56 protein-coding genes, 1 pseudogene and 2 riboswitches (2 of these 59 only partly in view) are annotated in these 56,121 nt (G+C 68.0%); of the genes and pseudogenes, 32 read left to right on the forward strand and 25 right to left on the reverse strand.

Annotated elements, in window-relative coordinates; all coding sequences use genetic code 11:
• A protein-coding gene (locus CJ177_RS16280) for an NUDIX hydrolase (protein ID WP_005251707.1) crosses the window boundary here: on the forward strand, positions 1-20 show its end. 739 nt of this gene lie to the left of the window's left edge; the window shows 20 of its 759 coding nt (coding positions 740-759); its start codon lies beyond the left edge, outside the window; the stop codon is at positions 18-20.
• On the opposite strand, the gene thiE is transcribed toward CJ177_RS16280, so the two are convergent.
• Entirely contained in the window at positions 21-719 is a 699-nt protein-coding gene (thiE, locus tag CJ177_RS16285; protein WP_005264846.1) for a thiamine phosphate synthase, read from the reverse strand.
• Positions 720-743: 24 nt separating this feature from the next.
• A riboswitch (TPP riboswitch) is annotated at positions 744-858 on the forward strand.
• Between thiE and thiO the strand changes: the two genes are divergently transcribed.
• The 7 genes from thiO (at position 855) to CJ177_RS16320 (ending at position 7,265) form a co-directional block, all read left to right on the forward strand.
• Positions 855-1,922: a glycine oxidase ThiO gene (thiO, locus tag CJ177_RS16290; RefSeq protein ID WP_037182604.1), complete on the forward strand. Its 1,068-nt coding sequence runs from the start codon at positions 855-857 to the stop codon at positions 1,920-1,922. (Overlaps the previous riboswitch by 4 nt.)
• 2 nt (positions 1,923-1,924) lie before the next feature.
• The gene (thiS, locus tag CJ177_RS16295) at positions 1,925-2,149 is read left to right on the forward strand and encodes a sulfur carrier protein ThiS (protein ID WP_095868127.1); all 225 of its coding nucleotides are present in this window, start codon (positions 1,925-1,927) and stop codon (positions 2,147-2,149) included.
• Entirely contained in the window at positions 2,142-2,909 is a 768-nt protein-coding gene (locus CJ177_RS16300; RefSeq protein WP_005251713.1) for a thiazole synthase, read from the forward strand. Before thiS ends, CJ177_RS16300 begins: the two co-directional genes overlap by 8 nt.
• Positions 2,910-3,022: 113 nt before the next feature.
• A complete protein-coding gene (locus CJ177_RS16305; protein ID WP_005251715.1) occupies positions 3,023-3,964 on the forward strand; it encodes an ABC transporter ATP-binding protein in 942 nt (313 codons plus the stop codon).
• Positions 3,964-4,758 (forward strand): ABC transporter permease, encoded by a 795-nt coding sequence (locus CJ177_RS16310; RefSeq protein WP_005251717.1) that lies wholly within the window; start codon positions 3,964-3,966, stop codon positions 4,756-4,758. Before CJ177_RS16305 ends, CJ177_RS16310 begins: the two co-directional genes overlap by 1 nt.
• Before the next feature lie 145 nt (positions 4,759-4,903).
• Entirely contained in the window at positions 4,904-6,358 is a 1,455-nt protein-coding gene (locus tag CJ177_RS16315; protein WP_005251718.1) for a M20/M25/M40 family metallo-hydrolase, read from the forward strand.
• Positions 6,359-6,410: 52 nt separating this feature from the next.
• Positions 6,411-7,265 (forward strand): adenylate/guanylate cyclase domain-containing protein, encoded by an 855-nt coding sequence (locus CJ177_RS16320; protein ID WP_005251722.1) that lies wholly within the window; start codon positions 6,411-6,413, stop codon positions 7,263-7,265.
• Positions 7,266-7,297: 32 nt separating this feature from the next.
• Here the strand turns inward: CJ177_RS16320 and thiD are convergent, their stop codons facing one another.
• The gene (thiD, locus tag CJ177_RS16325) at positions 7,298-8,143 is read right to left on the reverse strand and encodes a bifunctional hydroxymethylpyrimidine kinase/phosphomethylpyrimidine kinase (RefSeq protein WP_005251723.1); all 846 of its coding nucleotides are present in this window, start codon (positions 8,141-8,143) and stop codon (positions 7,298-7,300) included.
• A gap of 10 nt (positions 8,144-8,153) precedes the next feature.
• Positions 8,154-9,800: a phosphomethylpyrimidine synthase ThiC gene (thiC, locus tag CJ177_RS16330; protein ID WP_061698117.1), complete on the reverse strand. Its 1,647-nt coding sequence runs from the start codon at positions 9,798-9,800 to the stop codon at positions 8,154-8,156.
• Positions 9,793-9,900: riboswitch (TPP riboswitch) on the reverse strand. Its footprint overlaps the gene before it by 8 nt.
• 133 nt (positions 9,901-10,033) lie before the next feature.
• Here thiC and CJ177_RS16335 point away from each other — a divergent pair.
• The 3 genes from CJ177_RS16335 to CJ177_RS16345 all read left to right on the forward strand — a co-directional run bounded on the left by CJ177_RS16335 (position 10,034) and on the right by CJ177_RS16345 (position 11,655).
• Positions 10,034-10,420: a GNAT family N-acetyltransferase gene (locus CJ177_RS16335; protein ID WP_005251726.1), complete on the forward strand. Its 387-nt coding sequence runs from the start codon at positions 10,034-10,036 to the stop codon at positions 10,418-10,420.
• Between the two features lie 101 nt (positions 10,421-10,521).
• Positions 10,522-10,884, forward strand: coding sequence for a GNAT family N-acetyltransferase (locus tag CJ177_RS16340; protein ID WP_095868128.1), 363 nt, complete (start codon positions 10,522-10,524; stop codon positions 10,882-10,884).
• A gap of 93 nt (positions 10,885-10,977) precedes the next feature.
• On the forward strand, positions 10,978-11,655 hold the full coding sequence (locus CJ177_RS16345; RefSeq protein ID WP_095868129.1) for a hypothetical protein: 678 nt from the start codon (positions 10,978-10,980) through the stop codon (positions 11,653-11,655).
• Here CJ177_RS16345 and CJ177_RS16350 read toward each other — a convergent pair.
• Genes CJ177_RS16350 through CJ177_RS16360 form a run of 3 tightly spaced genes read right to left on the reverse strand, consistent with a single transcriptional unit; the run spans position 11,622 to position 14,005 of the window.
• The gene (locus CJ177_RS16350; protein WP_025433168.1) at positions 11,622-12,425 is read right to left on the reverse strand and encodes an exodeoxyribonuclease III; all 804 of its coding nucleotides are present in this window, start codon (positions 12,423-12,425) and stop codon (positions 11,622-11,624) included. The two genes, CJ177_RS16345 and CJ177_RS16350, sit on opposite strands and share 34 nt — an antisense overlap.
• 34 nt (positions 12,426-12,459) lie before the next feature.
• Positions 12,460-13,425: an N-acetyltransferase gene (locus CJ177_RS16355; RefSeq protein ID WP_095868130.1), complete on the reverse strand. Its 966-nt coding sequence runs from the start codon at positions 13,423-13,425 to the stop codon at positions 12,460-12,462.
• Positions 13,415-14,005: a peptide deformylase gene (locus tag CJ177_RS16360; RefSeq protein WP_005251736.1), complete on the reverse strand. Its 591-nt coding sequence runs from the start codon at positions 14,003-14,005 to the stop codon at positions 13,415-13,417. Before CJ177_RS16360 ends, CJ177_RS16355 begins: the two co-directional genes overlap by 11 nt.
• Positions 14,006-14,183: 178 nt before the next feature.
• Between CJ177_RS16360 and CJ177_RS16365 the strand changes: the two genes are divergently transcribed.
• From CJ177_RS16365 to CJ177_RS16385, 5 genes are all read left to right on the forward strand, one after another.
• Positions 14,184-14,522 carry a DUF3263 domain-containing protein gene (locus CJ177_RS16365; protein ID WP_005251738.1) on the forward strand — a complete coding sequence of 113 codons (339 nt, stop codon included), beginning with the start codon at positions 14,184-14,186 and terminating at the stop codon, positions 14,520-14,522.
• Positions 14,523-14,546: 24 nt separating this feature from the next.
• The gene (locus CJ177_RS16370) at positions 14,547-15,098 is read left to right on the forward strand and encodes a LytR C-terminal domain-containing protein (protein WP_005251740.1); all 552 of its coding nucleotides are present in this window, start codon (positions 14,547-14,549) and stop codon (positions 15,096-15,098) included.
• A gap of 73 nt (positions 15,099-15,171) precedes the next feature.
• Positions 15,172-15,873, forward strand: coding sequence for a superoxide dismutase family protein (locus CJ177_RS16375; protein WP_061042914.1), 702 nt, complete (start codon positions 15,172-15,174; stop codon positions 15,871-15,873).
• Positions 15,874-15,948: 75 nt separating this feature from the next.
• Positions 15,949-17,073, forward strand: coding sequence for a glutamate--cysteine ligase (locus tag CJ177_RS16380; protein WP_095868131.1), 1,125 nt, complete (start codon positions 15,949-15,951; stop codon positions 17,071-17,073).
• A gap of 118 nt (positions 17,074-17,191) precedes the next feature.
• Positions 17,192-18,475, forward strand: a complete 1,284-nt coding sequence (locus CJ177_RS16385; RefSeq protein ID WP_095868132.1) for a phosphatase PAP2 family protein — start codon at positions 17,192-17,194, stop codon at positions 18,473-18,475.
• On the opposite strand, the gene mnhG is transcribed toward CJ177_RS16385, so the two are convergent.
• The 6 genes from mnhG to CJ177_RS16415 are packed head-to-tail and all read right to left on the reverse strand — an operon-like array spanning position 18,444 to position 24,624.
• Positions 18,444-18,782 (reverse strand): monovalent cation/H(+) antiporter subunit G, encoded by a 339-nt coding sequence (gene mnhG / locus CJ177_RS16390; RefSeq protein WP_061698112.1) that lies wholly within the window; start codon positions 18,780-18,782, stop codon positions 18,444-18,446. The two genes, CJ177_RS16385 and mnhG, sit on opposite strands and share 32 nt — an antisense overlap.
• Complete coding sequence (locus CJ177_RS16395; protein ID WP_005251754.1) at positions 18,779-19,039, reverse strand: monovalent cation/H+ antiporter complex subunit F; 261 nt, start codon at positions 19,037-19,039, stop codon at positions 18,779-18,781. Before CJ177_RS16395 ends, mnhG begins: the two co-directional genes overlap by 4 nt.
• Positions 19,036-19,608: a Na+/H+ antiporter subunit E gene (locus CJ177_RS16400; protein WP_005251755.1), complete on the reverse strand. Its 573-nt coding sequence runs from the start codon at positions 19,606-19,608 to the stop codon at positions 19,036-19,038. Before CJ177_RS16400 ends, CJ177_RS16395 begins: the two co-directional genes overlap by 4 nt.
• The gene (locus tag CJ177_RS16405; protein WP_005264385.1) at positions 19,605-21,227 is read right to left on the reverse strand and encodes a Na+/H+ antiporter subunit D; all 1,623 of its coding nucleotides are present in this window, start codon (positions 21,225-21,227) and stop codon (positions 19,605-19,607) included. The genes CJ177_RS16400 and CJ177_RS16405 overlap by 4 nt, the downstream gene beginning before the upstream one ends.
• Positions 21,224-21,793 carry a Na(+)/H(+) antiporter subunit C gene (locus CJ177_RS16410; protein ID WP_005251757.1) on the reverse strand — a complete coding sequence of 190 codons (570 nt, stop codon included), beginning with the start codon at positions 21,791-21,793 and terminating at the stop codon, positions 21,224-21,226. Before CJ177_RS16410 ends, CJ177_RS16405 begins: the two co-directional genes overlap by 4 nt.
• Positions 21,790-24,624 (reverse strand): Na+/H+ antiporter subunit A, encoded by a 2,835-nt coding sequence (locus tag CJ177_RS16415; RefSeq protein WP_095868133.1) that lies wholly within the window; start codon positions 24,622-24,624, stop codon positions 21,790-21,792. Before CJ177_RS16415 ends, CJ177_RS16410 begins: the two co-directional genes overlap by 4 nt.
• A gap of 160 nt (positions 24,625-24,784) precedes the next feature.
• Between CJ177_RS16415 and CJ177_RS16420 the strand changes: the two genes are divergently transcribed.
• The gene (locus tag CJ177_RS16420) at positions 24,785-25,237 is read left to right on the forward strand and encodes an NUDIX domain-containing protein (RefSeq protein WP_043943825.1); all 453 of its coding nucleotides are present in this window, start codon (positions 24,785-24,787) and stop codon (positions 25,235-25,237) included.
• Here the strand turns inward: CJ177_RS16420 and CJ177_RS16425 are convergent.
• Positions 25,234-26,574: a hypothetical protein gene (locus tag CJ177_RS16425; protein WP_061698108.1), complete on the reverse strand. Its 1,341-nt coding sequence runs from the start codon at positions 26,572-26,574 to the stop codon at positions 25,234-25,236. The two genes, CJ177_RS16420 and CJ177_RS16425, sit on opposite strands and share 4 nt — an antisense overlap.
• 112 nt (positions 26,575-26,686) lie before the next feature.
• On the opposite strand from CJ177_RS16425, the gene CJ177_RS16430 reads away from it, so the two are divergent.
• Positions 26,687-27,439 (forward strand): isocitrate lyase/phosphoenolpyruvate mutase family protein, encoded by a 753-nt coding sequence (locus CJ177_RS16430; RefSeq protein WP_009474832.1) that lies wholly within the window; start codon positions 26,687-26,689, stop codon positions 27,437-27,439.
• A gap of 39 nt (positions 27,440-27,478) precedes the next feature.
• On the opposite strand, the gene CJ177_RS16435 is transcribed toward CJ177_RS16430, so the two are convergent.
• The 6 genes from CJ177_RS16435 to CJ177_RS16460 form a co-directional block, all read right to left on the reverse strand.
• Positions 27,479-29,662 (reverse strand): AAA family ATPase, encoded by a 2,184-nt coding sequence (locus tag CJ177_RS16435; RefSeq protein WP_095868134.1) that lies wholly within the window; start codon positions 29,660-29,662, stop codon positions 27,479-27,481.
• A gap of 27 nt (positions 29,663-29,689) precedes the next feature.
• On the reverse strand, positions 29,690-30,553 hold the full coding sequence (gene pssA / locus CJ177_RS16440) for a CDP-diacylglycerol--serine O-phosphatidyltransferase (protein WP_005251763.1): 864 nt from the start codon (positions 30,551-30,553) through the stop codon (positions 29,690-29,692).
• Positions 30,550-31,263: a phosphatidylserine decarboxylase gene (locus tag CJ177_RS16445; RefSeq protein WP_005251765.1), complete on the reverse strand. Its 714-nt coding sequence runs from the start codon at positions 31,261-31,263 to the stop codon at positions 30,550-30,552. The genes pssA and CJ177_RS16445 overlap by 4 nt, the downstream gene beginning before the upstream one ends.
• Positions 31,264-31,325: 62 nt before the next feature.
• Positions 31,326-32,363, reverse strand: a complete 1,038-nt coding sequence (locus CJ177_RS16450; RefSeq protein WP_179443230.1) for a MerR family transcriptional regulator — start codon at positions 32,361-32,363, stop codon at positions 31,326-31,328.
• The gene (locus tag CJ177_RS16455) at positions 32,338-32,853 is read right to left on the reverse strand and encodes a hypothetical protein (RefSeq protein WP_095868135.1); all 516 of its coding nucleotides are present in this window, start codon (positions 32,851-32,853) and stop codon (positions 32,338-32,340) included. Before CJ177_RS16455 ends, CJ177_RS16450 begins: the two co-directional genes overlap by 26 nt.
• Before the next feature lie 43 nt (positions 32,854-32,896).
• On the reverse strand, positions 32,897-33,352 hold the full coding sequence (locus CJ177_RS16460) for an SRPBCC family protein (protein ID WP_005251771.1): 456 nt from the start codon (positions 33,350-33,352) through the stop codon (positions 32,897-32,899).
• A 477-nt stretch (positions 33,353-33,829) separates the two neighbouring features.
• Between CJ177_RS16460 and hutH the strand changes: the two genes are divergently transcribed.
• The gene (gene hutH / locus CJ177_RS16465; protein WP_095868136.1) at positions 33,830-35,377 is read left to right on the forward strand and encodes a histidine ammonia-lyase; all 1,548 of its coding nucleotides are present in this window, start codon (positions 33,830-33,832) and stop codon (positions 35,375-35,377) included.
• A gap of 70 nt (positions 35,378-35,447) precedes the next feature.
• Complete coding sequence (locus CJ177_RS16470) at positions 35,448-36,311, forward strand: alpha/beta fold hydrolase (protein ID WP_005251779.1); 864 nt, start codon at positions 35,448-35,450, stop codon at positions 36,309-36,311.
• A gap of 7 nt (positions 36,312-36,318) precedes the next feature.
• Here the strand turns inward: CJ177_RS16470 and CJ177_RS16475 are convergent, their stop codons facing one another.
• Together CJ177_RS16475 and CJ177_RS16480 are read right to left on the reverse strand one after the other, a co-directional pair.
• Positions 36,319-37,575, reverse strand: coding sequence for an FAD-binding oxidoreductase (locus CJ177_RS16475; protein WP_095868137.1), 1,257 nt, complete (start codon positions 37,573-37,575; stop codon positions 36,319-36,321).
• 85 nt (positions 37,576-37,660) lie between these two features.
• Complete coding sequence (locus CJ177_RS16480) at positions 37,661-38,824, reverse strand: helix-turn-helix domain-containing protein (protein WP_061041764.1); 1,164 nt, start codon at positions 38,822-38,824, stop codon at positions 37,661-37,663.
• 147 nt (positions 38,825-38,971) lie between these two features.
• Between CJ177_RS16480 and CJ177_RS16485 the strand changes: the two genes are divergently transcribed.
• From CJ177_RS16485 to CJ177_RS16510, 7 genes and pseudogenes are all read left to right on the forward strand, one after another.
• Positions 38,972-39,973 (forward strand): zinc-binding alcohol dehydrogenase family protein, encoded by a 1,002-nt coding sequence (locus CJ177_RS16485; RefSeq protein WP_179443246.1) that lies wholly within the window; start codon positions 38,972-38,974, stop codon positions 39,971-39,973.
• Between the two features lie 12 nt (positions 39,974-39,985).
• Positions 39,986-40,879 (forward strand): universal stress protein, encoded by an 894-nt coding sequence (locus CJ177_RS16490; RefSeq protein WP_005251795.1) that lies wholly within the window; start codon positions 39,986-39,988, stop codon positions 40,877-40,879.
• Positions 40,800-40,982: pseudogene (locus tag CJ177_RS49405) on the forward strand (hypothetical protein); the annotation flags it as partial. The gene CJ177_RS16490 and the pseudogene CJ177_RS49405, both read left to right, overlap by 80 nt.
• Before the next feature lie 37 nt (positions 40,983-41,019).
• Positions 41,020-41,799 carry an HAD-IIA family hydrolase gene (locus CJ177_RS16495; RefSeq protein WP_005251797.1) on the forward strand — a complete coding sequence of 260 codons (780 nt, stop codon included), beginning with the start codon at positions 41,020-41,022 and terminating at the stop codon, positions 41,797-41,799.
• An 80-nt stretch (positions 41,800-41,879) separates the two neighbouring features.
• On the forward strand, positions 41,880-42,434 hold the full coding sequence (locus CJ177_RS16500) for a DUF6764 family protein (protein WP_005251799.1): 555 nt from the start codon (positions 41,880-41,882) through the stop codon (positions 42,432-42,434).
• A 228-nt stretch (positions 42,435-42,662) separates the two neighbouring features.
• Entirely contained in the window at positions 42,663-44,288 is a 1,626-nt protein-coding gene (groL, locus tag CJ177_RS16505) for a chaperonin GroEL (RefSeq protein ID WP_005251801.1), read from the forward strand.
• A 274-nt stretch (positions 44,289-44,562) separates the two neighbouring features.
• Positions 44,563-45,528 (forward strand): alpha/beta hydrolase family protein, encoded by a 966-nt coding sequence (locus CJ177_RS16510; RefSeq protein ID WP_095868139.1) that lies wholly within the window; start codon positions 44,563-44,565, stop codon positions 45,526-45,528.
• Positions 45,529-46,104: 576 nt separating this feature from the next.
• Here the strand turns inward: CJ177_RS16510 and CJ177_RS16515 are convergent.
• Positions 46,105-46,311, reverse strand: a complete 207-nt coding sequence (locus tag CJ177_RS16515; RefSeq protein ID WP_005251806.1) for a PspC domain-containing protein — start codon at positions 46,309-46,311, stop codon at positions 46,105-46,107.
• Between the two features lie 784 nt (positions 46,312-47,095).
• On the opposite strand from CJ177_RS16515, the gene CJ177_RS16530 reads away from it, so the two are divergent.
• The gene (locus CJ177_RS16530; RefSeq protein ID WP_061041759.1) at positions 47,096-48,139 is read left to right on the forward strand and encodes an alpha/beta hydrolase family protein; all 1,044 of its coding nucleotides are present in this window, start codon (positions 47,096-47,098) and stop codon (positions 48,137-48,139) included.
• 94 nt (positions 48,140-48,233) lie between these two features.
• Positions 48,234-49,046, forward strand: a complete 813-nt coding sequence (locus CJ177_RS16535) for an alpha/beta fold hydrolase (protein WP_061041766.1) — start codon at positions 48,234-48,236, stop codon at positions 49,044-49,046.
• A gap of 39 nt (positions 49,047-49,085) precedes the next feature.
• Here CJ177_RS16535 and CJ177_RS16540 read toward each other — a convergent pair whose 3' ends face one another.
• Complete coding sequence (locus CJ177_RS16540; protein WP_005251815.1) at positions 49,086-51,107, reverse strand: prolyl oligopeptidase family protein; 2,022 nt, start codon at positions 51,105-51,107, stop codon at positions 49,086-49,088.
• Positions 51,108-51,231: 124 nt separating this feature from the next.
• Between CJ177_RS16540 and lpdA the strand changes: the two genes are divergently transcribed.
• The gene (lpdA, locus tag CJ177_RS16545; RefSeq protein WP_005251816.1) at positions 51,232-52,632 is read left to right on the forward strand and encodes a dihydrolipoyl dehydrogenase; all 1,401 of its coding nucleotides are present in this window, start codon (positions 51,232-51,234) and stop codon (positions 52,630-52,632) included.
• A 112-nt stretch (positions 52,633-52,744) separates the two neighbouring features.
• On the forward strand, positions 52,745-53,191 hold the full coding sequence (locus CJ177_RS16550) for a DUF5709 domain-containing protein (protein WP_025433160.1): 447 nt from the start codon (positions 52,745-52,747) through the stop codon (positions 53,189-53,191).
• Between the two features lie 69 nt (positions 53,192-53,260).
• On the opposite strand, the gene CJ177_RS16555 is transcribed toward CJ177_RS16550, so the two are convergent.
• Positions 53,261-53,671 (reverse strand): helix-turn-helix domain-containing protein, encoded by a 411-nt coding sequence (locus tag CJ177_RS16555; RefSeq protein WP_005563350.1) that lies wholly within the window; start codon positions 53,669-53,671, stop codon positions 53,261-53,263.
• Positions 53,672-53,794: 123 nt separating this feature from the next.
• Here CJ177_RS16555 and CJ177_RS16560 point away from each other — a divergent pair, with 123 nt between their 5' ends.
• The gene (locus tag CJ177_RS16560) at positions 53,795-54,643 is read left to right on the forward strand and encodes an SDR family oxidoreductase (protein WP_005251824.1); all 849 of its coding nucleotides are present in this window, start codon (positions 53,795-53,797) and stop codon (positions 54,641-54,643) included.
• A 21-nt stretch (positions 54,644-54,664) separates the two neighbouring features.
• Here CJ177_RS16560 and atzF read toward each other — a convergent pair whose 3' ends face one another.
• Positions 54,665-56,121, reverse strand: partial view of an allophanate hydrolase gene (atzF, locus tag CJ177_RS16565; RefSeq protein WP_095868140.1) — the 3' portion only. Its footprint extends 289 nt past the window's final position; the window shows 1,457 of its 1,746 coding nt (coding positions 290-1,746); its start codon lies off the right edge, out of view — the gene reads right to left on this strand; it ends in the stop codon at positions 54,665-54,667.

Below are 56,121 nucleotides of genomic sequence, written 5' to 3' on the forward strand. Positions count from 1 at the left end.
ACTGGCTGGATCAGCCGTAACTACGCGTTCTGCTGCAGCAGGGCGGACAGCGAGCGCGCGGCGGCCTGCGGATCGCGGGCCTCGGTGATGGCCCGGACGACGACGATGCGGGAGGCACCCGCGGCGAGGATCTCCGGAACCCGGGACTCGTCGATGCCGCCGATCGCGAACCACGGGCGGTTCGGCTCCGAGTCGGCGGTCGATCGCACCAGATCGATGCCCGACGCGGTCCGTCCGGGCTTGGTGGGGGTGGCCCACACCGGTCCGGTGCAGAAGTAGTCGACGCCGTCCTCGATCGCCGCCAGGCTGGCCTGGGCGCGGCTGTGGGTGGAGCGGCCGATCAGGACGTCGGAACCCACCACGGTCCGTGCGTACGGGACGGGCAGGTCGCCCTGGCCGAGGTGCAGCACGTCGGCCCCGGCCGCCAGCGCCATGTCGGCGCGGTCGTTGACCGCGAGCAGCGCCCCGTGCCGCCTGGCCGCGGCCGCGAGCACCGACAGCGCCGCCAGTTCGTCCCGGGCGTCCATCGTGCCGAACTTCTTCTCTCCGGCCGAGCCCTTGTCGCGGAGCTGGATGATATCGACGCCGCCGGACAGTGCGGCCTCGGCGAACTGCGCCAGGTCGCCCTTCTCGCGCCGAGCATCGGTGCACAGGTACAAACGTGCTGTTCCGAGGCGGCGCCGACGGTCCGTGAGGTTGCTGTGATGCGAGGTGGTCACGGCATGACGGTAGCCTCTACGGTGAAAGTGCAACACGGGAGTCCCGGGGAACGTGGGGCTGAGAGGGGCTCACGCCGAGCCCGACCGTCATACCTGACCCGGATCATGCCGGCGCAGGAAGTGAGGTGGAGTTCAATGGCGAGATCGGTATCCGTCGTCGGAGGCGGAGTGATCGGCCTGTCCATTGCGTGGCGAGCAGCCCGCAACGGGTGGTCGGTACGGCTGTACGACCCGTCGATAGGTTCGGGGGCGTCCTGGGTGGCGGGCGGCATGCTCGCCCCGTTGTCCGAGGGCTGGCCCGGCGAGGAGAGCGTCCTCGAACTGGGGAGCGCATCGCTCGACCGGTGGCCCGAATTCGGGAAGGAACTCGAGGCCGGAGCCGGCGTCGCGTTGTTCACGTCGGAGAGTTCGCTCACCGTCGCGCTGGACGGCGCCGACGCGGAGGACCTGCGGACCATCGCCGAATGGGTGGGCGCCCAGGGGCGGGACCTGCAGATCCTGGGCCGTGCCGAAGTCCGGGCCCTCGAGCCGATGCTGGGCCGCGGAGTCCGGTTGGGACTTTTGGCCGTCGACGAACTGGCCGTGGACAACAGGCTGCTGTTGCAGGCGTTGCAGCGGTGCGCCGTCGACGCCGGCGTGGAGCTGATCGGGGAGGCCGTGCACAGCCTCGACCGGCTCGGCACCGACCAGATCGTCGTCACCGCGGGCATCGCGTCACCGGCCCTGTGGCCCGGGCTTCCGGTTCGCCCGGTGAAGGGCGAGATCCTGCGGTTGCGCTCGCGTCCCGGGGTGACCCCCGCGCCGGGCCGCACCATCCGCGGCAGCGTCCACGGCAGGCCCGCCTACCTGGTGCCGCGTGCCGACGGCATCGTCGTCGGTGCCACCCAGTACGAGTCGGGCAACGACACGCAGGTCACGGTGGCCGGTGTGCGCGACCTGATCGCGGACGCCGAGGCCCTGATGCCCGCCATCGGCGAGTACGAACTGTATGAGACCTCGGCGGGTCTGCGTCCGATGACCCCGGACAACCTGCCGCTGATCGGCCGGGTGTCCGATCGGGTCGTGGTGGCGACGGGACACGGCCGTAACGGCATCCTGCTCACCCCGGTGACCGCCGACGCGACGGTGGCATTGTTGGAGGGCTCGGCACTGGTCGAGGCGAAAGCCGCCGACCCCGAACGTTTCGAGAAAGTAGCGAGGTAGAGATGAGTGAGCAGCAAGTAGTGGTGCCGATCGGCATCAGCGTCAACGGCGAGGACCACGAGTTCACGAAACCGTTGACCGTCACCGGGCTGCTGGAGGTGCTGAACCTGCCCACCAAGGGCATCGCGGTGGCAGTGAACGGCGCCGTGTTCCCGCGCGCCCGGTGGGACGAGCTCGTGGTCCGGGGCTGGGAGATCGAGATCCTCACGGCGGTGCAGGGTGGCTGACGCGACGCCCGGCGTGCAGAAGGGCCTCACGATCGCGGGCCGCACGTTCGGTTCACGGTTGATCATGGGCACCGGCGGCGCCGCCAACCTCACGGTGCTCGAAGAGGCGCTCGTCGCGTCCGGCACGGAGCTGACCACGGTCGCGATGCGCCGCGTCGACGCCGCAGGAGGCACCGGTGTGCTGGACCTGCTGCGCCGGCTCGACATCGCCCCGCTGCCCAACACCGCGGGGTGTCGCGGTGCAGCCGAGGCGGTGCTGACGGCGCAACTTGCCCGTGAGGCGCTCGAGACCGACTGGGTGAAGCTCGAGGTCATCGCCGACGAGCGCACCCTGATGCCCGACGCGATCGAGTTGGTCAGCGCTGCAGAGCAACTGGTCGACGACGGATTCGTCGTCCTGCCGTACACCACCGACGATCCGGTTCTGGCCCGCAGACTCGAGGACGTCGGGTGCGTGGCCGTGATGCCGCTGGGTTCGCCGATCGGCACCGGGCTCGGTATCGCGAACCCGCACAACATCGAGATGATCGTGGACGGTGCGGGGGTGCCCGTCATCCTCGACGCCGGCATCGGGACCGCAAGCGACGCCACCCTCGCGATGGAACTCGGCTGCGATGCGGTGTTGCTGGCCACGGCTGTGACCAGGGCGAAGGACCCGGCACTCATGGCGTCGGCGATGCGCGGGGCCGTGGTGGCGGGGTACGAGGCACGTCACGCAGGCCGCATTCCCAAGCGGTTCTGGGCGCAGGCGTCGTCGTAGTCCTCGGGGTCGCGTCGGGGTCCGGCTCAGGGTCCGACCGGTACCAGGGGACGAGTCGGGAGTAGACCTGCGGCCGATGCGCGCCGGCCGCAGGTTCCGGCATCCTTCTCCTCATGATTGAAGTGAGGGGACTGACAAAGACCTTCGGTGCGACGAAGGCGGTGGACAACCTGACGTTCAACGTGAAGCCGGGTATGGTCACCGGCTTCCTCGGCCCGAACGGTGCAGGCAAATCGACGACGATGCGCATGATCCTCGGGTTGGACCGCCCCACGGCGGGCAGCGCGTTGATCGACGGCAAACCGTACAGCGACCTGGTGCAGCCGCTGCGGACGGTGGGGGCTCTGCTCGACGCGAAGTGGGTGCACCCCAACCGCTCGGCCCGAGCCCACCTGCAGTGGATGGCGGCGTCCAACTCGCTGCCGAAGAGCCGGGTCGACGAGGTGCTGCACCTCGTCGGGCTCACCGAGGTGGCCGGGAAGAAGGCAGGCGGGTTCTCGCTCGGCATGTCCCAGCGACTGGGCCTGGCTGCCACGCTTCTCGGCGACCCGAAGGTGCTGCTGTTCGACGAGCCGGTGAACGGGCTCGACCCGGAGGGCATCGTCTGGATCCGGAAGTTCATGCAGCGCCTCGCGGCGGAGGGACGCACCGTGCTGGTGTCGAGCCACCTGCTGTCCGAGATGGCGCTCACCGCAGAACATCTGGTGGTCATCGGCCGGGGGCGTCTGATCGCCGACACCACCGTGTCCGAGTTCGTCAGCAAGTCCTCGGAATCGACGGTGCGCGTGCGGAGCCCACAGCTGGACGCGTTGCGTAGCGCGCTCACGTCCAACGGACTCACCGTGCGCGAGGACGGATCCGACGGGCAGCAGGCGCTCGTCGTGGTGGATTCGTCGACGGACGTCGTCGGCGGGATCGCCGGTTCGCAGGGCATCGTCCTGCACGAGTTGGCATCTCAGCGCGGATCGCTGGAGGACGCCTTCATGAAGTTGACCGGAGACGACGTGCAGTACCACGCAGAGGGCGTCGAAGATGTGATGAGGGGTGCACTGTAATGGCTGTTCTCAATGCCGAACGGATCAAGATCACGTCGACGAGGTCGCCGTGGTGGTGCACGGTCATCATCATCGTGCTGGGCCTCGGCCTCGCCGCAGTCATCGGGCTGAGTGCGAAGGCCAGCATCAACTCCTTCAACAACCAGATCGCGGACGGTAAGCAACCGGATTTCGATCCGTTCCTGCCGCAGATGTCGGACGCGGTCGGTGGTGTCTCCGGATTCGGCGTACTGGTCCTGATGATCCTCGCGGCACTCGCCGTGACCAGCGAATACCGGTTCGGCGTCATCCGGACCACGTTCCAGGCCATCCCGAACCGGGCGTCCGTCCTCATCGCGAAGGCGGGTCTGATCGGCGCGTTCGGCGCGGTGCTGACATTCGTGCTCACGTTCGGCGCGTACGCCATCGCGAAGGCGACCGCGGGTGACGAGGCGGGAGCGGCGCTCACGCTGTCGGGTGACGACGCCTGGCGGTCGATCTACGGCGTCCCGATCTACGCGTTCCTGTGCGTGGTTCTGGCCGTCGGCGTCGGCACGCTGCTGCGCCAGTCGGCGGGCGCGATCGCCCTGCTGCTGCTGTGGCCGCTGCTGATCGAGAGCCTGTTCAACCTGTTCGGCTCGTTCGGCTCGAAGATCATGCCCTTCCTGCCGTTCCTCAACGCCAACAACTTCCTGGGGGCGCCGCAGGGGGTCGAATTCCACTGGGGCCCGTGGGGCAGCCTGGTCTACTTCGCGGTGTTCGTCTTCGTGATCTTCGGGGCCGGCCTGGTGGTCGTCAACAAGCGCGACGCCTGACACCCGATACAGTACTTTCGCCCCGCTCCTCCGCCAGGTGATCGTCGGGAGACCTGGCTGAGGGTGACGGCGGGGCGGGAGCCTGTGGGCCGGTGCGAAATCCATTCGCGCCGGCCCACAGGTGCTTCTGCGTTAGGCTCCCGACATGCGACTACGGGGTGCCTTCACAGTCGGAGTGGCCGGTGCGATGGTCTTGGCCGGGTGCTCGTCGACGAGCGAACCCGATTCGCCGCCGGTCGATGCGAGCGCTCTCGCAGCCTCGGTCACCGAGGGCGGTGTGGTGGGGCACCTGGAGCAACTGCAGACGATCGCCGAGAACAACAACGGCAACCGCGCGGCCGGAACCTCCGGCTACGACGCCAGCGTCGACTACGTCGCACAGGTGCTGGAAGACAAGGGCTTCGACGTCGAGACCCCGGAATTCGAGTTCCACAACTTCGACGTCCGGACGGAGGCGATCAGGTCCGGCGACCGTGACTTCGAGGTGCGTGCTCTGGCGTATTCGCCGTCCACCGGTCCGGACGGGATCACCGCCCGCCTGGTGCCCGCCCCGAAGGACGAGAGTCCGGGATGCGAGGTCACCGATTACGACGGCCTCGACGTGACCGGGGCGATCGTCCTCGTCAACCGCGGGGTGTGCCCGTTCTCGGCCAAGCAGCAGTTCGCGGCCGAGCGCGGCGCCGCAGGCGTGATCGTCGTCAACAACGAGGACGGGCCGATGAGCGGCGGAACTCTCGGCGACCCGGACGTGGGCAAGGTACCCACGGGCGGAGTGAGCAAGGCGGACGGCGCCGCACTCGAGCAGGCCGGCGGTGACGTCACCCTCACCCTCGACACCGCCACCGAGTCGAGCACCGCTCGCAACGTCATCGCCCAGACGAAGACCGGTTCGGCCGAGGACGTCGTGATGGTCGGCGCCCACCTGGACAGCGTCCCGGACGGTCCCGGCATCAACGACAACGGCACCGGCGTCGCCGCGACCCTCGAAACGGCCGTGCAACTCGGCGGTTCGCCCGACGTCGACAACGCGGTGCGCTTCGCGTTCTGGGGCGCGGAGGAGTTGGGTCTGCTCGGTTCGGAGGCCTACGTGAACAGCCTCAGCGAGGACCAGCGGAACGACATCGCGCTGTACCTGAACTTCGACATGCTCGGTTCCGAGAACGCCGGCTACCTGGCGTACGACGGCGACAACTCCGACAACGTCGGCGAGGGGCCCGGACCCGAGGGTTCCGCGGGCATCGAGCGCACGTTCACCGAGTTCCTCCAGAGCAACGGTGTCGTCGCGGACGGCACGGACTTCGACGGCCGATCCGACTACGGTCCGTTCATCGAGCACGGCATCCCCTCGGGCGGCGTGTTCAGCGGCGCCGACGAGACGAAGACCCCCGAGCAGTCGCAGAAGTGGGGCGGCACCCCGGATGTGGTGTACGACGAGAATTACCACAGCGCGACCGACACCCTCGAGAACGTGAACCGGGCCGCGCTCGCCGAGAATGCCGCCGCGGTCGCGTACGCCGTCGGGGTGTACGCGGAGTCGCTCGCCGGGCCGAACGGTGTCCCCACCGGCGCGGACCGGGAGAAGGCGCGGGCGGCGGAGTGATGTCCGATTCGTCACGAGTTTGTGCATGTGACGCTGGGTTACCCTTACTCCCGTGAGCGACGACCCGGCCGAAGAGATCAGTGCCGAACTCGACGCTGCGCAGACATCGAAACGAGGCGACAAGGTTCTGGGCTGGATGGGATCGGTGAACCGGCAACCACAGCTGATCGAAGGGCTGCGGAGGGTTCGTCGCGCGCTGCCCGGTGATCCCGCGTTCGGCGATCCCCTGTCGACGGCGGGCCCCGGCAGCGCACGGGCCATCGCCCGCGTCGCCGATCGGTTCCTCGACCATCAGCCGGGCGCGTCCCGCGAGATGAGCCTCGGCGCGCTGCAGGTGTGGCAGGCGCTGCTCGAGCGCACCGGTCGCGGCCGGGGAACGCAGGAAGTGACCATCGTGTTCACCGACCTGGTGGGGTTCTCCAGTTGGTCGCTGCCCGCCGGTGACAGCGCCACCCTCGCCCTGCTGCGTGACGTCGCCCGAGCCGTCGAGACCCCCATCGTCGACCGCGGCGGGCACGTGGTGAAGCGCCTGGGGGACGGCGTGATGGCCGTCTTCCCGAGCCCGGACCGTGCGATCGACGCCGTCTTCGCGGCGCAGGAGGCGCTCGCGGAGGTGGAGGTGGACGGCTACCGCCCCCGCATGCGCGTCGGCATGCACACCGGCGTGCCCCGGCAGATCGGCAGCGATTGGCTCGGCGTGGACGTGACGATCGCGGCGCGCATGATGGAACTGGGCGGCGACGGCAACGTGATGGCGTCGTCCGCCACGCTGGAGAGTCTGCAGCCGGGCACCCTGGACGAACTGGGTGTCGGCGTCAAACCGTGGCGACGCGCCTTCTTCGCCCCCGCGCCCAGCGGGGTGCCCTCCGACCTCGGTATCTGGCGGCTGCGGCTCCGCCGCCCGTGAGTACTTATTAACCGCGCGACGTTAACAAGTACTCACGAGTGACGGAGTCGCCACAGGGGAGAGACGGGGCCGTGACCGGCGCCCAGGTCGTACGACGCCTCCAGGCACTTGGTGACCCATTCCTTGCCGAACGCCACCGCATCGGGCACGGACCACCCGTGGGCGAGAGCGCTCGCGATGGCGGCCGCGAGGGTGTCGCCGCCGCCGTGATCGTTGCCGGTGTCGATGCGGGGACTGCTGAACTCGAGGAACCTGTCGCCGTCGAACAGCAGATCGGTGCTCGACGCCGACGTCCGGAGATGCCCGCCCTTCACGATCGACCACTGCGCCCCGAGTGCGTGCAGCGCCTCGGCGGCCCGGCGCGCGGTCGAGTCGTCCACCACCTCGATGCCGGTGATCAACCGGATCTCGTCGAGGTTCGGGGTGACCACCGTGGCGATCGGGATCAGCGTGTTCCGCACGGCGTCCAGCGCCTCGGCATGCAGGAGCGGATCTCCGTGCATCGACGCGCACACCGGGTCGACGACCAGCGGGACCGGTTGGTCGCGGCCGATCCCGACCTCGGTGCACACGGCGGCGACGGCCTCGATGATGGCCGTCGACGCCAGCATGCCCGTCTTCGCTGCCCCGACCCCGATGTCGTCGACGACGCACCGCACCTGCGCGGCCACCGTCTCCGGCGGAATCTCGTGGAAACCGCTGACGCCCACCGAGTTCTGCACCGTCACCGCCGCAACGGCGACGCATGCGTGGACGCCGCACAGCGCCATCGTCCGCGAGTCGGCCTGGATCCCGGCGCCACCGCCGGAATCGGTGCCGGCGATGGTGAGGACTCGGACGGGGGTCTGGCCGTCGGGGGTCAGGGGCAGCAGCTTCACGAAGGGGACCTTACCGATTCTCTGAGGTGACGGATTCGACGGGCAGATACACGCGGCCACCTGCGTCGACGAACTCGCTCGACTTCTCGGCCATACCCGCCTCGATGGCTTCGACCGAATCGAGTCCGTGTCGCTGTGCGTATTCGCGCACGTCGGCGGAGATCCGCATCGAACAGAACTTCGGGCCGCACATCGAGCAGAAGTGGGCCGTCTTCGCCGGCTCGGCGGGCAGCGTCTCGTCGTGAAACTCCCGCGCGGTATCCGGGTCGAGGGACAGCGCGAACTGGTCGTGCCAGCGGAATTCGAACCGGGCCTTCGACAGCGCGTCGTCCCGCTCCTGCGCCCGCGGATGCTGCTTCGCGAGGTCCGCGGCGTGCGCCGCGATCTTGTACGTGATGACCCCGGTCTTGACGTCGTCCCGATTCGGCAGTCCCAGGTGTTCCTTGGGTGTCACGTAGCAGAGCATCGCGGTGCCGGCCTGCGCGATCATCGCCGCGCCGATCGCGGACGTGATGTGGTCGTACGCCGGCGCGATGTCGGTGGCGAGCGGCCCGAGCGTGTAGAACGGCGCCTCCTCGCACAACTCTTCCTCGAGGCGCACGTTCTCCACGATCTTGTGCATCGGGACGTGCCCGGGACCTTCGATCATCACCTGCACCCCATGGGATTTCGCGATCCGCGTGAGCTCCCCGAGGGTACGCAGTTCCGCGAACTGGGCCTCGTCGTTGGCGTCCGCGATGGACCCGGGGCGCAGACCGTCACCGAGCGAGAACGTGACGTCGTAGCGGTGGAGGATCTCGCACAGTTCGTCGAAGTGGGTGTACAGGAACGATTCCCGGTGATGGGCCAGGCACCAGGCCGCCATGATCGACCCACCGCGGGAGACGATTCCGGTGACGCGGCGCGCGGTCAGTGGGATGTAGCGGAGCAGCACACCGGCGTGGACCGTCATGTAGTCGACGCCCTGCTCGCACTGTTCGATCACGGTGTCGCGGTAGATCTCCCACGTGAGCGCGGTCGGGTCACCGCCAACCTTCTCGAGCGCCTGGTAGATCGGCACGGTTCCCACGGGCACGGGCGAATTACGCAGGATCCATTCCCGGGTCTCGTGGATGTTCTTGCCGGTGGACAGGTCCATGATGGTGTCGGCGCCCCACCGCGTCGCCCACACCATCTTCTCGACCTCTTCCGCGATCGACGACGTGACCGCGCTGTTGCCGATGTTCGCGTTGATCTTGACCGCGAACGCCTTGCCGATGATCATCGGCTCGAGTTCGGGATGGCAGCGGTTGGCCGGGATCACGGCGCGTCCCGCCGCGACCTCGGTGCGCACCGTCTCGGGTGAAACACCCTCGCGTGCAGCGCAATACTGCATCTCAGGGGTGACGACGCCGGCGCGGGCGGCGTCGAGCTGGGTGCCCTCCCGGTCGGCGATCCACGGTGCGCGCAGATGCGGCAGTCCCGCTTCCAGGTCGATCGCGGCGTCCGCGTCGGTGTACGGACCCGACGTGTCGTACACGTCGAGGTGTTCACCGTTGGTGAGGTGTACGCGCCGGACCGGCACCCGGATGTCGTCGCCCGACAGCAGGTACTGCTTGGTGCTGCCCTCGATCGGCCCCGTGGTGACGGACGTGGCTGTAGATACGTTTGTGCTCATCGATGATGCTCCCTACGCCGGCATTACCCGGACAGGTTCGACGGTCGACGGCCCTAGCCGTCCTCTCAGCCCGCTGGTGCGAGCCCCCGTGGATGTGTAGTTGTCCCACAAACTGTAACCGAGATCTCTGTGAGTAATCATTCGGGTGAAACTTGGACAGCGGTTCCCGGCATCGGTATAAAGGGTGATGAACATCACATTTCGATTACGACACACACCCCCAGGAGATAGCCATGCTGACAGACGCGCAGGTTGTGGACGTGATCGACAACGCCGATCAGAACCGATTCGAGCTACGCCTGAGTGGTGACCTGGTCGGGATCCTCGGGTATTTCGACCTTGCCGACACGCCGCCCGGCGCCGGTGCCGGCGTGGGAGTGGTGGCCGCCCGGCCGCCGGGTCCGAAGGGTCGGGGGCGGCAGGCGCCGGTGGTCTCGTTCATGCACACGGTGATCGTGGAGGACTTCGGCCACCGCGGACTCGCCGCCCTCATGGTGGGTCGCTCCCTCGATCTCGCCCGCGGATACGGCTGGAAGGTCCGGCCCGTGTGCACGTACGTGCAGCGCTTCGTCTCGGCGCACCCCGAGTACCGCGACCTCGTCGTCCCGGTGGAGGGCTGACAACGGTCGGGGCACGATTCGGGCACTCGGCGGCAACGAAACGGTTCCGGGGGCGGCGATTCCGCTCGCGAAGATGCCGCCTTGCTGATTCCATGAGTGGCATGGATCACACTCCGAACAGTTCCGGGTCGTCCGGGAACATCACGGCCGCTGAGGCTCGCGTGCTCGACAACCCTGCCCACGAACGATTCGATCTGTGGCTCGGGGACGAGTTGGTCGGCATCCTCGGCTATCGGGACGAGGACGACATCCCCGGATTCACGGCGAAGCCGGGCGAGGTGGTCGCGTTCATGCACACGGTCGTCAAGGAAGAGTTCGGTGGGCGAGGACTGGCCGGGGTCCTCGTGAGCGAGGCGTTGGGCTCGGCGCGTCGACGTGGCTGGAAAGTGCGCCCCATCTGCACGTATGTCCAGCGCTACCTGGCGCTGCATCCGGAACACCTCGACGTTCTGGTTGCCGAGTAGCCCTACTTTCGAGAGCACTGCTCTTGCCATCTGCGACTCCGCTGTGAATACTGCTCTATATAGAGAGCGGTGCTCACAGTCGAAGGAGTCGTCATGACCGTGTCGGATCGGATCGAGAGTCGTACCGGGGTCGCACGGATCTGCGCCGCGGCGCTGTTCGCCCTCGCCGGTGTCCTGTTCGTCGTCTACCCCGTGGTGCGTCCCTACGCGGCGGGTGGGGCGCCGGACGGACTGGCCGAGTTCGCCTCACCGTCGTGGCTCGTCGCTCACCTCGCCGCCGTCGGCGGGTTCATCGCGTTCGGGCTTGCGCTCGTCGCGCTCAGTGGACTGCTGAAAGGGACGGGTGGCGAACGAGCGGCGGTGGTCGCAGTGGCGGCGTCGTGGATCGGGGCAGGGCTGACGCTGCCCTACTACGGTGCCGAAACGTTCGCGCTGCACGCCCTGGGCGGCAGCGGCCTGGACGAGGAGGCCGTCACGAACCTCGCCGAGAGCGTGCGGATGGGGGCGGCGCAGGCGACGCTGTTCGCTGCAGGGCTGCTACTCGTCGCGGTCGGCGCGTCGGCGGCCGCTGTGGCGATCGCCCGATCCTGGCTGCTCGCGGGCTGGGCGGGGATCCCGATGGCGGTGGGGTTCGCGCTGTTCATCCCGCAGTTCTACGTCGACGCCCCACTGCGCATCGGGCACGGTGCGCTCATCGGGTTCGGGTGCGCGGTCGTGGCGCTCGGTGTGCTGCGTTCTCAGTCGCCGAGGTCGACGATGACCGGCGCATGATCGCTGGCGCCCTTGCCCTTACGTTCGTTGCGGTCGATCTCGGCCTTGTCGACACGGCCGGCGAGGGCAGGCGATCCCAGCACGAAGTCGATGCGCATTCCCTGCTTCTTCGGGAACCGCAACTGGGTGTAATCCCAATAGGTGTAGACGCCGGGACCGGGGGTGTGCGGCCGGACGACGTCGGCGAAACCGGATTCGACGAATGCCTGGAAGGCCTCACGCTCGGGGGCGGACGTGTGCGTCTTGCCCTCGAACAGCGCCGGATCCCAGACGTCCTCGTCGGTGGGGGCCACGTTCCAGTCGCCGACCAGCGCGATCTGCGCGTCCGGGTTCTGCCCCAGCCACCCGACCGCGTCGGTGTGCAACTTCGCCAGCCAGTCGAGCTTGTACGTGTAGTGCGGGTCGGCGAGCTCACGGCCGTTGGGGACGTACAGGCTCCAGATGCGGACGCCGTTGCACGTGGCGCCGATGGCGCGGGCTTCCTGCGCGGGCGCGACCTCCGGGTCCTTGTGGAAACCGGGCTGATCCTCGAATCCGATCTGCACGTCGTCGAGACCCACGCGGGACGCGATCGCGACGCCGTTCCACTGGCTGAGGCCCACGTGCGCGACCTCGTAGCCCAGTTCGCGGAAACGCTCGTACGGGAACTGCTCGTCCTTGCACTTGGTTTCCTGCATCGCCAGCACGTCGACGTCGGACCGCTGGAGCCAGTCCAGGATCCGATCGGTACGGGCACGAACAGAGTTCACGTTCCAGGTTGCGATGCGCACGGCAGCCACCCTAGCGGCACTCTCCGACAGGTCGTCAGCCGACAGGTTCGGTGGCGTAGCGGTACCGGTGGTGCGCCACGAAGCCGAGGTTGCGGTACATCGCCTGGGCGCCCTCGTTCTCGACGGCGACCTGCAGACACGCGTGGGTCGCGCCGTGTTCGCGTCCCCAGTCGATCATGTCGCCGCAGATGAGGCTGCCGATTCCGTGGCGGCGGTGGGCCTCCGCCACCTCGACCGCGGTGAGCCCGACCCACCGGCGGTCGTCGGGCGCGGACGTGACGGATCCGCGGGCGACGGCCAGGAGCGTCGAGTCGGCGGCGCCGATCCGGCCGAACCCGAGAGTGCCGCCGCGGACCGAGTCCAGCACGTCGACCGCGAAGTCGGGGAGCGCGGACCCGCGGTAGCGGTAGAGGGCGAGCCAGTCCGGATCGGGGTGATCGGTGACGGTGGTGGTTCGTGGGCCCTCGGGCAGAGCCAGGTTGTCGATGTCGGCCGCCATCACGACCACTTCGTCGCTGACGTTCCAGCCGAGCGGTACCTCGCCCAGCCGGTCGGGGATCAGCAACCGCAAGGGGCGGTCGCGCTCGGCGTACCACTCACGCAGACGGTCGAGCGTGCCGCCGGGGGAGGCGTCGTCCAGGCTGCCGACCGACCCACGGTCGCCGAGCGGGGCCGCCGAGTTGGCGCGCCCGGTGAAGCCGTGACCGTACCGGGCCAGCCACCCGTCGATCCACGCGTGCTCGACACCCGGCCAGCCGTCGGCGGACGCCAGTTCGAGGGACCGGATCTCGCTCGCGCGCACCGGTCGGGCGGGGACGGCCTTCAGCGCGATCACCCGCTCCGGATCCACCTCGACCACGGAGCCGTCCGCGGCGCGGACGACCACCACCGGTTCGACGCTCTCCAGCATCCCGATGACGTCGGTCATCGGATGGCTGTGGCCGGGCGGCAGCTGATATCGCAGCACCACCCGGCTTCCGAGCGGAATGTCAGTCGTCATGCCCGAACGGGTCTTCGACCGTTCCCGGCACCCAGCTGAGACCGGGAACGCCCCAGCCGGCGCGCTTGATGGTCTTCTTGGCGGCGCGCGCGTTGCGGCCGACCAGCATGTCGACGTAGAGGAAGCCGTCGAGGTGACCGACCTCGTGCTGCAGCATGCGTGCGAAAAAGCCGTGTCCCTCGATCTCGACGGCGTTGCCGTCGGCGTCGGTGCCGGTGACCTTCGCCCACTCGGCCCGTCCGGTGGGGAACTGCTCGCCCGGCACCGACAGGCAGCCCTCGACGTCGTCGTCCGGATCCGGCATGGTCTCGGGTCGTTCCGATGTTTCGAGGACCGGGTTGACGACGCAACCCCGGCGGCGGAGCGCCGTGCCGTTCCCGTCGACGTCCGGGCAGTCGTAGACGAACAACCGCAGCGGCAGGCCGACCTGGTTGGCGGCGAGCCCGACGCCGTTGGCGGCGTCCATCGTGTCGTACATGTCGGCGATGATCTCAGCGAGTTCCGCAGGTGACTGGGACACTGCCTCGGTCGGTTCGTGCAATACCGGGTCGCCCACGATCCGGATGGGGAGGATGGCCATGGTCGTCAAGGATAGTGCGGCGCGTCCGAGCCGTTCGCACTGCCCGCGGCGTTCGTCATGGTTGAATAGTCGCTGAAGAACAGCGGTGTAATTCGTTGCTCGGTCGGCCACGCGATCGAGGAGCCGGGGGAACGTGGTTTCGCTGAGGTCGAGCGAGAGCTAGTAGTCGAGGAGTGAGATGGACGGCGCAACAGCGCGTAGTCGGAACCAGTCCGAGCGCACCGACGGCGACAACTCGGCAGGGGTCAAGGACGTCGGTGACGACGGCCTCTCGCGTCGGGAGCACGACATCCTGTCCTTCGAGCGCCAATGGTGGAAGTACGCCGGCGCGAAGGAAGAGGCGATCAAAGAGCTGTTCGACATGTCCGCCACCAGGTACTACCAGGTGCTCAACGCACTGGTGGACCGGCCGGAGGCACTCGCAGCCGACCCGATGCTCGTGAAGCGCCTGCGACGGCTGCGCGCGAGCAGGCAGAAGGCCCGCGCCGCCCGCCGCCTCGGGTTCGACGTCACGTAGCACCCGGTCGCTAAGGTCGACATCGTGAGTACTCCGAAACCCGAATCGTCCGGCCCGCCGTTACGTGCCCTCGCGATGGTGCTGATCGCCCTCGCGATTCTGTTCGCGGGTCTCGGGTTCGCCTCCCTCGGAGGTTCGGACTCGGAGGAGACCGCCGCCACCGTCACGACCACGGCGGCCGCCACGACCACCGCCGCCGCACGCCCGACGACGGCTGCGGGAGCGGCGGGCGCCACCTCGGCGTCCGCGGCGAGCACCACGTCCGGTGCCTCGAGCACATCGAAGTCCGCCGACGCGGCGTCGGTCCCGGTGCGGGTGCTCAACAACAGCAATGTCACCGGTCTCGCGAGCCAGACGGCCACCGAACTGATGTCCTCGGGGTGGACGGTGTCGGAAACCGGCAACTACAGCGACGGCACCATCTCCGAAACCACTGTGTACTACGGGACTTCCGCCGCCGAGAAGGAAGCGGCCACGGAGATCGCCGCGCAGCTCGGGGTTTCGGCCCAGCCGCGGTTCCCGGGTATCGCGAATTCGTCCGCCGGTGTGATCGTCATCGTCACCTCCGCACAGTAGACCGGACGGTCGGTGCACCGTCGCCGCGGTTATGATCAGATGCACTTCTTCGCCACCTCAAAGGAGCGGTTTGATGGCCTCGAGTTCTACCCGTCGGATGTCCTGGCGCATTGTCACCCCGGTGGTGGCCATTGCAGCACTCGGACTGACCGCCTGCAGTAACAACGAGGAGCCGACCGACGTTCCCGGCACCACTCCTTCCGTCTGGACCGGCGCCGCCGATCCCAGCGCTGCAGGCGTTCCCGGCGACGCCGAGAGCGGTTCCGGTGAGTCCGCGGAGAGCGGCGCGGTCAGCGCGACGCTGAAGAACGCCGAGGGCGAAGACGTGGGCACCGCCACGTTCAAGCAGGCCGGCAGTCACGTCGAGGTCACCGTTTCCGTCAAGGATCAGACGCCCGGCTTCCACGGTTTCCACGTGCACTCCGTCGGCAAGTGCGAGACGAACTCCGTGGCACCGACCGGGGGTGCGCCCGGAAACTTCCTGTCCGCGGGCGGGCACTTCCAGGCCGAGGGCCACTCGGGGCACCCCGCGAGCGGTGACCTCACGTCGCTGCAGGTTCTGGCCGACGGCACGGCCGAGTTGGTCACCACCACCGACGCCTTCACGGTCGAGGACCTGAAGAACGGCGACGCCGGCACCGCGGTCATGATCCACTCGGGTTCCGACAATTTTGCCAACATCCCCACCCGTTACGCACCCGCCCCTGATCAGGAAACCCTGAACACCGGGGACGCAGGTTCCCGGGTGGCCTGCGGTGTCATCGGCGCCAGCTGAGTCGCGTGACATCCCGGCTTCGGCCGGGATGTCGGTGCGCTGCCGCGCACTGCGGGCTGTGGTTGGATCGAAACCGTGGTAGTTCCTTTTCCCGGTTCGCCGCGGCCGACACTGGGCGTCGAGTGGGAGATCGCGCTGGTCGACAGGGTCACGCGGGATCTCTCCAACACGGCCGCGGAGGTATTCGACGCGGTGGCGAATCTTGCCGGTCCCGAGGATCCGCGGATCACCAAGGAGTTACTACGCAACACCGTCGAACTCGTCACCGGTATCCACTCGACGGTCGGTGAGGCGATGGACGACCTCGACGAGTCGCTCGACCTGTTGCGGCGGGCGGCGAACCCGCTCGGCGTCGATCTGATCTGTGCGGGAACGCATCCGTTTGCGCAGTGGTCGACCCAATTGGTCACGCGCACACCGGATTACGACGAGCTGATCGAGCGCACCCAGTGGTGGGGCCGTCAGATGCTCATCTGGGGTGTGCACGTCCACGTCGGTGTGTCCTCGCCGCAGAAGGTGTTCCCGATCCTCAACGCGCTGCTGCAGCGGTACCCGCATCTGCTCGCGCTGTCCGCGTCCTCACCGATGTGGGCCGGCGTCAACACGGGGTATGCGAGTAATCGTGCGCTGATGTTCCAGCAGCTCCCCACCGCGGGGCTGCCGTACCAGTTCGCGAACTGGGGGCAGTACGAGGATTTCATCAGCGATCAGATGAAGACCGGTGTGATCACCAAGATCGGTGGGATGCACTGGGACATCCGGCCGGCGCCACGGTGGGGCACCATCGAGGTCCGCGTCTTCGACGGCATCTCCACCCGCGCCGAACTCAGTTCCCTCGTCGCGCTCGTGCACTGCCTGATCGTCGACCTGGACCGGCGTTTCGAGGCAGGTGAGAACCTGCCCAACCTGCAGCCGTGGCACGTGAAGGAGAACAAGTGGCGGGCCGCGCGGTACGGGCTCGACGCCGAGATCATTCTCGACGAGGACAGCAACGAGCGCCTCGTCACCGACGACCTGAACGACCTGCTCGAGAAGCTGGCCTCAACCGCTGTGCGTCTCGGCTGCGCGGACGAACTGGCCGCGGTCGCGGAGATTCCCCGTCGTGGCGCGTCCTACCAGCGGCAACGTCAGGTCGCGGAGGCGACCGGCGGTGACCTGGTGGCCGTGGTCGATGCGCTGGTGAAGGAGCTCGGGACCTGAAAGACGGTCTCGGGCAGGACACTCGTCCACTTCCCGTTCACGTGTTGTTTACACTTGGCGGGTGTCGATCGACGATGTTGCCGTTGTACGGCCGGGTGGGCCCGTCGATCGATCCCGCATGTTCGCGGCGGGCGGGGCGCTCGGGGTGGCGATCCTGCTGGTGGTCGTCCAATTGGTCGCGTCCACACAGGGTTTCCAGGGCCCCCTCGAAAGCCTGTTCCACGACTATGTCCTGACCCCCAAGTCGGCGTCCGTCCCGTGGGCCGGCCTCGCGCTCGCGATGGTCGGGCTCACCAATCGCCAGCGCGTCGTGGCACTCTCCGCCGCGGCCGGTATCGATGTCGTGGTCGCCGCGGTGCGCTATCTGTCCGGTGGCCCGCTGACAGTCGGAAACGGCGCGACCTGGGTTCTCACGGCGGTGGGCGTATATGCGGCGGTCCGCTGGACCGGCAACCAGCGGCGCAGCGCCCTCAAGGGTGTCGGCCTCGGTGCGCTGCTGATTCTCGCGACCAAATTCGGGGACGCCTGGCTGCAGGTCACGATCATGGCCGGGCCGATGATCCTCGACGAATACGCGCAACTGGCCGATCACGCGCTGGGCAGCCCGTCGTGGCACCTGGGGCAGTTCGTCGACGCCCTCGGACCCGTCGGTTACGGCATCCTCCACTGGGTCTACATCGAACTGCCGGTCGCGGCCATCGCGGTGGCCGTCTACCAACTGCGGAACGGCTGGCCGTCGCACTACCTGGTCCGCACGTTCCTGTTGATCGGTCTCATCGGTCCCGTCTTCTACGTGCTGTTCCCGGTGGTCGGTCCGATCTTCGCGTTCGGCACCGAGGGGCAGGGGTTCCAGGTCAGCGACTACTGGCCCAACCTCGTCCCGACACCCGACTTCGCGCCCGAACCGATGTCGTTCGATTCGGTGACCCCCCGCAACTGCATGCCGAGCCTGCACACGGCGTGGGCCCTCGCCCTGTTCATCCACTCCCGGCAGGGCGCCTGGTGGCTGCGTCTCGGTGGAACGTTCTGGCTGGTGTGCACGCTGACGGCGACCCTCGGGTTCGGCTACCACTACGGCGTCGACCTGGTCGCCGGAGCCGTTCTGTGCCTGACCATCGAATCCGCGTTGCGCGACCCAGAACGGGGGTGGGGCTGGTTCCGAGTCCGCCTCGTCGGAGGCGGCGCGCTGGTGCTGGCCGGACTGCTGCTCAGCTACCGCTACCTCGCGGTGCCGATGGGCCGATTCCCCGAGGTGTCCGGACCGCTCGTCCTCGGTGCCCTCGCCGCGATGTGCCTCGGGTTCTACGCGACGTTCTTCGCCCGGCCCGACACCGCACTCGCGCGGTGGGGCAGCGGCGCGAATGCAGCGGTCACGGAAGTTCTGGCGGCTCCAACTCGTTGATCATCAACAGCCCGTCCTGATCTCGCTGCTCCCGGTACGCCACCCGGCCGACGCTGTGCGCGATGACCGGCGCGGTGAACAGGGTGAAGATGCCGACGAGGATCAGCATCCAGATATCGACGTTGCCACGCAGTTCGAGGACGGCGCCCGCGAGAACCATGATGAGACCGACCACCTGCGGTTTGGTGGCGGCGTGCATGCGGCGCAGGGTGTCCGGGAATCGGACGATGGCGATCGCGGCCGTCAGTGCGAGCAGCGAGCCGCACAGCATGAGCGTGGCCCCGATGACGTTCAGCACGGTGGTCACGACTTGTCACTCACCCGGAACCGGGCCACCGACACCGAACCGATGAATCCCACCAACGACAGCGCGACGATGGCGGGCACGATCGTCGTGTCGCCGGTGTACGCGGCCCACACGGCGAGCCCGCACATCGCGAGCGCGATCAGGGTGTCGAGGGCGACGAGGCGATCCAGCGAGTTGGGCCCGTCGAGCAGCCGGAACGTCGTCAGAACCCCGGCGACGACCAGGATGATTCCGGATATGACCGATACGACTGTCATGAGCTGCCCTCCTGAGTGGGGTCGTCGTATTGCAGGTCGCGGTTGTGCCAGGGGCTCGGTTTCCAGTCGGAGTCGCGTTCGAACGCCTCGATGAACAACCGTTCCAGCTGCGCGACCGTGCGGTAGAACTGGCTGACCGCCTTCTGCGAACCCATGTCCAGGACGTGCACGTAGACGATCCGCCGGACCTGGTCGATTTCGAGGACCATGGTGCCCGGAATCAGGTTCAGTACGTCGATGCACAGGGTCAGGACGAGGTCGGACTTGATCCCCAGCTGGTAGCGCAGGACCCCGGTGACGGGCGGCGGCCCGGGCCGGAGTGCGAGGTAGGCGATCTGGAGGCTCGACTGGAGCGAGTAGTACACGAACATGACTGCCAGCCGGAGCAGTGGCAGGACGTGCACCCGGCCCTCCACGGGCACCCGCGGCAGCGGCATGAGCACCATGATGAGCGCGCCGACGGCGAGCCCGCCGAGGATGTTGCCCCAGCTGACGTTGCCCCACAACAGGATCCACACCGCCATCAGCCACAGCAGCGCGCCGAACTGGAGAAGTCTCTCGCGTTTCATCGCGGTGCCTCCTGCGCTTCGCCGCCGGGGTGACCGCCGAGGACGGCGTCGATGTAGATGGACCGGTTCTGCAGATCGCTCGCCGCGCGATCGCTGATCTGGATGATCTGGCCGGCGAACACCGTCATCGCCAGCCCTACGGCGACGAGGGCGACGGTGGGGATGAGCATCATCGCGGGGATACGGCCCACGTCGGCGCGGTCGTCGAACGAGATGTCGGCCTCGGACTCGTCGAGCAGCGCCGACGGGCTGACGTCCGCGAGGTCACCCTCGGGGGCGTCGGCGCGCGCCCGCCAGAACGCCTTGGTCCACACACGTGCGACGACGTACAGCGTGAGGAGGCTGGTGAGGGTTCCGCCCGCGACGAGGATCCACGCCAGCACGCTCGCATCCGCCGAGCCGGCCTGCAACAGCGCGACCTTGCCGATGAACCCGGAGAACGGGGGGATACCACCGAGGTTGAGGGCTGGGACGAGGAAGACGATGGCAAGGACGGGGCTCGCCGCGGCGAGCCCGCCGAGCCGTCGCAACGACGACGACCCGGCCTGGCGTTCGATCAGACCGACCACCAGGAACAGCGTGGTCTGCACCAGAATGTGGTGGGCCACGTAGTAGATGGCACCCGAGAGCCCCGACTGTGTGGACAGCGCGACACCGAACACCATGTACCCGATGTGGCTGACCAGGGTGAACGACAGCAGACGTTTGATGTCGCTCTGCGCGATCGCGCCGAGGATGCCGACGAGCATCGTCAGGAGGCCGCACACCATCAGCACGTTGTCGAGTTCGCCCTCCGGGAAGAGCAGCGTGTGCGCGCGGATGATCGCGTACACACCCACCTTGGTGAGCAGGCCGGCGAACACCGCGGTGACGGGCGCCGGCGCGGTGGGGTAGGAGTCGGGCAGCCACGTCGACAGCGGGAACACCGCCGCCTTGATGCCGAACGCCACGAGCAGCACACCGAAGATGGCGGTGCGCGTGCCGGACGGGATGCCGTCGAGGCGGGTGGCCATGTCGGCGAGGTTGAGCGTTCCGGTGGCCGCGTAGGCGAACGCGATGCCCGCCAGGAAGATCAGCGACGACACCATCGACACCATCACGTACGACACACCCGCACGGACACGGTCGGCGCTCGCACCGAGCGTCAGCAGCACGAAACTGGCGGCGAGGAGCACCTCGAAGCCGACGTACAGATTGAACAGGTCGCCCGCCAGGAACGCGTTGGAGATGCCCGCCGTCAGCGCCAGATACGTCGGCAGGAAGATCGAGACGGGCTGGTCCTCACTGCCGTCGCGGATACCCTGACCCACGGCGTACGCCATGACGGCGAGCAGCACGATCGACGAGACCACCAGCATCATCGCGGACAGCCGGTCGACCACCAGCGTGATGCCGATCGGTGAGTCCCAGCCACCCACCTGAATGGCCGTCGTCCCGTCGCGGTCGGCCAGGAACAGCAGCAGTCCCGACACGACGAGAACACCGATCAACGCGACGAGCGTGATGATCCGCTGGGCACGCGGTCGCCGGCCGAGCACCAGCGTGGCCGCGGCGGCGAGCATCGGGACGAGGACGGGCAGCGGCGCGAGGGCCGTGATGATGTGCGGGGAAATGGTCACGACTTCTCCCCGATCCCGGCCTTTTCGGCGTCCTCGTCGTCGTCGAAGTCACCCTCGTGCAGGTCCTCGTAGCATTCGAGGTCTTCGAGGTTCTTCAGCTCTTCCAGGGGAATAGGGTTTCCGTCCTTGTCGAATGCGTCGCCGCTGAAACTCGGCTCGCCGGTGACCGGGTCGTCGGAGCGGTCCCGGTCGGGGGCCTCGGCGGGCGACCGGCGCCGCAGGACCCTGGTGTCCTCGGGGTCGTTCTCGACGGCGTCCTGCGTGGTGATCTTGAAGGACCGGTACGCGAGCGCGAGCACGAAACCGGCGATGCCCATCGTGATGACGATCGCGGTCAGGATCATCGCCTGAGCCAGCGGGTCGGCCATCGATTCGTGGATGGATTCACGGCCGACGATGGGCGGATTGCCGTCCGAACCGCCGGACGTGAGGATCAGGAGGTTGATGCCGTTGCCGAACAGCAGCAGTCCCAGCAGCATGCGGGTGATGCTGCGCTCGATGAGCAGGTAGACGCCGGCCGACACCAGGACGCCGATGATGACGAGAAATCCGATGTTCGCGCTCATCGCTGGTTCACCTCGATCTGTGCGTCGAGACGTGCTCCGAGACTGCGGAGCACGTCGAGTACGAGCCCGACCACGATGAGATACACACCCAGGTCGAAGAACAGGGCGGTGACCATCTTGACGTGGCCGACCAGCGGCAGCGTCACCTCGAACACCGCGGAGGAGAGCGCCGGGGCGCCGAGGAACAGCGACGCCAGCGCGGTGCCCGCCGCAAGTGTGAGTCCGAGGCCCAGGATCTTGCCCGCGTCGATCGGGACGGTTTCGCCGAGTTCGTACCGTCCACCCGCGAGATACCGCAGGACCAGCGCGAGACCGGCGGTGAGGCCGCCGGCGAACCCGCCGCCGGGCGCGTTGTGACCGGCGAAGAAGAAGTACACCGACAACACCATGATGGTCGGGAAGATCAGCCGGGTCGTCACCTCGAGGACCAGGGACCGGTGTTTCGGGTCGATGAGGTCGCCGCCGAGCAGCCACGTCGTCTCGGAATGCGACGCCGACGAATCGGCCGTGACCGCGGGGGCGTCGGACACCCGGGGTGCGCTGCCGAAGCGGCGGTTGCGGAACACCAGGCTCGCGACGCCCGTGGCCGCCACCAGCAGCACCGAGATCTCGCCGAGCGTGTCCCAGGCACGGATGTCGACGAGCAGGACGTTGACGACGTTCTTGCCGTTGCCGAGGTAGTACGCCGCGTCGGGGAGTCGCTCGTAGATCGGCACCGAGTTCCGCGCGTTGATGGCGTACGCGCCGATCGTGGTGATGGTGGCACCGACCGCGACCGCCAGCAGTGCCCGCGGAATCTTGAATCCGATCGCCCGGCGCTCGTCCACCTCGGCGGGGAGCTTCCGGAACACGAGGACGAAGATGACGAGGGTCAGCGTCTCCACCAGGAACTGGGTGAGCGCGAGGTCGGGGGCACCGTGGAGGGCGAACAGCACACCGCAGCCGTAGCCGCTGAGACCGACGAGGATCACGCTGGCCAGACGGTTGCGCATCACCGTCGCGGCGAGCGCGGCCGCGACCATCATCAGCCCGATCACGAACTGCACCGGCGAATCCCACAACCGGACGTCGGCGCCCGTATTCGTGCCGACGACGAGCAGCACCAGCGGCACCACCACGAGGGTGCCGAGGATGGTCGCCTGGGTCAGCGGGAGCGAACCGCGCTGGGTGGCGCCGGTCAGCCGCATCGACAGGGCGTCCATGCCGCGCAGCGTTGCGTCGTAGATGCGGTCGGCGTTGCCGAGCGGCGGATGCTCGAACCGCAACCGGTTGACCCATCGCTGCGCCACGAAGAGCGCGGTGCCGACGGCGAACACCAGCAGGGTGAGCAGCAGGGCGGTGTTCACGCCGTGCCACAGTGCGAGGTGGTAGTCGGAGAAGCCCTCGGCGGGCAGGGTCTGCGAGTACGGCGTCAGCAGCTTCTCGAGCTGCGGCGCCGCGAGTCCTGCCGCGAGGCTCAGTGTCGACAGAACGGCGGGCGCGGCGAGGAACAACGGTCCGGGTGCGTGCATGCCCTGCACGGCCGGGCTGGGCCGCGCGAGCCGCTTGCGACCGAAGGCGCCCCACATGAACCGCACGCTGTAGGCGAGCGTCAGGATCGAACCGAACACCACGACGCCGACGGTGACGAACCGCGCCGGGTCGGCGAGGACGGTCGTGCTCAACAGGGAGTCGAATGCGGCTTCCTTGCCGACGAACCCGAGGAACGGGGGAAGCCCGGCCATGCTCGCCGCGGCCAGCGCGGCGACGACCGTCAGAGCGGGAGCACGGTCACCGAGGTGCGCGAGTTTGCGGATGTCGCGGGTGCCTGTCGTGTGGTCGATGATCCCGACCACCATGAACAGCGCGGCCTTGAACATCGCGTGGGCGACGACCATCGTCATGCCGGCGAGCGCCGCGTCGCGGGTGCCGAGGCCGACGAGGACCATCATGAAACCGAGTTGGCTGACGGTGCCGAACGCGAGCACCAGTTTGAGGTCGAAGGCACGCATCGCCCGCCACCCGGCGAGGACCATCGTCAGCAGGCCGAGCGTGATGATCGTGAACCGCCAGGGCGCCGAGTCGGCGAACCCGGGCGACAGTCTGGCGACGAGATAGATGCCGGCCTTCACCATGGCCGCGGCGTGCAGATAGCCGCTGACCGGGGTCGGGGCGGCCATCGCTCCGGGCAGCCAGAAGTGCAGCGGCACGATCGCGGATTTCGACAGGGCGCCGATGAGAACAAGTACGACGGCGACACCGGCGAGCCAGCCGCGAGGTGCGATCTCGATCAGTTCGGACAGGTTGTACGTGCCACTCACCTGGCCGAGGATGATGATGCCGACCAGCATGGCCAGACCACCCGCGGTGGTGACGAGCAGCGCCTGCGTCGCCGCCCGGCGACTCGACGCGCGTTCGGCGTAATGCCCGACCAGCAGGAAGGACAGGACCGTCGTCAGTTCCCAGAATATGTACAGCAGCAACATGTTGTCGCTGGCGACGAGGCCGAACATGGCCCCGGCGAAGGCCACCATCTCGGCGGCGAAGATGCCGAGGCGGGGTTCGTCGTCGGTGAAGTAGCGCGCGCAGTAGACCAGGATGAGCGTGCCGATGCCCAGCACCAGCACCGACATGATCGCGGCGAGCGGATCGAACCAGAAGTCGAGGTCCATCGACAGGCCCGGAGCCCACTCGATGGACACGGTCTGCTCCGTGCCCCAGTTCGCGATCACCCATCCGAGCGACGCCAGCGGGACGAGGGAGAGAGGGTAGAAACCATTGCGGCCGAACTTGCGCACCACAAGCGGAGCCAGAACGGCGGCAACGGCATGGGCGAGCAGAACAGCAAGCAAAAGGCACTCCGTCGGGGGTCAGCGGGCGGCGGGGTGTCGGAACGAAACGAACCGAGTCGTGTAGACCGTTCGCTTAGCTAGCGAACTGGGCTACGGGGTACATCCTACTGGGTCGGTTATTCGGACTCACAATCGCGGCAAATCGGACTAATGGGGCGCAATGTGTTATGGGCGGCAGGCCCGACTGTTCTATCTTGTGACGGTGCCTGCCGAGATCCGAACCGCCGCGCTCGCCCACATCCGCGACCGGAAACTCCTCCAGACCCGATCGGTGGGGAAGACCGCGTTCTACATGGCAGGCGGAAAGATCGATCCGGGCGAGAACGCCGAACAGGCTCTGCACCGCGAGATCCGGGAGGAACTCGACGCCGGAATCGTCGACGGGACGCTCGAACATCTGGGGGTCTTCGAGGCGCCCGCGTACGGACATCCCGAGGGCACCGACCTGCACATGACCTGCTTCCTCGCCGAACTGAGCGCCGAGCCACGGCCGACGAGCGAGATCGCCGAACTGCGGTACTTCACCGTCGACGAGTACGCGGCCATGCCCGACGTCGCGCCCGGTTCGATGCTCGTGTTCCGTCGTCTGCAGTCGCTCGGCCTCCTCGACTAGCTGCCTTCCGGGGTACTGCGCCGCTCGTGTACCGAGTAGACGCAGAACGCGACGACGAGCAGCATCACGAAGCCGACGAGATGGTCGGACGCGGCGGTCGAGGCAGGCGACGACGGCAGACGGTGTTCGCTGCTCGCGCCCGGGTAGACCACCCGGCTGCGGGGAACGGTGGTCGCCGCTACGAACACCAGCGACGCGAACGGCAGTGCGAAACCGAGCACCGCGACGGGCGCCGACCCCGGCAGAGCGGCGGCGAGCGCGAAACCCGTGCCGCAACCCAGCACGGCCAGCCGGATCAACAGTGCGACGCCGTCGTCGCCGAAATCGGGCCAGATTGTGGCGAGCAGCGGAACGACGGCGGCCAGGCTCAGTCCCCACTGCGGGCGCCGCCACTTCGGCGGGACCCTGACCGCCACCGCGATTCCCGTAGCAAGAGCGACGACGCCCACCGCCAGCAACGCCGCCGCGGGCGTCGTCACCCGCGGGGTCCGGAGGTCGTCGAGGACGAGCACGGCCGCGGCGGTGACACCGGTCGCGGCGAGCAGGAAGCGTCCGTCGATCCCCGGGAACCGGCGCGCGATCAGCACCGTGACCGTCAGAATCACGGCGAGCGAGAACGCGACGATCAGCCAGACTGTCAGGGGTTCGCCGAATTCCTGATCGTCGATCCACGCCCCGAGCAACCGGTTGAGCAGGGCGAGGGCCAAGGCGCCGACCAGCGCGGTCAGCAGGGTCCTCCGGTCGGGACGCTGCACCCGGAACTGCGACCGCGCCACCACCGCCGACGCGAGCGCGAGCACGAGAACTCCGATCAGCAGCCACTGCGGGGGTTCGCCGATCGCGGAGGTGCTCATACTCGCGGGCTCGACATACGCGGTGTCGCCGCGCGGTAGTCGCTGCACACTCGCGAGGAGGAACGCGCTCGCGACACCGAGAGTCAACGCCAGCTGCGAAACCCAGCGACCCCACACCGCGGCGACCGCCGCGCCCAGCAGGAACCCGGCAGTCGCGGTCTTCGCGAAGTGCAGGGCGATCAGCGTGTCGACGCCGCCGGCCTGCGGCACCGCCCAGCGCGCGCCGATCAGGGCGAGCGCGCACGCCACCGCCAGGAGCCACGACACCCGCCGGGAACCGGACCGTTGCAGACCGGCCACCGCGATGACGGCGAGAACGAGAGCCACCACCACACCCGTCGGCTGGCTGCTGAGCCATCGGTCGATCTCCCGATCGGACGCGTTGATCGTCCAGGCCCGGTTGCGGGGATTGGTGAGGACGAAACCGGCCAGTGCACCGGACGCGAGAGCAGCCGCGGCCGACAGGGGTTCCCGGAAGTCCATTCGCTCACGGTACTCGAGCGGGTAGGAATGGAAATGGCGAACCCGGCGTTGGCACCGAAGGCGTGCCCGAGAACGACTCCGATCGAATACCACCGAGGCGAGGAGCCCACCTATGACGTCGATCAACGAGAAGGCCACCACCCTGCTGGGGCTGCACCAGCCCGGCAACCCCGTCATCCTGCCCACCGTGTGGGATGCCTGGTCCGCGAATCTGGCTGTGTCCGCTGGCTTTCAGGCGCTGACGGTCGGAAGCCACCCGGTATCCGACTCGATCGGCAAGCCCGACAACGAGGGGATCACGTTCGACGAGCTGCTGCACCGCATCTCGCAGATCACCGCAGCGGTGGAGTTGCCGCTGTCGGTCGACATCGAATCGGGATACGGACTCGAGCCCGCCCGCCTGATCGAGGGTCTGATCGGCGCGGGAGCCGTGGGCCTGAACATCGAGGACACGGTCCACAGCGAGGGCGGGCGTCTCCGCGAACCGCAGGAGCATGCCGACTTCGTCGGAGGGTTGCGGCAGGCGGCCGACGCTGCCGGGGTCCACGTGGTCGTGAATGCGCGCACCGACCTGTTCGTGAAGCAGGTGGGCGACGAGTCCGACCGTGTCGACCGCGCGATCGCTCGGCTGAAGCTCGCCGCCGAGGCCGGCGCCGACGTGCTGTACCCCGTGGGCCGTCACGACGACGCCACCCAGAAGCGGCTCACGTCGGAGCTGCCGCTGCCCGTCAACGCCATCGGTCTGCCCGATCAGGACGATCCGGCGAGCTTCGGGCCGCTCGGCGTCGCGCGGGTGAGCTTCGGCCCGTTCTTCCAGGCCGCCCTCGCCGCACACGCGGCCACGCTGCTCGGCCGCTGGTCCTGACCCGTGAGTACTTGTCAACCGCGGGCGGTTGACAAGTACTCACGGGCGCGTCAGCGCATAGGACTGGAGGTGCGCCACTTGCTCGGGATCGAGTGAGGGGCGCACCTTTTCGCGTGCCTCGGCCATGTCGGCCGCGGTGACGTCGGCGGCGTCGATGTTCCGGCGCATGGCGGCCAGTGCGGCTTCCCGCAGCAGCGCCGAGCAGTCGGCGGCCGAGTAGCCGTCGAGGTCGTCGGCCAGGGCGTCGAGGTCGACGTCGGCGGCGAGCGGCACCGACTTCCCGGACGTCCGCAGGATCGCGCGGCGGGCATCGCCGTCCGGTGGCGGCACGAACACCAGCCGCTCCAGGCGGCCGGGGCGCAGCAACGCCGGGTCGATGAGGTCGGGCCGGTTGGTGGCGCCGACGACCACCACGTCGCGCAGCGGTTCGACGCCGTCGAGTTCGGTGAGCAGTGACGCCACCACCCGATCGGACACCCCCGAGTCGGAACTCTGACCGCGGCGCGGTGCGAGGGCGTCCACCTCGTCGAGGAAGATCAGCGACGGGGCCGAATCCCGCGCCCGCTGGAACAGTTCGCGGACCGCCTTCTCGGACGCGCCCACCCACTTGTCCATCAGTTCGGCGCCCTTGACGGCGTGCACGCTCAGATGTCCCGAACTTGCCAGCGCCCGAACGAGATAGGTCTTGCCGCAACCGGGCGGACCGTACAGCAGCACTCCGCGCGGGGGATCGACCCCCAGCCGGGCGAACGAATCCGGGTGCTGCAACGGCCACAGTACCGCCTCGGTCAGCGCCTGCTTGGTCTCCACCATGTCCCCGACGTCGTCGAGGGTGACGCTGCCGATCGCGAGTTCCTCGCTGCCCGACCGCGACAGCGGGCGGATCACGTCGAGCGCGCCGAGCAGGTCGTCCTGGGTGAGCGCCGGGTCGACGGGTTTCCTGGCCGCGCGTGAGGCGGCACGCAGGGCTGCTTCCCGGCACAGCGCGGCGAGGTCGGCGACGACGAACCCCGGTGTGCGGGCCGCGATCGCGTCGAGGGCGATGCCGTCGGTGGGGACCTTCCGCAGAAGCAGTTCCAGCAGCGCCCGGCGGGTGGAGCCGTCGGGCAGGGTCAGGGTGAGTTCGCGGTCGCACAGGTCCTGCCCGCGCAGCCGGGCGTCGACCGACTCCGGGTGCGCCGACGTCGCCACGAATGCGACCCCGACGGTGTCGACCGCGCGGCGGAGCTGTTCGACGATCAGCGCCGACACCGGCTCCGGCGTGGCGGGCAGCAGGGCATCGATGTCGGTGATCAGCAGGACCCCGCCGCTGCGGATCGCGTCGACCGCCGCGGTGACCCGCTGCAACCGTGAGTCGGCCTCCAGCGCGCCGGCGCTCGGCCCGTCGAGTTCGACGACCCGGCGGGAGGCGAGTACCGCTCGGGCGAGCGTCGCCTTCCCGACGCCGGCGGGCCCGGTCACCAGGACGCCCAGATGGGGTGAGGCCCCGAGTTTGCGGAGCAGTTCGGGTTCGTCGAGTGCCAGTCCGAGCCACTCGGTGAGTTTGGCTGCCTGGGTGTGGGCACCGACCAGGTCCTCGACCGGGACCGGGGGAACCTCTTCGGCGGGCCGGACGGGCGGCGCGGGCAACCGGGACGGAGCCGCGGACACCGTTGCGCGCACACCCTCACCCCACCCGACCGCGGTGTTGGGTTGCACGCTCACCGGACCACCGGCCGGGTCGACCCCGGTGACGGTGAGCAACTCGGATGTCCAGGCGACCCCGAACGTCCGGGACAGTGCCTGCGTCGCGGGGGCGGTGCTGGTTCCGGGGCCCAGATCGCGGGGGAGCAGCGACACCGTGTCGCCGACCGTGAGGACCTTGCCGAGCAGGGCGTGACGCAGGGTGACGTCGGAGACGGAGTTGACGGCCAGATTCGAGCCGCTGACCGTTACCGTCTTCCCGCCGTACACCGTCACCGGCGTCACGACGACCGTGCTGTTCTCGGTCAGCCCGGCGTTGGACAGGGTCACATCGTCGAGGAGCGCAGTCCCGGTGGGGGTTCCGGACGGCGCGCGACCCGCCACCGCGGCGGTGCGGCGCGCGCCGACGAGGGCGATCGCGTCCCATTCGCGGAGGCCGAGTGCGGCCAGGGCTTCCGGATGCAGCCGGACCACGCCGCGCCGGGTGTCGGCGGCCGAGGTGTTCAGTCGGACTGTGAGCGCGAGTTCCGGGGAGGTCACGCTGTCGAGCCTACGTGCGGGAGCGAACTATCGGGCCCGGGGACGGCGCAGTCCGAGCCGTGCGGCGGATCGCCTTCCGCGAGCGTCGGGCTGACGCCGGATGGCCCGCCGCTCGGACGGCTTGATGTCCCACGTCTCGGGTCGCGCGGCCACCCACCGCTTGGAATGGACCGCGAACGGAATGTGCCCGAGGTACACCGCGACGAGCGCGATCAGCAGGATGTACGGGTACGTGACCAGAGCCGCCGCCGCGAGCGCCACGAGGACGAGCAGACCGGCCGCCATGTGCGGCGGCACCGACACCGTCTTCAGCGCGAGCGTGGGGATCCGGCTGACGATCAGCGCCGCGGAGATCACGGTCCACGCCACGACGACGGGATACGACGACCACCAGCCGTCGCCCCACTGCGCCGCGGCAGCCAGCGGGGTCAGCGCGACCAGCGCACCCGCGGGCGCCGGGACACCCGTGAAGTACTCGTTGGCGTAGCCCGGCATGTCGTCCTCGTCGAGGAGCGTGTTGAACCGGGCCAGCCGCAGCACGATGCTCACCGCGTAGATCAGGGCGATGATCCAGCCGAAACTCTGTCCGTCCAGCAGCGTGACGTAGAGGACGAGGGCCGGTGCGACGCCGAACGAGATGGAATCGGCAAGCGAATCCAGCTCGGCGCCCATCTTGCTGGTGGCGTCGAGCATCCGCGCGATCCGGCCGTCGAGCGAGTCGAGGACCGCGGCCGCACCGATCATGGCCAACGCCGTTCCCAGGTCGCCGTCGAGGGCGAACTTGACGGCGGACAGCCCCGCGCACAGCGCGAGGATCGTGACCACGCTCGGCAGGAGCCGGACCGCCTGCTGTGGTCGACCCCTCCGCTGTTGCTTCGCGTTGGCGATCACGGCAGTTGAGCGATGACGGTCTCGGCACCGATCGTCCGCTGCCCCCGCTCGGCGAGCAACGTGGTGCCCGCCGGGAAGTACGTGTCGACGCGGGAGCCGAACCGGATCAGGCCGTACGTGTCACCGATCGGGAGGGTGTCGCCGACCTTGGCGTCGCAGACGATCCGGCGGGCGAGCAGACCGGCGATCTGCACGACGGCGACGTCGTGGCCCTCCGGGGTGTGCAGCAGCATGCTGTTGCGTTCGTTGACCTCGCTGGCGTCGGCGAGATCGGCGGAGAGGAACTGGCCCGGCCGGTGGACGACCTTCGTGACCTCTCCACCGACAGGACTGCGCTGGACGTGCACGTCGAGCACGGACAGGAAGATGCTGACCCGGGGCAGCGGCTCGGTGCCCATGTCGAGTTCGGACGGCGGGACCGCGGAGTCGACGAGAGCGACCTCGCCGTCGGCGGGTGCGACCACGACGCCGACACGGTTCGGCGGAACGCGGTGGGGATGCCGGAAGAACGCGGCGCATGCTGCGGCGGAGGTCAGCGCTCCACGCCGGACCCACTTGCGCTTGCGGCCGAGGACGGCCACACCGAGTGGCGCGAGGACGAAGGGCAGCCCGGCCGGATGCAGGGGCGGAACTGCTCCGCGGACGAGGTCGACGATGTGCCCGACGCTCGTGGATTGCGGGGTTCCGGGGGGTGTGGGCTTGCGTGCCACGGGCTCCTCTAACTGTGTCGGACGGACGTGCTGCCTGCGCGCCATCGCGCCGCACTCACAGATTACGTGAGCGCTACCGGCTGCAACGGCATCAGGAGAGAGTACGCACTCCCGGGGTCCGATGTGTGAACGGATCGTGGCCGGATGGCGAGCGGCGTGATGGGTCCGCCCACCTGGAACGTCAGCTGCTCGCCCGGCAGCGCGTCGACGGCTTCGAGGAGAAAACCGGTGTTCACCTGCACATGGAAGCGCACGGGCCGCTCCGTCGCCGGGCTGCCGACGACGATCTCGCCCGACACGAGAACGCCGAGATCCACCCGGTCGCCGGCGTCTGCCAGACGTGCGCGCAGGTCCGCCGAGGAGAAGGTGTGTTCGATTCCGCGGTCGCGGGGCGACAGACCGCGATGGTCGGGGAACGCGCCGTCGACGAGGCGGGTGGTGAGCAGCTCGGCGCCGCAGCGGAGGGTGACGCCGTCGGCGCCGACGACGACGGTCACCGTGTCGTGGCGACCCAGCAGTCCGGCCGCGTCGTCCAGGAACGTGCACGGGACGACGGCGGAGATCGGTTCGTCCGGCGGTTCGAGGACGGCCACCGTGCCGACCGCCAGCCGGTAGCGGTCGGTGGTGACGAGCCGCAGCACGTCGTCGTCGGTTTCCAGGAGGCAGCCGCGCAACACCGGGAACTGCGAGTCGGCGTCGGCGGCGAAGCGCACCGAGCCGAACGCGGTGAGGAGGTCGGTGGTGCGGAGGACGACCGTGCATTCCCGCGCCGCTCGCGCGTCGAGCAGGCGGTGAATCCTCGTCAGTTCGTGCCGGGCGTCGTCCAGCCCCTTCTCGAGCCGGCCGAGATGCCGGTCGAGAAGTCCGTGGGCGTCCGTGCCGCTCAGCACGGCCGCCATCTCTTTCACCGGCATTCCCACCCGGCGCATCGCGGCGACGAGGACCGCTGCGTCCACCTGCCGGTCGGCGTACCAGCGGTAGCCCGTGCGCCGGTCCACCACGTGCGGGGTGAGCACGCCTGCCTTGTCGTAGAACCTCAGCGCGCTGACCGACAGACCGGACGCCCGGGCGAGTTCACCGATGCTGAGCACGGTGCTCACTCTGCCCCTGCGGTCCGACAGCCTCGGCGTCGAGTTCTGCGCGGAGTCGCTCGACGGCCCCGCGGATCATCCGCCCGTATCCGTTTTCGGCGAGGTGTTCGCAGCTCTGCGCGGCCCGATCGAGATGGTGGCGTGCCTCGGACGACTGGCCGAGCGCGTGATGAGCGGCCGCCACGTTGAGGTGCAGCGACGGGTAGAACCCCGCGACCCGCAGCGAGGAATGGTGCTGCCGAGCCCGGTCGTCGGTCAGCGAGTCGGCGGCGTGGAGGGCTCGCAGGTCCCAGCGCAGTTCCTCGGCGGGGTCGGTCTGGACGTCCGCCATGTAGTGGGCCAGCGTGACGACGTGCAACGGGTCGGGTGTGTCGTCGCCGGGACCGGCGAGGGCGTCCCACACCTCCTCGAAGATGCGTCGGGCGCCCTCCCGATCACCCGCTACTGCCAGTTCCTGTCCCTGCGCGATCCTCGCCATGACGGCGTCCGGTGTGTCCATGCGGACGACGCTGAGGCCTCGACCAGGTCGAGGGTCAACCGGACTACGTGCGTTCGGCCGCCGACTTGATGCGGGCGAGGGTGGTGTTCATGCCGTTCACGAGGTCGACCTCGAAGTCCTCGTTGCCGCCGAGGACGGTCTTGACCAGGAACTGCGACACCTTCGACGTTCCGGTCGGGGCTTCGCGGCGCTCCGTGACCTTGGTTCCGCCTGCCGTCGGCTCGAGTTCGTACGACCAGATGGTGCGGTTCTCGAGGATCCGGAACGCGATGGTCTTGTTCGGCTGGAACTTCACGACCTTCGACGTGGTCGGCCACACGAGGAAGCCCTTGCGGTTGATGTTGACGGTTTTGGTGCCCTCTTCGACGACGCCACCGAGGACGCGCATCTTGCGGCACTGGGGGCTCCATTCGCCCATCCGCTTCAGATCCGACACGACGGCCCACACGTCTTGCGGGGTCGCGTCGATGTCGATGCTTGCTTCGAGGGTGTTTGCCATCGGCTGTCTCCAGTCAGGGAAGGTGGTACGTAAGGTAACAACTACTTTGGCGTCATGGTAGGCGCTCGTGCCCGAGAGGTGTGCGGTAGGTCACTGAATTCTCGTCCCGACTGCAGTTTTCCTGCACTTCCGCGCGCCTCATCGAAACCGTGTAACCAAAGGGGCACGATGGGCGATGAGTCAAGAGCGCGACGAAATGTCGCCGATGCAATGGCGCAAATGGAAAGTTGTCGAGTCGGTGTTCGGAAGTGATCGGTAGTGAATGTTCATTCGATCCTGCGGTGGGACCGCAGCCCTCTCCCTCTACTCGAATCAGCCCGATTGCAAGGACGTCCGTCCTCGTGGCCGAGTGAAAAACTCGAACGTCTGATGACGCCACGCGAAATCGAGGAAGCTCTCCGCGGCCGGTTGTAGACGCCGTCGTCGCTCCCGCAATCTCGTCACTCTCCGCCCGACCGGGGGGGGAGACTGGGGGTTGTGGGAGCCGAAGAGTCTGTCGTTGTCGGAACCGGAGCGGTCTCCGCCGAGGAAGTGATCCGGGTGGCGCGTCTCGGCGCGCCGGTGCGGATCTCGCGGGACGCGATGTCGGCCATGGCGGAAACCCGGAAACGCATCGAGGCGCTGGCCGAGGATCCGAAGCCCGTGTACGGGATCTCGACGGGTTTCGGGGCCCTCGCCACCCGGCACATACCCTCTGCGCTGCGGACGCAGCTGCAGCGCAGTCTGGTGCGCTCGCATGCCGCCGGAAACGGTCCCGAGGTGGAACGCGAGGTCGTGCGTGCTCTGATGCTGCTGCGGCTGTCGACCCTGGCCACCGGCAGGACCGGCGCGCGGCCGGAGGTCGCGCAGGTCTACGCGTCGCTCCTGTCGGCGGGGATTACTCCGGTGGTCCACGAGTACGGCAGCCTCGGGTGCTCCGGCGATCTGGCGCCGCTGGCGCACGTCGCGCTCGCGGTGATCGGTGAGGGCACGGTGCGGGACGCGGACGGCGAATCGATGCCGGCGGCGAAGGCGCTGTCCGCCGCCGGTATCGCACCGGTCGTCCTCGAGGAGAAGGAGGGGCTGGCCCTGATCAACGGCACCGACGGCATGCTCGGCATGCTGGTGCTGGCGTGCGAGGACCTGCACGGGCTGCTGCGTCTGGCCGACGTGACGGCGGCGATGAGTGTGGAGGGGCTGCTCGGCACCGACCGGGTGTTCGCCCCGGACCTGCAGGCGCTGCGGCCGCACCCCGGTCAGGCCCGCGCCGCCGCGAACATGGTTCGGTTGCTCGCCGGCTCGGAGATCGTGCAGAGCCACGCCGATCCCAGCTGCACGGTGGTGCAGGACGCGTACTCGTTGCGGTGCGCACCGCAGGTGGCCGGGGCGGCGCGGGACACGCTCGCGCACGCCGAGCGGGTGGCGTCGTGGGAACTGGCGAGCGCCGTCGACAATCCGGTGGTCACGCTGGACGGGCGGGTGGAGTCGAACGGTAATTTTCACGGGGCGCCGGTCGGGTACGTGCTGGACTTCCTGGCGATCGTCGTCGCGGATGTGGCGAGCATGAGCGAGCGCCGCACCGACCGTTTCCTCGACGTCGCCCGCAATCATGGGCTGCCGCCGTTCCTGGCCGACGATCCGGGGGTGGACAGCGGCCACATGATCGCCCAGTACACCCAGGCGGCGATCGTCTCGGAGTTGAAGCGGCTGGCGGCGCCGGCGAGTGTGGATTCGATTCCGTCGTCGGCGATGCAGGAGGATCACGTGTCGATGGGGTGGTCGGCGGCCCGGAAGCTGCGCCGGGCGGTCGACGGACTGACCCGGGTCCTGGCGATCGAGGCGTTGACGGCTGCTCGTGCGCTGGACCTTCGTGCCCCGCTGGCGCCGTCGCCGGCGACGGGTGCGGTGCGGGACACGATCCGTGAGCATGTTCCCGGACCGGGGACCGATCGTCACCTCGCGCCGGAGATCGAGGCCGCGGTCACCCTCGCGGCCTCCGGCGCGCTGGTCGCGAGCGCGGAGACGGTGGTGGGAAAGCTGGACTGAGCGGCGTGCCCCGCGGCTCGTTGATGTCTCGAGCTTTGCGAACTACCGTGGAATGCAGGAGATGGTCCTCATGACTCTCGCGGAGTTCGACACACGCAGGAAGACCGTCGACACGGACCGTGGTCCGGTGAGCTACCTCGATTCCGGCACCGGCCGTGTGGCCTTCTTCATTCACGGTGTCGGGACCTCCGGCTACCTCTGGCGCAACGTGATCCGTCAACTCGAGGGAGAACGGCGGTGCGTCGCCCTCGACCTTCCGCTGCACGGTCACACCCCCGCCGCGCCTGATCAGGACTTCACCCTCGGCGCACTCGCCGGCGTGGTCGCGGCCACGTGCGACGCGCTGGGGCTGTCGAAGGTCGACGTCGTCGCCAACGACACCGGTGGGGCGGTCGCGCAGATCTTCGCGGCCCGGCACCCCGACAGGTTGTCGTCGCTGACGTTGACGAACTGCGAAACCCATGACAACGTGCCGCCGAAGGCGTTCCTTCCCGCCGTGCTGCTCGCCCGGGCGGGACTGCTCGCCCGGATTGCGCGACCGCTGGCGAGGAACGTGTCGAGGGCTCGTAAGTTGTTGTACGGCAGTGGGTATCAGAACGTGCGATCACTGCCGGAGGAAGTCGTGGCGTCGTACGTCGAGCCGCTGCTCGGCACCCACGACCGAGCACTACTTTTCCAGCGCTGGATCGCGTCCCTCCATCCACGCGATCTGCTCGCGGTCGAGTCGGACCTCGCGGCACTCGAGGTACCCACACTCGTCGTGTGGGGAACCGGGGACGTGTTCTTCCGGACGAAGTGGGCCTACTGGCTGCGCGACCTCATCCCGGGGGCGCGGGAAGTGGTGGAGATCCGGGGTGGCAAGTTGTTCTTCCCCGACGAGCGGTCGCGCGAACTGGTCGTCGAATTGCGCAGATTCTGGGCAGCCCGTTCCTGAGCCGCGCTCAGCGCAGGGGGTCGAAATGCCGCATGACGCCGGGAACCTCGCCGCCGGTCATGGAGTCGGCCAGAATGCGTCCGGTGAGCGGCCCCAGCGCGATGCCCCACATTCCGTGACCGCCCGCCACGTGCACGCGGGGGGAGCGAGTGGCGCCGACGAGCGGAAGTCCGTCGGTGGTGCAGGGCCGGGACCCGACCCACTCCTCCTGACGCGATTCCCAGTCGATGCCGGTGAACATGGGCGTCGCGGCGTCGATGATCGCCTGGACACGGCGCGGATCGAGAGGTGCGTCGGGACTGCGGAATTCCATCATTCCGGCGACGCGGAAACGGTCCTGCAACGGCGTGCACGCCACTCGCTGGGTGGGGAAATAGATCGGGTTCTTCGGCATCTGCTGGGGCTGGACGCTGAAGCTGTAGCCGCGGCCGGCCTGCACGAGGGCGCGGACACCGAACGGGCGGGCGAGTGCATTGAGGCGTGCGCCGCTGGCGATGACGACGGCATCGGCGGCTACCGCGTCGCCGGTGGCCGAGACCAGCCGGACCCCCGACCGTCCCCGATCCTGCACAGCCGTCACGTCGAAGCCGGGCCTGATCTCGCCGCCACGGGCCCGGACGGCGTCGGCGAGTGAGTGCACGAAGCGCGGCGGGTCGATGAAACGTTGGTTGCGCAGCCTCAGACCGGAGTGCACACCGTTGCCGAGACTCGGCTCGAGAGAGTGGATCTCGTCCCTGTCGACGCGGTCGTACTCGACCTCCCCGCCGGCGGCCTCGACGTGACGGAACTCGTCGACGAGCGCTTCGCGGTCCTCGTCCGACTTGAACGCGGTGAGGAACGGGTCGGCGAGATGGGTGTGCTCCCGCACGCCGCCGTCCGCGAGTTCGTCGTAGGCGCCCAGGGAGATCCGGTTGACCTCGGCGTACACCTTCATCGCGTCCGCCCACCGGGAGGGCGTGCAGTGCCGGGCGAAGCCGACGAGGAAACGCACCAGTCGCAGATCGGTCGTGAAGGGAACGTAGACCGGCGACGACGGATTCAGCATCGCGCGCAGCCCGTACTTCAACACGGCGGGCTCGGGCAGCGGCAGCGTCAATGCCGGTGCGAGCCAACCCGCATTGCCCCAGGACGCGTCCGACGCGACACCATCCCGGTCGACGACCGTGACGCGCACGCCACGCTCCTGGAGGAACCACGCCGCGGACAATCCGACGACGCCTGCTCCGACGATCGCGGCATGGTCAGGGCGCTGCACTGTGCTCATGACTCCATCATCGGTCGGCGACGGCGCCGGGGGAGTAGCCGTTCGGCCAGTCCCGGACAGCGCCCCCTGTGCAATCGGCCAGGGGTCACATATCCCGCAGTCCCGTCAGCTTCAGATGCAACATCAGAATGAGCCGGGTGTCCGCGTCGGTCAGGTCCACATCGCACGAATCGACGCAGCGTCGCAATCGGTTCCTCAGGGTGTTGGGGTGCACGTGCAGTGCGGCCGCCGCATCGGCGACATCGCCGCCGTGGGCCAGGAAGGCACGGGCCGTGGCCACGAGATCGGTCCCGTGCTGCTCGTCGTGCCGGGTCAGCGCGGCGAGCGGGGTGAGCTCGCCCAGGCCGTCGAAGATGTCCGCGACGCGCAACGCCAGCACCGACGCGAGACTGTCCCGCATCGTCCCGACGACTCCGCCGGACCGGGCGTGCTGCAGGACGGTGAGGACCCGGTCGGCGTCCCCCCGCGACAGGTGAGCCTGGCTCGCCGTAGTCACTTCGCGTCCGACGGCGACCACGAACGCGGCCCCGCTGCGGGCGCGTCCGAGGAAATTCTCGGCGAGGCGCCGGACGTCCTTCTCCGATGCGGCGATGACCACGTAGATGACGTCGTCGAGCTGGGCGGCGACCGAATCGACCGCCAACGTGTCGAGGTACAGGCCGAGGGAGGCGAGCAAGCCGGACGGCAGCGGGCGCCCGATCGCGACCGGGGCGGCCGCCGCGACGGTCAGCCTTCCCCCCAGCCGGAGGTCGTCGGCGGCGCGGAAGGCGGGCTCGCCACCGTTGATCAGTGCACGCACCCGATCGACCTGCATCCGGCGCGTCACGTCCACCCGTTCCCGCTCCGCCGCGATGTGTTCGGCGACGACGGGGACCGCGGACCGCAAAATCGATTCCTGTTCCGGGGTGGGGGCGGACGTCATCGCCGCCCAGATGGACCCGACCGAGCGTCCCGCGTCCCGCACCGCGATCACCGCGCGGGGAGTCATGTTCGGCATCCGCATGTCCACGTAGAAGACGTCGGTGTCGCGATGCAGGCGTTCGAAGATACCGGCGTCCTCGAGGAGCTGCCGGTACTTCCCGGGCACCTGCCGTCCCAGGATGGTCTCGATGCGGGCTTGGTCCACAGCCTGCTCGCCGCTCGAATAGGCCAGAACCGTCGAGTTCTCGTCCTCGATCGTGATCGGCGCGCCGATCAGCTCGGCCAGCGACCCCGCCACCGTGAACAGGTCTTCACCGCGCAGGTCCATGTCTGGGAGCCTAGTTGCCGGGGACGGTCCGGCCCGGTCTTCGCCGCGACACCGTGTCATCGAGACACGGGGCTCCGGGTCCTGGCGGTGGCCACCCCGCACGGGCATTGTGGGGGTATGGCGGCGGCGCAGGGCGGAACCGGAACGATGGCCGCGTGGCGCGTGGTCGCGCCGGGCCCCGTCGCGGGCCACCCTGTGGAACTCGGACGTGAGACCGTTCCCGAGCCGGGACCGGGCGACCTTCTCGTGAAGGTGCTGGCGTGCGGAGTGTGCCGCACCGACCTGCACGTGACCGAAGGGGATCTGCCCGTGCACCGGGCCCGGGTGGTTCCCGGCCACGAGGTGGTGGGGGAGGTTGCCGCACTGGGTGATTCGGTGTCGGGGTCCTTCGCGGTCGGCGACCGGGTGGGTATCGCCTGGCTGCGTCACACCTGCGGACATTGTGCCGCCTGCCTGCGCGGCGCGGAGAACCTGTGCAGGCAGTCGCAGTACACGGGTTGGGACGCGGACGGTGGATACGCCGAATTCGCGACGGTCCCGGCCGACTACGCGCTGCACCTGCCGGAGGGCTACTCGGACACCGAACTCGCACCACTGCTGTGCGCCGGGATCATCGGATACCGCGCACTCGACCGTGCCGCGGTCCCCGACGGCGGTGCACTGGGCATCTACGGGTTCGGCGGCAGCGCGCACCTCACCGCCCAGATCGCGTCGATCCGCGGCGCCCGGGTGCACGTCATGACGCGTGGGGCGGAGGCCCGTGCGCTGGCGCAACGACTCGGGGCGGCATCCGTGCAGGGAGTGCGCGACGTGCCGCCGGAGCCCCTCGACTCCGCGATTCTGTTCGCCCCGGTGGGCGATCTGGTGCCCGTGGCGATGGAGGCGCTCGCCGACGGCGGCACCCTCGCCGTCGCGGGGATCCACCTCTCCGACATTCCCGCGCTCGAGTATCAGAGGCATCTGTTCCGGGAACGGCAGATCCGTAGCGTCACCGCGAATACCCGTTCGGATTCCGTCGAATTCCTGCGGATCGCAGCGGAACACCGGCTGAGTATCGACATCCATCCGTACCCACTCGACCGCGCCGACCGGGCCCTGCGTGACCTGGCCGGCGGAAAGTTCAGCGGTGCAGCAGTTCTCGAGCCGTAGAGGGAGAGAGATATGAGCGAACATGCAGGGGCGCCCGTGGTCGTCGGCGTCGATGGTTCACGCGCCGCGCTCGACGCGGCGCGCTGGGCCGCGGGCACGGCGGTCCGGCTCGACGCCCCACTCCTGCTCGCCCACACCTACCCGGACGAGGCCACGTTCTACAACGGCACCGCGATGATGATCGACGCCCAGTTCATCCAGGAACTGCGCGAGGACGGCAACTCGATGCTCGACGCCACCACCGCAGCCGTCCTGCAGGACCATCCCGGACTCGCCGTCGAGCGCGACGTCCGATCGGGCGCGGCGGCGTCCCACCTGATCGAGTTGTCGAGGGCGGCGCGGATCGTGGCGCTCGGTGCGCAGGGTGCGGGCGCGGTCACCGACTACCTCCTCGGGTCCACGGTGCTCCGGACGGTCAATCACGCGCACAGCCCGGTCGCGGTCGTCCGGGGAGCGCCCGCGACGGCGGCACCGGACAACCGCCCGATCGTCGTCGGTGTGGACGGTAGCCAGGTCAGCGAGAACGCCGTCGAGGAGGCGTTCGCACTCGCGTCCGCGTTCGGCGTCGGTCTGGACGTGGTGCACGCGTGGAGCGGAGAGAAGCAGCACGGGCTCGCACATGCGTCGAAGTACGTGGACTGGACCGCCTACGAGGAAGGGGAGAAGGCCGTCGTGTCCGAATGCCTCGCCGGCATCCGGGACGAGTACCCGGACGTGCCGGTGAACGAGATGACGACACAGGGGGTGTCCGCCGACGTCCTCCTGCGGCACGCGACGACGGCGCAACTGCTGGTGGTCGGAAGCCACGGCCGCGGCAAGGTGCTGGGTGCCCTGCTCGGATCCGTCAGCCAGAATCTGGTGCACCACGCACCCTGTCCCGTCCTCGTCTGCCGGGCTCGGCAGTGACACCGTCCGAGCCGGGCTCGGCAGTGACACCGTCCGAGCCGGGCTCGGCAGTGACACCGTCCGAGCCGGGCTCGGCAGTGACACCGTCCGAGCCGGGCTCGGCAGTGACACCGTCCGAGCCGCGCGGATAGGCTCCTGTCATGGCTGGGGTCGAGGGTGTCCTGCTCGATATCGACGGGGTGCTGGTTACTTCGTGGCATCCGATCGACGGTGCCGCCGCCGCGGTGCGGGAGGTGCGCGAGCGCGGACTCGCGTGTGCCTACCTCACCAACACGACGTCCCGGACGTGCGACGAGATCGCCGACGCCCTGCGGTCGGCGGGCATCGAGGCCGACTCCGGCGAGATCGTCACGGCGGCCCGGCTCACCGCGGAGTACGTCCGGTCGACCTACCCCGGGTCGCGGGCCTGGGTCCTCAACAGCGGCGACATCACAGCAGATCTGTCCGGGATCGAACTGGACGACGACGATCCCGACGTGGTGATCCTCGGCGGCGCCGGGCCGGAATTCACTCACGACGCACTCAGCCGCGTGGTGGAGTTGATGCTCGATGGCGTCCCCGTCGTCGCGATGCACCGGGCCACCACATGGGCCACCCACGACGGGCTGCGCATCGACACAGGCACCTACCTCCCGGGTATGGAGGAGGTCGCGGGAACCAACGTCGTCTCGGTGGGCAAGCCGTCGCTCGCGGCGTTCCTCACCGCCACCGATCTGATGGGCACGGAACCGGACGCGACAGTGATGGTCGGTGACGATCTGACGAATGACGTCCTGGCCGCGCAGCGGGTGGGACTGACCGGCGTTCTGGTGCGGACGGGCAAGTTCCGCCAGTCGGTTCTGGACCTCGCCCCGCAGCGACCGGACCACGTCGTCGACTCGGTCGCGCAGCTGCCGAAGCTCCTCGACGAACTCGCCTGACCGCGGTCCGGGACTAACCGCCCGCGAGCGGGTACTCTCGCGGCGAATCCTCCAATTCGACGTTCCCAGAAGGAGCTTCCATGCTCGCTGTCTCCACACCCGTCACCTCGACCGCCTCGGCATCTCGTACTCGTATCTCGACTCTGTTCGGCCGACGGCTGGCACGTGTGGGAGCGGCGATGGCCGTGGGTCTGGGCGTCGCGGCGGGCATCTCGGTGGCCGGCGCAGGCGTCGCCGGTGCCGCCCCCGTCAACTGTGTCTCCCCGCCGTCGGCGAACGACGTCCAGGTGTCGGACACCGCGAGCTGCGGTGCCAAGGCGACCGACGCCGGCGTCGCCCACGCGATGGCCGCGGACAGCGGCACCGCGGTGAGTGTCGCCAACGGACACAGCGGCGCCACCACGTACGCCAACGGATACGGAACGTCGCTCGGTGCGTCGACCGGCTCGGGTCAGGCGTACGCGCTCGCGCTCGGCGGCGGCATCGCCCGTTCCGGTGCGGCCGACGGCACCACCACCGTCGCGATCGCCGGGTGGGGTTCGGGTGCGACTGCCGACGCGAACGGCGTCGACTGCGTCGGTGCCCTGTCCCTCGCGTTCAACGTGAACACCGGTCAGGTCTGCGCGATGCGCTGATCGCCCGGCGCACCGGTTCCGTCCCGACCTTGCACTCACCCTGTCCGAGTGCTAAAAATGCACTTGGCACTCACGACGCGTGAGTGCCAGGTCGGGACGGTGAGACCGGGAACCAAAGACACCCCTGGTCGTCCGTCGCGGGCACCGAACTCGGCCGAAGGCGTAAATGAGGCGACCCGACTAGCGGTCGCCTTGTGTGTCACCCCCAATCCGGAGGATCACTTCGCAATGGCCAAGATCATCGCGTTCGACGAAGAGGCCCGTCGCGGCCTCGAGCGGGGACTCAACGCCCTCGCCGACGCAGTCAAGGTGACGTTGGGCCCCAAGGGTCGCAACGTCGTGCTCGAGAAGAAGTGGGGCGCCCCCACGATCACCAACGATGGTGTTTCCATCGCCAAGGAGATCGAGCTGGAGGACCCCTACGAGAAGATCGGTGCCGAGCTGGTCAAGGAGGTCGCCAAGAAGACGGACGACGTCGCCGGCGACGGAACCACCACCGCTACCGTTCTCGCCCAGGCTCTCGTCCGTGAGGGTCTCCGCAACGTCGCTGCCGGCGCCAACCCGCTGGGTCTGAAGCGCGGCATCGAGAAGGCCGTCGAGGCCGTCACCGTGCGTCTGCTCGAGACCGCCAAGGAGATCGACACCAAGGAGCAGATCGCTGCTACCGCTGGTATCTCCGCAGGCGACCCGTCCATCGGCGAGCTCATCGCCGAGGCCATGGACAAGGTCGGCAAGGAAGGCGTCATCACGGTCGAGGAGTCCAACACCTTCGGCCTGCAGCTCGAGCTCACCGAGGGCATGCGCTTCGACAAGGGCTACATCTCGGCGTACTTCGCCACCGACCCGGAGCGTCAGGAAGCCGTCCTCGAGGACGCGTACATCCTGCTCGTGAGCTCCAAGATCTCCACGGTCAAGGACCTGCTGCCGCTGCTGGAGAAGGTCATCCAGTCCGGCAAGCCGTTGGTCATCATCGCCGAGGACGTCGAGGGCGAAGCCCTGTCCACCCTGGTGGTCAACAAGATCCGTGGCACCTTCAAGTCCGTGGCCGTCAAGGCTCCCGGCTTCGGTGACCGTCGCAAGGCTCAGCTCGCCGACATCGCCATCCTCACCGGTGGCGAGGTCATCAGCGAAGAGGTCGGCCTCTCCCTGGAGACCGCCGGACTCGAGCTGCTCGGCCAGGCACGCAAGGTCGTCATCACCAAGGACGAGACCACCATCGTCGAAGGCGCGGGAGACCCCGAGGCCATCGCCGGTCGCGTGTCGCAGATCCGTGCCGAGATCGAGAACAGCGACTCCGACTACGACCGCGAGAAGCTGCAGGAGCGCCTGGCCAAGCTGGCCGGTGGCGTTGCAGTCATCAAGGCCGGCGCTGCCACCGAGGTGGAGCTCAAGGAGCGCAAGCACCGCATCGAAGATGCCGTGCGTAACGCCAAGGCTGCCGTCGAAGAGGGCATCGTCGCCGGTGGTGGCGTGGCTCTGCTGCAGTCGGCTCCCGCGCTCGACGACCTGAAGCTCGAAGGTGACGAGGCCACCGGTGCGAACATCGTTCGCGTCGCCCTCGAAGCACCGCTGAAGCAGATCGCCTTCAACGCGGGCCTCGAGCCCGGCGTCGTTGCCGAGAAGGTTCGCAACCTGCCTGCAGGTCACGGCCTCAACGCCTCGACCAACGAGTACGGCGACCTGCTCGAAGCCGGCATCAACGACCCGGTCAAGGTCACCCGCTCCGCGCTGCAGAACGCAGCGTCCATCGCGGCTCTGTTCCTGACCACCGAGGCCGTCGTCGCCGACAAGCCGGAGAAGGCCGGAGCGCCCGTGGGCGACCCGACCGGCGGCATGGGCGGTATGGACTTCTAAAGGCGGCTACGCCTCCTGTGAGTGGTTGAGGAGTCCTCGGACTCGCCCACCACTCACGGGCACGAAGTGCTCGAAGAGCCCGGGACACCATCTGGTGTCCCGGGCTCTTTCTTGTCTGTGACCTGCCCTTTCTCATGAACTGGTCGGTTGTTCAACTGTTTTTCGCATTTCGGTCTCGGGCCGCGGAAATTCGGGTAAAAAGGACCTTTAGCAACCCTCCCGAACGACTTTTCGGTTCGCTGCGGCGTGGGTACGACAGAAGAGGACGAGACGAATGCGTTGTGGGCAAACGCGGCGTTACGCACGCTGGACGGCGCTGCCGTTGACGGCCGGTCCACCGGAGGCGTCGGCCGGACCCGAACCCGAACCCGAACCCGTGACGGTGCACGTCTATTCCCCGTCGATGGACCGGGTCGTTCCGGTGGCGGTGCAGACACCCGCGGACACCAGCGTCCCGCGCCCCACGCTGTATCTCCTCAACGGCGCCGGGGGCGGTGAGGACGAGGCGACGTGGCAACACCAGGCCGACGTCGAGTCGTTCTTCGCCGACAAGAACGTGAACGTCGTGACGCCGCTCGCCGGCGCCTTCAGTTACTACACGGACTGGCAACGCGACGACCCCGAACTCGGACGCAACAAGTGGACGACGTTCCTCACTCAGGAGTTGCCACCGATCATCGATGCGGAGTTCGGGACGTCGGGAGTCAACGCCATCGCGGGCATCTCCATGGCGGGCACGTCGGTACTGAGCCTCGCGATCGCGGCCCCGTCGCTGTATCGGGGCATCGGCGCCTACAGCGGATGCGCCGAAACGAGCACCGACGCCGGGCAGTTCTACGTCCGGACCGTGGTCGAGAGTCGCGGCGGAGCCGACTCGGAAAACATGTGGGGACCGCTGGGTGGCCCCGGCTGGGTCGCGAACGACCCGTTGGTCAACGCCGAGAAGCTTCGTGGCACAGCCATGTTCATCTCCTCGTCCACGGGACTTCCCGGGGAGCACGACACTCTGACCGCCAGGTCGGTCGACGGCGATCCGTCAGTGCTGGCCAACCAGGTGATCGTCGGCGGGATCATCGAGGCGGCGGTCGACAGCTGCACTCACCGACTGGCGTCACGATTCGACGAGCTCGGCATCGACGCGACGTTCGACTTCCGGCCCTCGGGGACGCATTCGTGGGGCTACTGGGAAGACGACCTGCACGAGTCGTGGCCGATGCTTGCCACCGCCATGGGGTGGTAAAGGGAGTATTCGCTCAGATCATGTGAATCCTGTTCTGCTGCAGCATAGCGGTGAACCCGGCACTCGCTTCGGGGAGGGCCGGCCTCACGCTGCCCGTCTCCGTCCCACCCCGGATTGCTCGAGAGTTGTTGCAGAAGAATAGTTTTCGAAACAGTCACGTTCTCGCAGAGGTTGATGCTTTAATGTGAGGGACGGTGACGGAGACTGAATTCCGTTGCTGCGCACCAGGTAACAGGAGGATTCATGGGAAGCACGACCCTGACCGACATCATCACTTTCGTCTTCGATCTGCTCGCGCAAAGCGCCACGTTCTTCAGCTGATCAGGTCACCCCTCGGCGCTGCCGGGGTAGTTCGTCACCGAAAGCGGCGCACTGTGCGTCCATGAAGATGGAGGAAGAATGGGAAGCATCACCAACGGCTGGGAAGCGATCAGCCAGTTCACTCAGCTCATCCTGGCGATCATTCCGGCCCTCGTCACAGGCTCTCTGTGACCCCGGCGCGTCGGTAGATCTCGTGTCGGCAGTGGCCGTGGATTCGTTCCACGGCCACAGTGCTTTTCGGTGCCGTCGCCTGCGTCAGTGTCCGGCCGGCATCAGCATCCAGGCGGCGAGGTAGACGAGGGCCGCGGTGCCGCCGGTGACCAGCGTGGCGACCACGGTGAGCAGCCGGACGAGGTTGACGTCCACCGAGAAGTATTCGGCGATGCCGCCGCAGACGCCTGCGAGCATCTTCTGGTTGTCGGAACGGGTGAACTGGCGGGGAGTGTTGCTGTCGAATGTCATGCTTCCATTCTGTTCGGCGGGGCCTGCCGGCACATCGGGATGTACCCCGATCTCGACCCTGGTCTTTCACCCTGAGTGCCCGCTCCACGCCGCCCGACGTTCGTGTCTCGGGGTCGATCGTTCTCCGTGTCCTCGCCGCGCCGAAGAACTCGATATCCCACACTTCGGGTCGATTCGGTGTAAGAATGAAAACTTTTGCCAAATGATAATGAATTTCGAGACGAATCGGATGCGTTCACCGGGGCGAAAGAAGAGGTGTTCGAATTCGTCGACGCCTCTTTCTCGCGCGAGTGTTTCAAGGGCAATGACAAGAAAAAGTCCGGAAACAATGCAACGAGGTATGTTCTGTCACTCTTCGATTACGAGAACGTGGATCCGGAGGTCGTGTTGACCATATATGCCCTGCTAGAGGTGCATGTTTTGACGATAATTGAGAAGTAGCCAGTACTCATTGGCGGGTTCGTCGTTAAGTCAACGATCGCAAATGTTTACCACTTTGTGCTTATTCGAGGAGAAAACTCGGGTACAAATGACGGAGCCCCTGATCGCGGGGGGAAGTTCGAAATCCACTGCGTCGAAAAGGAGTAATACTATGTCCGACAGCTTTCTGACTCTGCTCGAAGCGCTCACCACACTGATCGACTTCATCGGGTCCGTCGCGGAATAGGGACACCCCCGTTTCGACCCCACTTCTCGACGAGAGCTGGAGTCCACATGACATCATGTGGGCTCCAGCTCTCGCCTCTTCGGAGTCGGGCAGGTGACGTCGCAGCGAAGGAGAACGATGGTCAACCGCACTGCAGCGGGTAGGTACGGGGTGCGGTTTGCGCTCGCGGTCGCCCTGACGGCGGCGATTCCGTGCCTCGGAGTCCAGGCGTCCGCTTCCGCCGATCCGACTGGAGACGCCGCTGTCGCGGACGGTGGCTCCCATCTGGTGAGCACCGACGAGATCGACGACCGGCAGTTGACCATGCAGGTGTACTCGGCCTCCATGGACCGGGAGATTCCACTGCGGGTCATCACCCCCGCGGACACCAGCGAACCGAGGCCGACGCTGTACCTGCTCAACGGGGCGGGCGGCGGCGAGGACTCCGCCACGTGGCAGGCCAGGACCGATGTCGTCGACTTCTTCGCCGACAAGAACGTCAACGTGGTCACGCCCATGGAGGGCGCGTTCAGTTACTACACGGACTGGGAGCAGACCGACCCGGAACTGGGCAACAACAAGTGGACGACGTTCCTCACGCAGGAACTTCCGCCGATCGTCGATTCCGCGCTCGGCACCAACGGCGTCAACTCGATCGCCGGCATCTCGATGGCGGGTAGTTCGGTGCTGAGCCTGGCGCAGTCGGCTCCCGGCCTGTACGAGAGCGTCGGCGCCTACAGCGGCTGCGCGATGACCAGCACGGACCCCGGCCGCACGTACGTGCGGCTGGTCGTCGAGGGCCGCGGCGGCGGCGACACCTCCAACATGTGGGGACCGGAAGACGGCCCCGGCTGGACGGCCAACGACCCGTATATCAACGCGGAGAAGCTGCGCGGACTCGACGTCTACGTCAGCAACGGATCCGGACTGCCCGGGCCCGGCGACCAGCTGAACGGGCCGGGGATCAACGGCGACGTCGGAACGCTCGCCAACCAGATCCTCCTCGGCGGCGCCATCGAGGCGGCCACCAACCAGTGCACCCACGCGCTCGCGGACAAGCTGAACGAACTGCAGATTCCCGCAACGTTCGACTTCCGGCCCGTCGGCACGCATTCGTGGTCGTACTGGGAAGAAGACCTGCACAAGTCGTGGCCGATGCTCGCTGCGTCGATCGGCCTGTAGTCACCGGTCTCGGATGAGACTCGACCCCCGCAGATCCCGGATCTGCGGGGGTCGAGCCGTCTAGTCTGACGAAGTGGAGACAGTACCGATCCAGATGCCCGACGGAACCACCACTCCGGTTCGCCTGTTTCCCGGCCCGGACGAGGCCCCCGTCATCGTGGTGTTTCCCGGCCTGGGAATTCCCGCCGGCTACTACGAACCTTTCGCCGAGGAACTCGTGTCCCGGGGGTTCAACGCGGCAATCGGCGAGCTCCGCGGCCAGGGCGACAGTCGCCCCCGCCCGAGCAGCGCCAGCACGTACGGCTACCACGAACTGGTGGCCCTCGACTTTCCCGCGATCTTCGAAGTGGTGCGGGAGCGCTTTCCCGCCGCCACGCCCTTCCTGCTCGGACACAGCATGGGGGGTCAGCTCGGTGTGATGTACGCGGCCCGGATCCGCGGCCGGCTCGGCGGGATCGTGCTCGTCGCGTCCGGGTCGCCGTATCACCGGGGGTTCCCCGGCATCCATGCCCCGCGGATGCTGGTGGGCGCCGCGGCGATGTCGATGACGGCCAACCTTGCGGGGTTCTGGCCCGGCGACAAACTCGACATCGGAGGATTCGGGCGGCAGTCCAAGGCGCTGATCACCGATTGGTCGCGATTCGCCCGCACCGGCAGGATCGAACCCGACGGCGCCGACATCGACTACGAGGAACGCATCGCCCGGCTGAAACTGCCGGTGCTGTCGGTGACCGTCGAGGGTGACGATCTGGCGCCGGAATCCTCGGCGAGGAACCTCCTCGCGAAGCTCCCGAACGCCGATGTCACGCTGTGGCACCAGCCGCAGCCGCTGGGGCACAACGGGTGGATCCGCGACCCGGCCGGCACCGTCGACCGGATCGTCGAGTGGATCCACGACCACACCTGACCCGTGAGTACTTGTCAACCGCCCGCGGTTGACAAGTACTCACGGGCGGGTGAGCTGCTCCCACAGGAACGTGAACGTGAGCGCCGATTTGAATGCGGCCTGCGCGTTGTCCGCGGCCCCGCCGTGCCCGCCCTCGATGTTCTCGTAGTACCAGACGTCGTGGCCCTGCTCCTCGAGCAGTGCCGTCATCTTGCGGGCGTGGCCCGGGTGGACGCGATCGTCGCGGGTGGACGTGGTGACGAGGATCGGCGGGTAGTCCGCGGTCGCGTCGGTGTTCTGATACGGCGAGTACTCGCTGATGAACTTCCAGTCGTCCGGGTTGTCCGGATCGCCGTACTCGGCCATCCACGACGCCCCGGCGAGCAGCAGGTGGTACCGCTTCATGTCGAGGAGCGGCACCTGGCAGACGATCGCCCCGAACAGTTCCGGGTAGCGGGTGAGCATGACGCCCATGAGGAGTCCGCCGTTGCTGCCGCCCTGGATCCCGAGCTGCTTCGACGTCGTGATGCCCCGGTTCACGAGGTCGCGGGCGACCGCGGCGAAGTCCTCGAACGCCTTGTGGCGACCTTCCCGCACCGCCTGGGTGTGCCACGACGGGCCGTACTCGCCGCCGCCGCGGATGTTCGCCACCACGTACGCGCCGCCGCGCTCGAGCCACGCGAACCCGACCGAACCGCTGTACCCCGGGACCATCGAGTTCTCGAAGCCGCCGTATCCGTACAGCATGGTGGGGCAGGGGCCGGTGACGTCGTCGCGGCGCACCACGAAGTAGGGGATCTCGGTTCCGTCGTCGGACACCGCGAAGTGCTGCGCCACGGACATGCCGTCCGCGTCGAAGAACGACGGCGCCTGCTTGACGGGTTCGAGCGGTCCGCCGACCGTGCCGTACAGCAGCGTCGCCGGCGTCGTGAATCCGCTGGAGTTGACGAAGAAGCTGTCGCTGGTGCGGGGATCGGTGCTGATGATTCCGCTCGCCGTGAGTTCCGGTACGCCGTCGAGAGGCTTCTCCTCCCACCCGGTGTCGTTCGGCGTGAGCACCGACAGCTTGGTCTGCACGTCCGACAGTCGCACGAGAAGGAGGTGGTTCCGGGTCCACGTTCCCTGCTCGAGTGATGTGTGCTCGTCCGGGGTGAACAGTGGCGTCAGCTCGCGTGACCCGGCGAGGAAGTCGGCGTAGTTCGCGGCGAGCAGCGACCCGGCCGGGTAGACGGTGCCGTCCACGTCCCAGTCGGTGCGCGGACGGATGGTCAACCAGTCGCGGTACACGGACGAGCCCGCGTCGTCGGGGGTGTCGATCCGGATCTTCGAGCCGTCCGGGAGCAGCTGGTAGCGCTCGGAATTGTAGAAGTCCATGGACCGGCCGACGAAGTGCCGTTCGTATCCGGGGGTGTCGTCGTAGGAGGCGCCGACGGACACGTCGGTGGTCTCGCCCTCGAAGACGGTGACCGCCTCGGTGAGCGGGGTGCCGCGATGCCAGCGTTTCGCGATTCTCGGGTAGCCGGAGTCGGTCATCGACCCTTCGCCGAAGTCGGTCCCGACGTACACGGTGTCCGTGTCGATCCAGCTGATGCTGGTCTTCGCCTCGGGGACGTCGAATGCGTGGTCACCGCCGACGAATTCGCGCTTCTCGATGTCGAACTCACGCACCACGGACGCGTCGGCTCCACCACGAGAGAACGACAGCAGGGCGCGTGACTGCTCGGGTCGCAGCACGCTGGCCCCGGCCCACACCCAGTTCTCGCCCTCCCGTTCGGCGAGGGCGTCGACGTCGAGCAGGACGTCCCACTCGGGGTTCTCCGTGCGGTACTGCTCGAGCGTGGTGCGCCGCCAGATGCCGCGCTTGTGGTCGCCGTCGCGCCAGAAGTTGTACAGGTACTCGCCGCGCATGCCGGCGTAGGGGATCCGGTCGTCCGTGTCGAGCACGTCCAGGATCCGGCTCTCGAGCGCGGAGAACTCGGCGTTCTCGGTGTACTCGGCGAGCGTGCGGGCGTTGCGCTCGCGCACCCAGTCGAGTGACCGTTCCGCGGTGACATCTTCGAGCCAGAGGAAGGGATCCGTCATGGCGCCATTCTTGCAGGCGATGTCGTGCCTGGTCGCGGCGGCAAAGGTGTGACGGATGAGGCTACTCGCGGGTAATACGACCGCGTGGAGACAGCGTTTCCGGACGGGACTACCCTGAACAACCGTGACCTCACACTATGACGTCGTTGTCCTCGGAGCCGGTCCCGGTGGGTACGTCGCTGCTATCCGCGCGGCACAGCTGGGATTGAGCACCGCCATCATCGAGCAGAAGTACTGGGGCGGTGTGTGCCTGAACGTCGGCTGCATCCCCTCCAAGGCACTTCTCCGCAATGCCGAACTTGCGCATCTCTTCACAAAAGAGGCCAAGACGTTCGGCATCTCGGGAGAGGCGTCCTTCGATTTCGGCGCCGCCTACGACCGCAGCCGCAAGGTCGCGGACGGGCGTGTCAAGGGCGTTCACTTCTTGATGAAGAAGAACAAGATCACCGAGTACGACGGCAAGGGGTCGTTCACCGACGCCAACACCCTCTCGGTCGAGCTGTCCAAGGGCGGGACGGAGACGGTGACGTTCGACAACGCCATCATCGCCACCGGTTCCACCACCAAGCTGCTGCCGGGCACCTCGCTCAGCGAGAACGTGGTCACCTACGAGGAGCAGATCCTCACCCGCGATCTCCCGGAGTCGATCCTCATCGTCGGTGCCGGCGCGATCGGCATGGAGTTCGGGTACGTCCTGAAGAACTACGGAGTGGACGTCACGATCGTCGAGTTCCTCGACCGTGCGCTGCCCAACGAGGACGCGGACGTCTCCAAGGAGATCGAGAAGCAGTACAAGAAGCTCGGCGTCACGATCAAGACCGGTGCCGCCGTCCAGAGCATCGACGACGACGGCAGCAAGGTCACCGTCTCGATCAAGAACAACAAGTCCGGCGACATCGAGACCGTCGTGGTCGACAAGGTGATGCAGTCGGTCGGATTCGCGCCCCGCGTCGAGGGCTTCGGCCTCGAGAAGACCGGCGTGCAGCTCGATCGTGGTGCGATCGGCATCACCGACACGATGCAGACGTCGGTGCCGCACATCTACGCCATCGGTGACGTGACGATGAAGCTGCAGCTGGCGCACGTCGCCGAGGCGCAGGGCGTCGTGGCCGCCGAGACGATCGCCGGCGTCGAGACGCTGCCGATCGAGGACTACCGGATGATGCCGCGGGCCACGTTCTGCCAGCCGCAGGTCGCGAGCTTCGGTCTGACCGAGCAGCAGGCCAAGGACGAGGGTTACGACGTGAAGGTCGCGACGTTCCCGTTCACCGCCAACGGCAAGGCACACGGCCTCGGTGACCCGACCGGTTTCGTCAAGCTGATCGCCGACAAGAAGTACGGCGAACTGCTCGGCGGACACCTGATCGGCCCGGACGTCTCCGAGCTGCTGCCCGAGCTGACCCTCGCACAGAAGTGGGACCTCACGGTCAACGAGCTGGCCCGCAACGTGCACACGCACCCGACGCTCAGCGAAGCCCTGCAGGAGGCCATCCACGGTCTCGCCGGGCACATGATCAACTTCTGACCCGAACACCGAGAGGGCCCGCACAGTCTCTGTGCGGGCCCTTCGCGTTTCTGACCGAGTTGCTTCCGCGATCCGATGGCGAACTGCCCGCTGCGATGGCATCGTGGGGAAGATGACCATGCCGGACAGCACGCCAGAAGGATCCGAGGGCGAGTACAGCCTGGACGAAGAGGACCAGTTGCAGCCGGAGGACACGTTGGTCGACAGAGGTGTGGACGACGTTCTCGACGAGGGCTATTCGCCTCCGGAGAGGCCGCTCGGGCTCGACGCGTACGGGACGACGGCCGCCGAGCAGCGCGAGGGTGAGACCCTCGATCAGCGGCTCGCGGAGGAGGAGCCGGACCCGGCTCTGGAAGACGACAATGCGGAGATCCTCGACGACAACGAGGTCGGGCGGCTGCGGTCGGGCCGGCTCGTCGCAGAGGACGAGGGTGTGGGCGAGGACGAGGAGAAGGACCTCGTGGCGTCCGACATCGGCATCGACGGGGGAGCGGCGTCGGCCGAGGAGGCCGCGGTCCACATCGTCGACGAGGACACCGACTTCGACGAACTCAGCTGACGCCGCGAGCGGCGTCGGCCGAGGAGGCCGCGGTCCACATCGTCGACGAGGACACCGACTTCGACGAACTCAGCTGACGCCGCGAGCGGCGTCGTACTTCTCCTGCGCTGCCCGGACGTCGGGTACGCGCGCTTCGACGAGCTCGATCAGGCCGATGAGACGTGAGCCGACCTCGGCGCCGAGCGGCGTGAGGCTGTATTCGACCTTCGGTGGAATGGCTTCGAGCACTTCGCGGACCACGAGGCCGTCTCGTTCGAGGGCCTGCAACGTCTGCGACAGCATACGTTCGCTGACGCCGTCGACGCGTCGACGGAGTGCGCTGAACCGGTAGCTGCCCTCAGTCAGCGCCGCGAGCGCGAGCACACCCCAGCGGCCGGTGACGGTTTGCAGCGTTTCGCGCGACGCGCAGTCGCGTGCGAAGACGTCGGCTTCGAGGGTGCGGTCTTCACTTTCCTGTGCTGGGTGCGCGGGCTCGGACATACGTCCAGTCTACCCCACATGCAGGAAGTGCTTACGGGAACATTTGCACTTACTAAAAATTAGTGCATGATGGAAAGTGAGCTTGAATAGTCAACTCGCACCACTACGCGCTAGGAGTTCGTCATGACCATTGCCGTCACAGGAGCAACCGGACACCTCGGTCGACTCGTCGTCGAGGCACTGCTAGACAAGGGCGTACCCGCGGGCGACATCGTCGCCGTGGTCCGTACCCCCGCCAAGGCCGCAGATCTCGCCGACAGGGGCGTAGAGATCAGGCAGGCGGACTACAGCGATCGCGCCGCGCTCGAGACCGCCTTCGCCGGCGTCGACAAGCTGCTGCTCGTCTCCGGCAGCGAGGTCGGTCAGCGGGTTGCCCAGCACACCAACGTGATCGACGCCGCGAAGACCGCCGGCGTCGGCTTCGTCGCCTACACCAGCGTCCTCGACGCACAGAACAGCCCGATCGGACTGGCCGTGGAACACCGCGCCACGGAGGACCGCCTGACGCAGTCCGGAATCGACTTCGCGCTGCTCCGCAACGGCTGGTACTGGGAGAACTATCTCGGCAGCATTCCCGCTGCGGCGGAGACCGGTGCGCTGTTCGGCAGTGCCGGAACGGGTGTCGTCGCCGCGGCTGCCCGCAAGGACTACGCCGAGGCCGCCGCCACGGTCCTGCTCGCCGACGGGCAGGCAGGCAAGGTGTACGAGCTCGGTGGCGGCGAGCGCCTGACGTACAGCGAACTGGCGGAGGTCGTCTCCTCCGTCCTCGGAAAGCCGGTGTCGTACAAGGACCTTCCGCAGGCCGAGTACGCCGCGGTGCTCGAGGGCGCCGGCCTGCCCGCACCGATCGCGAGCATGCTCGCCGACTCCGATGCGGGAGTCGCAGTCGGCGCCCTCGACACCCAGAGCGGTGACCTGCAGCGGCTGATCGGCCGCAACTCGACCCCGGCCGCCACCGCCCTCGCCCCGTGAGTACTTGTTGACCGCCCGCGGTTAAGAAGTACTCACAGGCCGCGAAGCGGCAAGGTAGGCAACCCAACTGCCGAATTCGGTGATGTCGGTGGCTCCGTCGACCGCGTCGTGGGTGCAGCTGAAGCCGACCACGGCCCGGCCGTCGGACAATTCGACGCTCGTCAGCGCCATCGGGGCGGGCAGAGCGGACAGGAAGCTGCCCAGGCCTGCGGGTGACACCCGGAACAGTTCGCCGACGATCTCGGATCCCAGGCCTGGACCGCGGCGGACGAGGCCGGGTTTCGGCGGTGTCGTGGCAAGCGCGGTGAGCCGGTACGCGTCGGTGGTGGTGACGGTGTCGACGAATCGTGCGCCGATGTCCTCGAGCTGGAAATGCAGGGGCTGCCCGCGCAGGTGGGCTCCGAATACGGCCAGTTCGACACCGTCCTCGACGAGGGCGGGCGCGGGCACGCCGACGAGCCGGGCGGCGAGGTCCACGGCCACCTGGTCGGCGAACGCCGGCACCACGAACATGACACCGAACGGTGCGCCGGTGGCGGTCGGGGCGCCCGGGACCGCGACGGCCGCCATGTCGAGCAGGTTGCAGAAGTTCGTGTATGTGCCCATCCGCCGGTTGATGTCGATCGGATCCGCCTGCACGGCAGCGATGGTCGGGTGTTCGGTGGTGGTGGGCAGCAGGAGGCCGTCGAAACCGGCCATCAGGTCCCGCGTCTGCGCCTTGACGCGGGTGAGCGTGTCGAGGTCGGCGGCGAACTCGTGGCCGGCCGGTGTCCTCGCCGACTCGACGATGGCCGTGACCACGGGATCGGCGCCCGCCGGTGCGGTGTCGAGGAACTTCCCGACAGCGGTGTACCGCTCGGCGACGACGGCGCCGTCGTACAGCAGGCGGGCGGCGTCGAGGAGCGGCGAGATGTCGACCGCCTCGACGGAGAAACCCCGGTCCGTCAACGACGCCACCGTGGCGACGAATGCCGCGCGGTACTCCGGTGTCAGCAGGACGAGATTCTCTTCCGCGGGAATCGCGACCCTCGGCTGCGCGGGCGCCGCCAGGCGGACATCGGACGGCCACGCGCGGCTCCGCGGGTCCGCGCTCACCGGGCCCGACATGATGCGGGCGGCGGTCACCGCCGTGTCGAGTTCGGTGGCGAAGACGGTGACGCAGTCGTAGTCGACGCAGGCGGGAACCACACCGTCTGCGGGGATGATGCCGAGCGTCGCCTTGATGCCGACGAGACCGTTGAACGCGGCCGGAACCCGGCCGGATCCGGCTGTGTCGGTGCCGATTCCGATGTCGGCGATGCCGAGGGCGACGGCGACGGCGGAACCCGAACTGGAACCGCCCGACACCCGTTCGGGATCCCACGAGCACCGGACGGCGCCGTACGGACTGCGTGTCCCGACAAGCCCGGTCGCGAACTGGTCGAGGTTCGTCTTCCCCAGCACGACGGCGCCCTGTTCGACCAGGCGGCGCACGGCGC

Source organism: Rhodococcus sp. ACPA1, assembly GCF_002300195.1.
GTDB lineage: Bacteria > Actinomycetota > Actinomycetes > Mycobacteriales > Mycobacteriaceae > Rhodococcus_F > Rhodococcus_F opacus.

Coding starts and splice junctions, on each gene's coding strand:
- thiO (WP_037182604.1), top strand. CDS start 855: ATGGCGAGATCGGTATCCGTCGTCGGAGGCGGAGTGATCGGCCTGTCC.
- thiS (WP_095868127.1), top strand. CDS start 1,925: ATGAGTGAGCAGCAAGTAGTGGTGCCGATCGGCATCAGCGTCAACGGC.
- CJ177_RS16305 (WP_005251715.1), top strand. CDS start 3,023: ATGATTGAAGTGAGGGGACTGACAAAGACCTTCGGTGCGACGAAGGCG.
- CJ177_RS16310 (WP_005251717.1), top strand. CDS start 3,964: ATGGCTGTTCTCAATGCCGAACGGATCAAGATCACGTCGACGAGGTCG.
- CJ177_RS16315 (WP_005251718.1), top strand. CDS start 4,904: ATGCGACTACGGGGTGCCTTCACAGTCGGAGTGGCCGGTGCGATGGTC.
- thiC (WP_061698117.1), bottom strand. CDS start 9,800: ATGAGCACAAACGTATCTACAGCCACGTCCGTCACCACGGGGCCGATC.
- CJ177_RS16335 (WP_005251726.1), top strand. CDS start 10,034: ATGCTGACAGACGCGCAGGTTGTGGACGTGATCGACAACGCCGATCAG.
- CJ177_RS16340 (WP_095868128.1), top strand. CDS start 10,522: ATGGATCACACTCCGAACAGTTCCGGGTCGTCCGGGAACATCACGGCC.
- CJ177_RS16345 (WP_095868129.1), top strand. CDS start 10,978: ATGACCGTGTCGGATCGGATCGAGAGTCGTACCGGGGTCGCACGGATC.
- CJ177_RS16355 (WP_095868130.1), bottom strand. CDS start 13,425: ATGACGACTGACATTCCGCTCGGAAGCCGGGTGGTGCTGCGATATCAG.
- CJ177_RS16360 (WP_005251736.1), bottom strand. CDS start 14,005: ATGGCCATCCTCCCCATCCGGATCGTGGGCGACCCGGTATTGCACGAA.
- CJ177_RS16365 (WP_005251738.1), top strand. CDS start 14,184: ATGGACGGCGCAACAGCGCGTAGTCGGAACCAGTCCGAGCGCACCGAC.
- CJ177_RS16375 (WP_061042914.1), top strand. CDS start 15,172: ATGGCCTCGAGTTCTACCCGTCGGATGTCCTGGCGCATTGTCACCCCG.
- CJ177_RS16385 (WP_095868132.1), top strand. CDS start 17,192: ATGTTCGCGGCGGGCGGGGCGCTCGGGGTGGCGATCCTGCTGGTGGTC.
- CJ177_RS16395 (WP_005251754.1), bottom strand. CDS start 19,039: ATGACAGTCGTATCGGTCATATCCGGAATCATCCTGGTCGTCGCCGGG.
- CJ177_RS16400 (WP_005251755.1), bottom strand. CDS start 19,608: ATGAAACGCGAGAGACTTCTCCAGTTCGGCGCGCTGCTGTGGCTGATG.
- CJ177_RS16410 (WP_005251757.1), bottom strand. CDS start 21,793: ATGAGCGCGAACATCGGATTTCTCGTCATCATCGGCGTCCTGGTGTCG.
- CJ177_RS16420 (WP_043943825.1), top strand. CDS start 24,785: ATGTGTTATGGGCGGCAGGCCCGACTGTTCTATCTTGTGACGGTGCCT.
- CJ177_RS16425 (WP_061698108.1), bottom strand. CDS start 26,574: ATGGACTTCCGGGAACCCCTGTCGGCCGCGGCTGCTCTCGCGTCCGGT.
- CJ177_RS16430 (WP_009474832.1), top strand. CDS start 26,687: ATGACGTCGATCAACGAGAAGGCCACCACCCTGCTGGGGCTGCACCAG.
- CJ177_RS16455 (WP_095868135.1), bottom strand. CDS start 32,853: ATGGACACACCGGACGCCGTCATGGCGAGGATCGCGCAGGGACAGGAA.
- CJ177_RS16460 (WP_005251771.1), bottom strand. CDS start 33,352: ATGGCAAACACCCTCGAAGCAAGCATCGACATCGACGCGACCCCGCAA.
- CJ177_RS16470 (WP_005251779.1), top strand. CDS start 35,448: ATGACTCTCGCGGAGTTCGACACACGCAGGAAGACCGTCGACACGGAC.
- CJ177_RS16475 (WP_095868137.1), bottom strand. CDS start 37,575: ATGAGCACAGTGCAGCGCCCTGACCATGCCGCGATCGTCGGAGCAGGC.
- CJ177_RS16480 (WP_061041764.1), bottom strand. CDS start 38,824: ATGGACCTGCGCGGTGAAGACCTGTTCACGGTGGCGGGGTCGCTGGCC.
- CJ177_RS16485 (WP_179443246.1), top strand. CDS start 38,972: ATGGCCGCGTGGCGCGTGGTCGCGCCGGGCCCCGTCGCGGGCCACCCT.
- CJ177_RS16490 (WP_005251795.1), top strand. CDS start 39,986: ATGAGCGAACATGCAGGGGCGCCCGTGGTCGTCGGCGTCGATGGTTCA.
- CJ177_RS16495 (WP_005251797.1), top strand. CDS start 41,020: ATGGCTGGGGTCGAGGGTGTCCTGCTCGATATCGACGGGGTGCTGGTT.
- CJ177_RS16500 (WP_005251799.1), top strand. CDS start 41,880: ATGCTCGCTGTCTCCACACCCGTCACCTCGACCGCCTCGGCATCTCGT.
- groL (WP_005251801.1), top strand. CDS start 42,663: ATGGCCAAGATCATCGCGTTCGACGAAGAGGCCCGTCGCGGCCTCGAG.
- CJ177_RS16510 (WP_095868139.1), top strand. CDS start 44,563: ATGCGTTGTGGGCAAACGCGGCGTTACGCACGCTGGACGGCGCTGCCG.
- CJ177_RS16515 (WP_005251806.1), bottom strand. CDS start 46,311: ATGACATTCGACAGCAACACTCCCCGCCAGTTCACCCGTTCCGACAAC.
- CJ177_RS16530 (WP_061041759.1), top strand. CDS start 47,096: ATGGTCAACCGCACTGCAGCGGGTAGGTACGGGGTGCGGTTTGCGCTC.
- CJ177_RS16535 (WP_061041766.1), top strand. CDS start 48,234: ATGCCCGACGGAACCACCACTCCGGTTCGCCTGTTTCCCGGCCCGGAC.
- CJ177_RS16540 (WP_005251815.1), bottom strand. CDS start 51,107: ATGACGGATCCCTTCCTCTGGCTCGAAGATGTCACCGCGGAACGGTCA.
- CJ177_RS16550 (WP_025433160.1), top strand. CDS start 52,745: ATGACCATGCCGGACAGCACGCCAGAAGGATCCGAGGGCGAGTACAGC.
- CJ177_RS16555 (WP_005563350.1), bottom strand. CDS start 53,671: ATGTCCGAGCCCGCGCACCCAGCACAGGAAAGTGAAGACCGCACCCTC.
- CJ177_RS16560 (WP_005251824.1), top strand. CDS start 53,795: ATGACCATTGCCGTCACAGGAGCAACCGGACACCTCGGTCGACTCGTC.